Raw genomic sequence first — 57,671 nt, 5'->3', positions numbered from 1 at the left:
CCCTGGCACCAGCGTTCGCGCTGAACGAAATAGCCGGTCAGATTCTCGGCCGCCAGGCCCATAGACAGTCGCTCGTTGAGATAACGGGTCTTATAGCCCTTGTTGAGCATCGAAAGTGTCGTCAACAGGTCCTCGGTGATCGACTCGGTCGGGAAGCCGCCGATCGTATCGATCGCCTTGCGGCGAGCGATCGAACAGGAGCCGCAGCAGAAACTCACGTCCCAGCCGTCACGGCTTGGCGCGATCTCGTCGAAAAACAGGCGCTGCTCATCCGGCCAGACGTTTTCGAGGCCAAGATTGGACTGCACCGGATCGATGTTGAAGAAATGTTGCGGCGTCTGCACGATGCCGATCGTCTCGTCCGAGAAGAACGGTAGCGTGCGCCTGAGGAAGTTGCGATAGGGGACGAAGTCCGCGTCGAAGACCGCAATGAAATCGCCGGAACTGACGGCGAGCCCATTGTTCATGTTGCCGGCCTTGGCGTGGGCGTTGTCGCTTCGGGTCACATGGATCGCGCCCCGTCCTTCGCAGAAGGTCCTGAGCCAGTCGCGGCGACCGTCGTCGAGTACGTAGACCTTAAGCTTGTCCTTTGGATAGTCGAGCGCCAGCGCCCCGACAATCGTTCTTTCGAGAACGTCGAGAGGCTCGTTATAGGTCGGGATGAAAACGTCGACGGTCGGGAGATCGCCTGGCTTTCGCGCGAAAAACATCTGTCCTAGTTGGTTCGCGTCGATGCTCCGGTCGACATACCGGCTCATCAGTATGAGGAACAGCACGACCTCCGAAAAAGCGAGCATTTCTACTATGAACACCAACCAGACCCAGTAAAAGTTGGGGCCGTCATTGGGATAGGGAAGAACGGTTTCGGTGAAGCGCCAGACCAGATACCGCAAGGCAATGAGAGCAACCAGGGCACAGGTGACCGCCCGCGCCCAGGTCCGATGGCGCGACCAGTTGAATGGCCCGAGCAGAAAGAAGGCGATGACCAGCAGGGTCGGAGCGAGCGTTAGAAGAGACTGAACCACAGGCTTTTGATCCACTGTGTGATCCGGAGGTTGTGTTTGGAAATACGCACCTGCACGGTGCGCCCAACCTGGCAGAAATTCGCAAAGTCCGTATTGAGTGCCGACGGTGCAAGCAGAATGCGGATCCGGGCGTTGCGCTCGTCGGTTTCGGGCTCGTTGGCGGCAAGAGAGTCCTTTTCGACGACGGCGGAGGAACCCTTGAGCGCTTGCACCTGCCCCTTGAAGACTTCACCGCGTCCGAAGAGCCGGACCTCTGCGTCTCGGCCAGGATAGATCTCATCGTAGTCGACCTCGGGAACGAGAATGTCGACGAACAGCTCGCGGCAATCGAGGATCCGCATCATCTCGTTGTTCAGGACGACGTTCGAGCCGCCGACGATGCTCCTCGCCCAAACAACCCCTTCGAACGGCGATGGGACCGTGGCCGATTCGAGGTTGCCAACGCGCTTTTCCTCCTCGATCATTTGCTGTTCGGTCTGGCTCGCCCGTGTCCTGTTCTCGGCAATGCGGGTGTTGAGATCGTTGATGCGGACGATCACCTCGTCCTGGCGCTGGCGGGAATACGGTACATCGTTCTGGCCGTCAGCGACGACGAATATGTCCTGACGCACGGCGTCGAGGCGTTGCTGCAGCAGTTCCACTGTCAGGTTGCTGATCTCGAGTTCGCCGCCGGTCGCGGCCCCGGCAGCCTCAGCCGCCTCCACCATCTTGCGCGTAAAGATTCCCTTCGACTCCAGCTCTTGCCGACGGTCGAGGTCCACTCTTGCCACCACATCCTGGGCGCGCGATACCTCGACACGTTTCCGCAGAATGCGAAGCTCCCGCTCCAGGCTGGCGATGGTCGCGCTCTTGAACACGGCGAGGCGTTCGGCAAGCTGGTCGCGCAGGCTCACAAGCTCGTCACGCTCCCGTTCCAGCGCCGCGACGCGATCGACAGCAGTTCGGTGTTCGGCACGCAGCGACGCCAGGACGGTCCGATTGACGCGCTCGTTGCGAATGATGGCGAGTGTCTCGCCCTCGGCTACCGGCGTCCCAATCGGCGGCGGCGGTTCGGCAATCTCGCCGTCGATCGGCGCGTTTATGGTCGCAAAGCGTGCATTGACGGTCCCGTCCAGACTGGTAAACCCCGTCAACCCGGGCAACAACACGGCGACCACAAGCATCAGCAGCAGAATGCCGACCGCGATGCGCGTCATGCGATGGTTCAGGATCATGTCGACCGCCCTACTCACTGCCTTGGCAGCGCAGACTCGGACAATTTTCGCTTGCTGCTGGCACGACCGCTTCTGCGCGAATCCGCCACTCCAAACGCGAACCGCCTCCTCGCTTTACAGCCGCCACGTGTTCAACATTCATTGGCACGTGACATCGAACAACCCTCAAATTTGACTGTTTCCATGGTGATTCTATGAAAATCCCGGCGACCTCACTGGTCGAGCGGCATTGACCGCGACATCTTCCGCCATAACTTGTGGGTGTACGACTGCGTTGGATATTGACCTGTCAACGCACGTCGTCGGGCGCTGAATAGAACGGAGACGGCTCGGACGAGGAGCAAAGGGAAGGGAGTGGAGGGCTAGGATGCCGGACGCGGATGCGACGATGTCAGCTTCATATTCCCATGAGAGCTACTTTCTCACCAATACCGACGAACTCGTCTCTTTCTACGACGAGAGCTTCCATCTCGTCGGCTGCTCGGCAGCACACAGGAGAACATACGGCGTCGACTCGCTCGTCGAGACAACTCTCTGGCACATCTATCCCGAACTGTTGGCGCCCGGCCCGAACTCCGCCATCGAATTTGTCATCGGGAACGGACTGCCGCGAACGGTCGAGATCGCGGATATGGCGACGGGAAATCGCCGCATCCTCGTCATCTTTCGCAGTGCCAATGGCATCGGGATCATCGAAGCGGAAAGCAGTTCCGCCTACCGCGAGACATCCAGCCAAAGCGAGAGCGATCGGGCGCTTCTGCTGCATCAGGCAACCCATGATGCTTTGACCGGATTGCCGAACCGGCGGCAATTCAGTGATCATTTGCGCGGCGCATTGCCCGTGCCGAACGGTGCGCGGTTAGCGCTCATGCAAATCGATCTCGACGATTTCAAGCCGATCAACGACACGTTGGGCCACAGCGCTGGCGACGACGTTCTCAAGATGGCAGCGGAACGGATCAGGAGCGTTCTGAGGGATCGGGAATTCGCGTACCGGCTGGCCGGCGACGAATTCGCGGTCATCCAATGGAGGGCCGACCAGCCTAAGGAGGCCGAGCGCCTGGCCGAGGCGCTGGTCAACACGTTCAAGGCACCATTCACGATCGAAGGCATCAATGTCTTCGTCGGCGCAAGCGTCGGAGTTGCCGTTGCGCCGGCAGACGGCAACGAAGTCGAGCAACTGATGAAGGCTGCCGACATCGCGCTCTATGCGGCAAAGACGGACGGCCGTGGGCGGGCAAGGACGTTCACCCGCTCCATGCTCCTTGTGCTCGAACAACGGGAAATGCTACGCCGAGGCCTCCGCTCGGCCCTGCAGGAGGGTCAGTTTTTCGTTGAATACCAGCCTCTCGTGAAGACATCGTCTTCGGTCGTTGGCTTCGAAGCGCTTTTGCGATGGCGCCACCCCCTGGTCGGCATCATTCCGCCGAATGTCTTCATTCCGATGGCTGAGGCTGATGGTCTTATGAGCGAGATCGGCCAATGGCTGCTGGAGCGCGCGTGCCGGGCGGCGATAACCTGGCCGCCGCACTTCACCCTCGCCGTCAATCTGTCCCCCGCCGAATTCTTGCACGAAGGTCTTACGGATCGCGTCGCTCAAACGCTCGATCTCGTCGGAATTCGGGCCGACCGTCTTGAGCTCGAAATTACCGAGTCGGTGCTGCTGGAGCGAACGATCAACAATCTCGATACGCTCAATACCTTGAATGTGCTCGGCGTGCGGATTTCGCTCGACGATTTTGGTACCTACTATTCCTCGCTCAGCTACCTCAAGAATTTCCCCTTCGACACGATCAAGATCGATCAGTACTTCATCAAGGACCTCGAGGCAGACGAGAAGAGCCAGACAATCGTGCGCTCCATCATCGCATTGGCCCATGGCCTAGGCATGAATGTTACCGCCGAAGGGGTGGAAACAAGTGGTCAGGCGGCCTGGCTCCAGAACGAGGGGTGCGACCGCCTGCAGGGATATTTCCTGGGCTTACCCATGCCTGCCGAAGCAATTGGCGCATTTCTCCGCAAGTCGCCTGCGGGCCTTTTACGAACGTGAGCGAAGGAGCGTTGAAATCGTCTGGACAAGCTTGAACAAGGTTTGCGCGCGGAGGAGGAAGCAGCATGAACGGACTTGAGAACGAGGCCGCGGACGACCATTTCGAACCCCTGCTCCAAGTCGAGATGGCGATGGGAACGTTTCTTTCGGACTGGCACAACTGCGACCAGCTGTCGACTTTCATGGCGCGAATGATCAGCCACAATCGAACGGATCCTATTCGACATTCGAATTTCTTTTCATTCGCCCTCAATGAACTCCTGGAGGTGTCGTTCCGTGGCGGTTCTCTCGACGGGCGGATTGGCTGCGCCGTCTATCGACACGGCCCCATAGAACGCGTGAAGCTCACCTTTCCCTGCCCGCCGGGCCAGAGACAGTTCTATCGAGAAGCGGTCTCGAAGACCCGAAGAGGAAATGCCTACGCGCGCTATATCGATGCCATTTCGACCGATCTCGCTCCGAGCAGGGAGGTCGTCCTGCTCGATCTGGCGATCAATTTCGATGCCCGGCTTCGGCTGGAGGAAAGCGATCCTCCGCAAATAGCGATTGTCATTGACTTGCCTCTGGAAGGAATCGTGAGTTGAGTACGACAGCCCTTTCGCCCTTCAACGTGGAATTCGACTCGAACAGTCAGGAGTTTTCTCTTTCGGGAGTGATCCGGCCGCGCTCGGTCGATGAGATCGCGGCGAGCATTTCAACGCTCAAGGGCGCAATCGATCAGGTGCGAGGCGTCCTCTACATCAACGTAAAACGCTTGGTTCAAATGAACAACACGGCCTTTCACGCTTTCGCACGTGTCGTTCTCGATGCCTGTCGTGAAAGATCGGATCTCCGCTTCGTGGTGGTAACGTCGAGCGTCGTGGGCTGGACCGAACGCATGTTCGGGCACCTGAACAAGATCGAACCGCAGGTCACCGTCGAGGTCTATGATTCCAAGTTCTACCCCGGCCAGAGCTTCGTGGAGAACGCGAGTTTCATTCCGATACTGCGCACGCAGACGAAAATGACCTGGCGCCACGAGCGCGCCATTCTCCCTCGTCACGGCATCCGCCCTGGAATCGTGATGGCGGACATCTGCTGCGGCATCGGCGATTTCGCCATGCTTGTGCGCAAGGAGTTCCAGCCAGCACGAATCGTCGCCCTGGACCATTCGAAGGCAAGCCTTGCCTATGCGCGCGACGTGGCGGCAGGGTTCGGCATCACCGATATCGAATACACTTACGGCGATGCTTCGGAGATGTTGCTCGAGGACAATCAGTTCGACTTCGTGACCTGCCGTCATTCGCTGCAGATTTTCAACCAGCCGGACGTGCTCTTGAAAGAGCTTTTCCGGATCTGCAAGCCCGGCGGGCGAGTGTACATGACCAATGAGAAGAACTCGCACTGCCTCGGCGAGCCGCGATCACAGAGCATTCAGTGGACCTACGAGGAGGTCGCCAAGCTGTTCGGCCATTTCGAGATGGACGTCGAGCTCGGGCCTAAGAGCCGGCGTTATCTCGCCGAAGCTGGCTTCGACGACATCGTCGTCGAATCGTTCATGGTCACCAATCTCGATGGAGATCCGCAGGACTTCGCCGACATCATCTCTGCCTGGGAGAACGTCTACGCTGGCGAAATGGCCGTGAAGCGCGGTGATCCTCCCGAGTTCATTGAACGTTTCCGTCAAGGCTTCCGGGACCACATCTTCGCTGCGCTCCACCCGAAGGGTTACGCCGGCTGGCCGATCTGGGCCGCGTCAGGACGCAAACCGCTATGAGCGCCCCCGGCGAGCAGACCAACCGTTTAGGCTTGCGCTCCTTCCGCGCCAAATTCGTTCTCATCGTCGGAGGCGCGGTGCTTTTTGATCTGCTCGTCACCGGTGGTCTGGCGCTGTGGAATGTTCAGAGACTCTCCCGCGATGCCGCAGCGGAGGTCGGCCGTGGTCTGGAGAAAGCGAGCCGGGACTATATCCGTTCCTATGCTGAAACGACGGCGGCTCGCGTCAACCTGCTCATTGATCAGGTCCACTCCGACGTCGGCACGCTCGCGGGTGTTCTCCAGGAGCAGATCGATCGGCCCGTAAGGAAATCCCAGATCGGCGAAGCGATGGCGCGCGGAGCGCCGGGGGCCGTTACGGTTGCATACGACCAGAAGGGAGGGTGGGCCCAGAACCTGCCCGGCCCTTTGTCAGTCGTCAGCGTCTGGGGTTATCTCCTTGACGCGAACCACGTGCCGCTTCCTGAGGTGCAGACAGACATAGAGAACAGCGCGGTGCTCGATCTGGTCGCGCCGAGCCTTCTCGCAAACGGTCAGTCAAAGCTACAGATGTACTATATCGGCCCTAAGGAGCGGCCGATCTTCAGGACAGCGCCCTACACGGATCAAGCCCAAACCTTCGACAAGCTCTATCCCGGCCACAACAAGGCGGAATTCTGGTCGTTCTTCTTTCCCGGTCTTTACGACTCGTGGGAGCAGTGGGCGAGCGATCGCAGGAAGCGTCCCGTGGGCGACGACATGACCCAGACAGCGCCATACACGGATGCTATCACCGGCAAGCTCATCGTCAGCTTCTTTCAGCCGCTGTGGTCTCGGGACCGCAGGCGCGTAGCTGGCGCCGCCGGAGCGGATATTACCCTCGACCAGTTGGCGCAGATCGTCGAGAACGTCAAGGTCGCCGACAACGGCTTCGGCTTCCTGGCTATGTCGGATGGCAACGTCGTCGCCATCAATCCGGTCGGAGAAAAAGTCATCGGCCTTCGGGCGTCGAGCGCGGTCGGCAGCGAAGGTGTGACGGGTCTCGATCGCTCGTTGCGCAAAAGCGTCCAGCAGGAAATTGCCAAGTTGCCCCTGGGCCAGGACGGACTGCTCAAGCATATCCTGCTAGTGGAGAACGGCGAGAGGGTACCTTACCTCGTCGTATTGAAACAGCTCCAGCCGACGAACCTTTGGCTTTCTGGCCCTGTTCGTCGTGAAACCATGATGCTTGGCATTGTCGTGCCGGAGCGCGAAATCTACGCCTCGCTGTTTGCTGCTCAGGCTGGAATTTCAGAGGCGACGAACAGGATTGTGATCTATCAGGTCCTCGCGCTCCTCGTGTCCCTGTGTTTCGTTACTGCCGCCGTGTTCGCCATTTCAAAGCGGATCACCGGCGGCATCAGTGCACTTGCCGATGCCGCCAAACGCATTCAGGCCAAAGACTATTCCGTGAGGGTCAATATCCCGACTCGCGACGAAGTCGGCGAGGCCGGCGCGGCCTTCAATCGAATGGCGGAGCAGATCAGCTTCCACACGGAGAACCTTGAACAGCTCGTCGAGGATCGGACGAAAGAGATCGAAGAGGCGAACCTACAGATCTCAGCTCTAAACCAGCAGTTGCGCAGTGAAAATTTGCGTCTTGGCGCCGAACTGGCAGTCGCTCGGCGCATCCAGATGATGGTCCTGCCCAAAGCTGGCGAGCTTGAGGAAATCGCCGATCTGGAAATCGCAGCCTACATGCGGCCCGCGGACGAGGTGGGCGGCGATTACTACGATGTCTTGAAGAACGGAAAGCGGCTGAAGATCGGGATCGGCGACGTAACCGGGCACGGCCTCGAGAGTGGCGTGCTGATGCTGATGGTTCAATCCGTCGCGCGGGCACTGCAGGAAGCCGGGGAGATGGACCCATCGCAGTTTCTCAACCGCGTAAACCGCGCCATTTACAAGAATCTCGTCCGAACCAGCACCGACAAGCATCTGTCGCTGGCATTCCTCGATTACGACGGCGCGCGCCTGACGCTCTCTGGCCAGCATGAAGAACTGATCGTCGTGAGAAACCTAAGAGACGTGGAGCGGATAGACACACTTGACCTCGGGCTGCCGATCGGATTGGAGCCGGACATATCGCCCTTCGTGGCAACGCGCGATATCTCCTTTGGGCATGGTGACATGATCGTTCTCCATACCGACGGCGTAACGGAGGCGGAGAATCGGAGCGGCGAACTCTTTGGCATCGAAAGGCTCTGTGAGAGCGCGCGTCGTCGCTACGGCCGAAGCGCCGAGGATGTCAAATCAGGAATCATCGAGGATCTGATGGCACATATCGGCACGCAGAAGATTCATGACGATATTACACTGGTAGTGATGAGGCACAGGTAAGCGGATGACGACCTTATACGGACTGGAGGACCTCGCGATCGGAACGGGCGAAGATGTGACGAGACTTCGTCTCTTTGAAGGTCCGCTCGATCTCAGCTGGAAACACTGCGCAATCACTTCGGACTTCGTCGCCGAGTTCGCTGCGCTGCGCTATAAAACCTCCCGCAATCTCTATAAGGAGGTGCGGCACAATGTTGGCTATCTGACGAACGAGCTTATTGAAAACGCAATGAAGTTCCGTGCTTCCGGCGAAATCATCGTAGAAGCGTCGATCGCCGCCAGCGCCTTTCGGGCAAAGGTCTCCAATTTCATCGACAAGGATACGGCTGCTCAATTCCAGCACTTGCTTTCGGAAATAACCACAGGCGATCCAAGCGACCTCCTCATAGAACGGATCGAAGCGAATGCAACGGGCTCGGGCTCAGGCTCCGGACTTGGCCTTCTGACCCTCATGAGCGATTATGGTGCTCACTTTGCTTGGGTCTTTGGACCCGGTGGACAGAACAGCGACATCCCGCTGGAAACCTATGCCGCGATTACGGTCCCCGAGCTCTCGAACTAATGGGCAGCAAAAAATATGGAAATCAACGAAGACGAATATCGCGTTTGGTCGGAAGGCAAGGACATCTATTTCGATGGCACGATGCGCCTGCCCAGCACCGAGGCCTATGCCCCGATTTTCTCCTTAGTGATGAGCGTCCTCGACACTGAGCCAGATCGCATGACCGTCGATCTCACGGGATTGCAGTTTCTCAATTCATCCGGAATCAACCTGCTTGCGAAGCTCACGATCGAGGCGCGCAAGCGGCCGAACATCCAATTCACGGTCCGCGGAAGCTCAGAGTTTCCCTGGCAATCGAAGTCTCTGCCAAACCTCAAGAAGCTGCATCCGGGCGTCGATCTCAGGCTGGGTTGAAGACGAGGCGTGCGACGCGTGGCTGCCGCCCATTCTGCCGCGGTACCAATCTTGCGCACTGAAATTGTGCGCAGGCAACTCTCTTGCATTAGCCTTGGACGGCCTTGAGCCAATCGCCAATCGTAGAGCCGATATTCCTCTCGGAAGGCGTAGCAGGTACGATGGGCCGTTCTGCGGCCGCAGCCCTGCGGATTTCGCGGGGGCTCGCTCCGAACTCGTGACTGAACGCGCGGGTGAAATTGGCGGCTAGTTCGAAACCGGCCGCTTCCGCAATTTCCCCTATGGGCCGGTTGTTGGTCGGATCGCTGAGATCGGCATAGGCCTGCAGCAACCGACGCCGGCGGATGTAGTTTAGCACGCCGCCGCTCGGCTCGAAGAGCTGATAGAGGCGGGTACGAGAGATGCCCAGTTCACGGCATATCTTTTCGGGCGTCAGGTCGGCCGAGTGCAGGTTGACATGGATGTATCGGTGTGCCCGCTCCATCACTCCCATTTTCGGCTGGGGCCCGGCTGGGTCCGGCCTCACCGCCGCTACGCAAGCGACAACCATGTCGCGTATCGTGCGAACGACGCGAGGCACCTCCTCGACTGTGATGTTGCCGAGGTTTGCCTCCATGCCGTTGATGTAGTTCACGAGCAAGTCGGCCAGACTGCCGGACAAGACCGAATTGTTGGCGATCTCGAGCGTGCTCGCGTCATCGGCCAGCAATTCAAACGGCATGAACAGAAGTACGGTTGCAGCCTCCGTCGTCCGGCCACGATAGGGATAGCCGAGTGACCTGAAAAAGATCTCTCCCGGCCCGGCTTCCATGACGCGGCGGTCGACTTCGGTCCATGCTCGGCCGCTGCGAAGTAGCCCGACGTTCCAATGATCGATCGGACTGGAGCGCAGCATTGCCAGCGAGCGTGTGTAGCTAAATCCCGGCGTGCGCTGTTGAACGACCAGCAAGTCGCCGAGATGCCACCCGATCTGTTCAGCCGCAAAGCCGTCCGCCTCGGACACTCCGTCCGGCAGATGGACATCCACCAGGGGCGCCATATGCGCCCGCCAGCATTGGAACTGTTCCACCGGCGGCAGATCGTTTGTCGAGAAGCGCGAGGGCACGAGCACAGGTGATTTTCCGCCTTGATGATCCTTCCGCACAGCCGGCTCGCGGGGCCAACGCCGCCGCTCCATGTGGGCAGGCCAAGCCGGGACTTCGGTGGGGTCATCTCCTGATCCGGAGTCTTTCGTCATACAACTCTCTCCAGCGAAATGGATCGTGCGCAAGGGCGCAGACGATCGATTGCCTGGCGGCGGGCCGTGTCCGGTCTTGACACAACTCAGCCTGAGGTGGAGCGAAATCGATCCGCTACACCCTGCAGTTCCAGTTTATAACCCGTTTTGAGTAGAAATGCACGGCGGGATAACTATCGGGATTGGGTGATAATGACAATCTCCGCGGGATGATTGTATCACTTCCCTACAATTGCTTCCAAACATTGCTGACGAACATTGAAGGTATTTTCGAGCGATAAAGTTTCGATCACCTAATTATTGTTCCCTTCGGGGAACAATCCTTGTTGACAAGCTAATATTATGGGGATTATTCCGTGAACTATTTCCGAAATGGCTTCAGAAATACTTTGCATGGCACAAAGGATGACAGTGGCCCATCGCCAAGCCGGAAAGTCCAAAAGCGAATACTCGTTACCGGCGGCGCCGGCTTCCTGGGATCCCATCTCTGCGAACTGCTTCTCGGCGCCGGTCATGAGGTCATCTGCGTCGACAACTTCTCGACGGGCTTGAGACGCAATATTGCTCAGCTGAAGCGTTTCGATACCTTCCGCGTCATCACCCATGACATTGTGGAACCGATCGACCTCGACGTCGACGAAATCTACAACCTCGCTTGTCCGGCATCGCCGCCGCACTACCAGACCGATCCGATCCAAACGACGAAGACCTGCGTGATCGGGTCGCTCAATCTCCTGGATTTGGCTGCGCGCCGCCGAGCGCGGATCTTCCAGGCGTCGACATCGGAAGTCTACGGCGACCCAAACGTGCATCCGCAGGTGGAAAGCTACTGGGGCAATGTCAATCCCTTTGGCCCGCGCGCTTGCTACGACGAAGGCAAGCGTTGCGCCGAAACTCTGTTCTTCGACTTCCACAAGGTTCGTGGAGTCGAGATAAAGATCGTTCGCATTTTCAATACTTACGGTCCTCGGATGCGTCCGGACGATGGTCGCGTTGTGTCGAACTTCATTGTCCAGGCGCTCAAGGGTGAGGATATCACCATATATGGCGATGGTTCGCAGACCCGTTCCTTCTGTTTCGTCGATGACCTGATCGACGGCTTCATCCGCCTGATGGCGTCGCCGTTGTCGCTCACTGGTCCGGTCAATCTCGGCAACCCCGGAGAGTTCACGATCGGCGAACTCGCTGAACAGGTGATACAATTGACCGGCTCGCGGTCGAAGATCGTCAGCCACCCTCTCCCCGTCGATGATCCGCGTCAGCGCCGCCCGGATATTTCTCTCGCAACCAAGCAGCTCGGCTGGCGCCCGACTGTCAATTTGTCGGAAGGCCTCGCGCAAACCATTCGCTACTTCGACGAGCTTCTCTCGCACTCGAAGCGGAAAGTCATGGAGCCGGTCTGATGGTCGCGTCGCGCATCCTTGTGACGGGTGGCGCCGGTTATGTCGGCAGCCATACCGCAAAGCTCCTCCGCCTGGAGGATGTCGAGCCGGTCGTCTACGACAACCTGACGACCGGAAACCGCTCCTCGGTGCGCTGGGGACCGTTCGTGCATGGAGACATCCTCGACACGACTCGTCTGATCGAGGTCATCGAACAATATCAACCGGTCGCCGTCATCCATTTCGCAGCATCCGCCTATGTTGGCGAGTCCGTCGCCGACCCCGCCAAATATTACAACAATAACGTGCGTGGAACGTTGTCGCTCCTCGATGCGTGCCGCCAGGCGGGTCTCTACAAGATGATCCTTTCGTCGAGCTGCGCCACCTATGGCGTGCCGAGGGTGTTGCCGATCGACGAGGCGACACCGCAGCTGCCGATCAATCCGTACGGCAAGACCAAATTGATGGCCGAGCACATGGTCGCCGACTATGGGGCCGCCTTCGGCCTCAACTACGTCGCGCTGCGATACTTCAATGCCTGTGGAGCCGATCCCGAAGGCGACCTCGGTGAATGGCACGATCCGGAGACCCATCTCATCCCGCGGGCGCTCATGGCCGCGGCCGGGAGAATTCCACATCTCGAGATATTCGGCGAGGACTACGACACGCCTGACGGGACGTGTGTGCGTGACTATATCCACGTGGCCGACCTTGCACGCGCTCATGTGCTCGCATACAGGCATCTCGTCCAAGACGGCAGAAACCTGGCGCTTAATCTGGGTACAGGCCGCGGCCATTCCATCAAGGAAGTCCTGCGGACCATTGTCGACGTGACTGGGCATGATGTCCCTGTCGTATTCCATCGGCGTCGTCCCGGCGATCCGCCGACGCTCTATGCTGACGCAGGTCTCGCTTACCGGAGCCTTGGCTTTGTGCCCCGGTACTCCGACCTCGAGACGATCGTACGAACGGCCGCGCCATTCTTTGGACTGGAGGCGCGGTCGTGAGTCGTCTTTGTGCCAAGGATAGAACGAGCAACATGCCCGGCGGCGAGCCGCTGCTCGTCCCTGTGCTTACTGGCTATCGCCGCGCGGAATATCTGTTCGGGGCGGGCCTCTGGGCCGCCGCCCTCGCTTATTTCTGGAGCTGGTGGCTAGAGCCGCGCCACCACGTGGACATCTTCGGCAGTATTGCCGTGACGGCGGTGCTTGCCTGGGTCACGCTTCTCCCCGCTTATTTCATAGTTGTCTTCCACCGCGCGGCAAAACCGAACGGGCCGCTGCGACTGCCGGCAGGCAGCCGTGTTGCCATGGTCGTGACCAAGGCCCCATCTGAACCCTTTTCGGTCGTGGCGGAAACACTTGAAGCGATGCTCGCTCAGGACGTGCCGCACGATACCTGGCTCGCTGACGAGGACCCTTCCGAGACTACGCTCGAGTGGTGCCGCAGGCATCATGTCCTCGTCTCGACACGCAAGGGGCGGGCCGACTATCATCGGACCTCGTGGCCGCGGCGCACGCGCTGCAAGGAAGGCAATCTTGCCTTCTTCTATGACCATTACGGTTACGATCGCTACGACTTCGTTGCTCAGCTCGATGCCGACCACGTTCCCGAGCCCGGCTACCTCTTCGAGATGCTCCGCCCCTTCGCCGACCCGGAAGTGGGTTATGTCTCGGCACCCAGCATTTGCGACCGGAACGCGGCTGACAGCTGGTCGGCACGCGGAAGGCTCTATGCCGAGGCAAGCATGCACGGCTCGCTCCAGGCCGGCTATAATGGCGGGCTCGCGCCGCTCTGCATCGGCTCTCATTATGCGGTGCGCACGGCAGCACTCAAAGCTATCGGCGGACTCGGTCCGGAACTGGCGGAAGACCATTCGACAACATTGATGATGAATGCTGCCGGGTGGCGCGGCGTGCACGCGCTCGATGCCATCGCGCATGGTGACGGGCCGCGCACCTTCGGTGACCTCGTGACGCAGGAATTCCAGTGGTCACGCAGCCTGGCCATGCTGCTGCTGCAGTATTCCCCTCGTCTCGTCAGCCGGCTGCCCCTCCGCCTGAAGTTCCAGTTCCTCTTCTCGCAGCTCTGGTACCCGCTTTTCGCGAGCTTCATGGCACTCATGTTCGTAACGCCGACCCTTGCACTTGCGCGCGGCGAGACCTTCGTCGCCGTGACCTATCCCGATTTCCTGATCCATTTCACGCCACTCTCGATGGTTCTCGTCCTTCTGGCCCATCGCTGGCGGGCGAGTGGCTCCTTCCGGCCGTACGATGGAAAAATCCTAAGCTGGGAATGCATGCTGTTTCTCTTTGCGCGCTGGCCCTGGGCGCTTGCCGGCACGGTGGCGGCTGCGCGCGACTGGCTCACTGGGTCTTTCGTGGAGTTCCGCGTCACTCCGAAAGGCGCATCCAAGGTCGATCCGCTGCCCCTGCGCGTGCTTGCGCCCTATGTGTTTCTCGCGGTTGCCGCGGTGCTGCCGGTCCTACTTGTCGACGATGTGGCCAAGGCCAAGGGCTTCTATCTTTTCGCGATCCTGAATGCCGCGATCTACGGCCTGCTTTTGCTGGTCATTGTCGCACGGCATGCGAAGGAGAACGCGATCGCTGCCGCACCTCGCTTCTACAGGCCGGCGATGGCAGCCGGGTTTGTAGCGCTCGTTGCATTGCCCGGGATCGCGACTGCCGAGCACGGAAAGGACGGGCTCGAAGCACTTGCATGGGGAGCGGGACATCTCCGCCTTTTCGAAGAGCGCTATGCGGCGTCAGGTGCCGGCCAAGGCGGCATCACCTTGCGCAAGATCGTACTTCGACCGCGCTGGGTCCCTGCTCCGGTGGAAGACGACGTGAGACGCTGAGGATCAAACCATGACAGCAACAGCTTCACTCTATCGAAAACCAGTCCACAGCGCAGGTGTGCGATGAATAAGAAATCAAACGCAATTGCCCTCTTATGCATGGGCCTGTTCCTGTCCGGCACCGTACTGGCAGCCAGCATACCGCGTGGTATTCCCGGCCGGAATTCCACGGCGGCGGCGCCGTCGCAAAAGCGCCCCGTGCTGACGGAGGATTCCATTGATCTTGGTGCCTATGACCCCCACGGCGATTTCGGTGAACCGTCGCAGTCCAAGATCGAACATCTCTTCCTGCCCTGGGAAGACGTCGATTTGTCCACCTTGGCCCTTGCCGACGATTACGCCCGAGCGCGTGGGCGCTCGCTGATGATCACGATCGAACCGTGGTCTTGGTCGCCTAATTGGCGCGTTTCGGATCAGGAGCTGCTGCGGAGCATTCTCAGTGGCGAACGCGACGAGAACATGGCCCAAGTCTGCTCGACCGCCGCCACGTTGAAAAGTCCGATTATTATCAGGTGGGGGCAGGAAATGGACGAGACGGACAACCAGTTTTCCTGGTCTCATTGGCGGGGCGAAGATTTCAGGGCCGCCTACCGGCGTATGGTGAACGTATGTCGCGCGCACATCAAAACCGCGAAATTCGTATGGTCGCCCAAGGGCAACGAGGGGCTGGAGGCCTTCTATCCTGGGGATGACGTCGTTGACGTCGTCGGGCTCTCGGTGTTCGGCTATCAAAAATACGATCAAGGCACGACTGGTCGCGACAAGTCATTCTCGGAACGGCTGGCGCCTGGGTATGAACGGGTGAAAGGCTACGGCAAGCCAATCATGGTCGCCGAGCTGGGCTACGAAGGTGACGCATCTTATGTGGCGAGCTGGGCGACAAGCGTTGCCATGCGTCATCCAGAATTCCCTGCACTGACCGCGGTCGTCTACTTCAACGACCGCGAAATCTACGCATGGCCTGGAGGCTATGGCCGGCCCGACTGGCGAGTCGTCCGAGAAACCACCAATTAGCAATCGGTCGCACGGAGACATGAGATGAGTTCAGTATTACGCACAATGTCCTTGGCTGTCGCCATCACGGCGATGATGGGTGCGGCGGCATCGGTTGCCGAGGCCGCCGCCAGACGCGCGAACGCTCAAAATGCAATGCCGCTGACGCACGACGAGCTTTATAGGCTCTACAGCCAGAAATCGTGGATCTGGAAAGCGGGCGCGGGATATTTCTCAGTGCGGCAGCGCCGATTTACGGCCTGGTCGAAGGAGAACGGCCGTCCCTCCTATGGCGTCGGTCGCTGGTTCATCACCGGACCAGGAAAACTCTGCTTCAAGGCCGACTGGCACGCAAAGGACGGGTCGGCTCCGGCAACAACCTGCTTCAGCCATCGCAGGCAAGGTAGCCTCATCCTTCAGAAACGCGAACCGAACGGCGAATGGTATGTTTTCAAGAACGTGCCGGCAAAGCCCGACGACGAATTCGCCAAGCTTCGTCGCGGCAATTATGTGAGCGCGCGGCTGAACAGAATCGAAGCAGGACTCGGCAAGGTCGAATGATCTTGACCGGGTGAAGGAGTTGCGCAGCCTGTGGGCGCCAGCGCATCAATTTGGCTCCGCAGATGAGCCCGTCGTCGATTGGCGCGCAACTCCACCCCTATCGAAGGAAGCAGCGCGAGGTGCTGCCAAAGCCGCTCGGCGTGCAAATATATGTGGCACGCCCGAGATAGGCGGCCCGCTCGAGTTTGACCGCTCGTTGAACGACGACGGGCTTGGCCGCTACGCGCTTGTTGTTCAATGCCGGATAGCCGACCTGTCTCGTCAGCGACGAGGTTCGGATACTTTGGTCTGGAGTGACAGAACATCCCGACACGGCTGCTGCAAGGAGTAGAGCAAACACGCCCCGCACTATATTGCTGCGGCCGTCGATTAGCCCGACCGAAGTCCTTGTTTGCGCTTTCATGTTTAGAACTCCTGGTTCTCGAACCTCATGCGCAGCACGGTAGATGAGACGATTTAAATCGCCGTGCAGAAAATGCGTACAACTTAACCTATCCCGGCTACGCTCGACCGCGAGTGAGTGCCCCGCCACGCTTCCGTGGTCTGGCTCGTTCTCGGTAGGCCCGAGGTTTGATTACTGGACGACCGCGTTCATCCAGATTGCTACCGCGAAGGACAACCGTTTGGTCCGATCATGTTAGTTCCAACCCGTGTCCGGCATACTACTCAACCAGCGACACCGTTCGGCCTACAACGATCTCGTCGGTCGGCGAGGCGCAGGTTTCCATTGTCGAATTGCCCGTGAAAGTGACCTGGTCCGCAACGATCTGTGTGCACCCCCCGGACACGGTGGAATTGCCGGTGAAATCGATACGGCCACTGGGCAGGTACAGATTTCCCTCCAGCGTCGATTCGGAATTGCCCGTCACCTGGTGCAGCACACCCGTATCGTGGCGGCTGCCAAAGAAAAGCAGGCCGGCGAAGGGTCCGCTCGTCGGCGCGGACAGGTCAATGTCGCCGTTGCCGAGCAGTTTCGCCGCGGCACCGTTGGTGAAGAACAACGTGACCCCCTCACCAGAGAGCTTGGCCCCTGCGGTCACCGTAAAATCGCCGCCGTCTATGATGTAGAGGCCCGGCTTCAGTGTGATCGTATTCTGGATCTGCAATCCGCCGCAGAACCTGATCGCCTCCGTCCCGTCTGCGAGCAGGTCAAAGATGTAGGTGGAATTGGAGACATAGGCGAGCGTGCGGCAGGGAAGCTGTTGAATGTGCAGCTTGTCCGGCTCGGCGACGGATGCAAAAGGGTCCGCCGTCGGCGACACCCGTTCGACGGGTTCGCTGCAACCGGTAAGCGTCAGGCCTGTGGTCGTAACGGCCTCGCCAACCGTATAGACGCAGTCCGTCGACATCATTGCGCTGCCGTTCTTCATGAGGAAGGCGTCGACTGCGCTGGAGTTGGAGACAACGCTGCAGCCGGACAAGCGAACTTCCGTGGAGCCGGTGACAGTAACCGCGCCAGACGCCGAGTTCGACAGCGCAAGTACGCAGGCCTTGGAACCGCCCTTGATCTCGGCGACGGCGCGCGCCTTCATCGTGACGGGTCCGTCGCCGAAGACGGACGAAAAGAGGCGCGGATGCGTCTCGGTCAGCTCGACCGTGAGCTTGGTGGATCCCCCGAGTCCCTGCTGCGTGCCGACGGCAAGGCTGCCGGGGGTGTAACCGGACGCACTGGCGATCCTGCGAGCGGTGGTTTCGAGCGTAGCTTGCTGATCTCCGGCGCGAAAGCGCACGGCAGCGGCGTGGGCCGATACGTCCGCCGCATGCTGCAGCTTGCGCCTTTCCAGGAACCAGTAGCCCGTCTCAGCCCCGAGTCCCATCGCACCGACTAGAACAGGAAACGCGATCGCAGCGATGAGGGCGACCGTTCCGCCTTCGTCCTTTATGAACCGGCTTGCGCCGGTGCGCCGCCGTGGCATCGGCCTTTCGGCGTTGATCGTGTCGTTTCTCTCGCTCATTCGCCAGTCCAAGACCTGAATTTCTGGGCCGGACGGTATATCGCGTGCCGGCCGTTGGCGATTCGGCCAATTGGCCTAGTCCGGGCCGCAAGCCTTTGGCGCCTGACGCTTAGGCCATCAGGTCGAATGGTTATTGCGCGTTTCAAAGGGCACATTCGCGACACTTCCAATCGGCGCACGAAAGGCATCGAACATGATTTCGATATCCGCAGCTTGGCTCGCATTCATACTCTTTGCCGGGACAATGACCTATGTCGGCATCAAGGATGTCGCCACGATGACCATATCGAACCGCCTGGTGCTCGCACTGGCGGTTTCCTTTGCCGTTCTTGCGCCCGCCGCTGGCTTGGGCGTAGCCACGATCTCTTCGAGCATTCTCATAGGCTTCGGCGTACTGGCCTGTACCTTCGTGCTTTTCTCCCTCGGCTGGATCGGCGGCGGCGACGCAAAGCTCTTGCCCGTGGCCGTGCTCTGGCTTGGGCCCGATCTCGCGGTCGATTTCCTCCTCTACACGGCCGTGATCGGCGCGGCGCTGACGCTTGCGCTCCTTCAGTTCCGGCGCATGCCCCTGCCGGTGGTGTTGAAAAAGAACGCCTGCTCCGCGCGCCTGCACGCCCCTGAGACGGGCATTCCCTACGGGGCGGCGATGGCGCCGGCGGCGCTTCTGCTGCTGCCGCAAACCCAGTGGTTCTCCGCTCTTCTCTGAGGGCGCTACCAATCTTCCGTTGCTCGTTGAAAAGGTTTGGCCATGATCCGCTTCGCCATTCTCCTTCTTGCCCTCGCATCCGGCGGGGCTGCCTCCTGGCTGGCGCTGGGCGCGTCCGTTCACCCGGAGGTAGAGGTCGTAACCGCTGAAGAGGCTCCCTCGAATGAGGTGCTGGTCGCGTCCGCGGAACTCAAACGCGGTGCGACGCTCGACGAGGGCCAGATGCGCTGGCAACCGTGGGAGGGGGATATCGCTCCCGTCTTCATCAGCCGCAGTTCAAGGCCGGACGCGATAACGGCGCTCAAGGGTTCGCTCGCCTTGAGCGACTTCGTGCCGGGAGAACCCATTCGCGAAGACAAACTCGCGCAGCGCGGCTCCGGTTTTCTGTCGAGCATGCTGCCTTCTGGGAAACGGGCGATCGCCGTTCGCGTGACGGCGGAGAGCACGGCCGGCGGTTTCATCCTGCCCGACGACCATGTCGACGTTATCCACACGGTCGCCCGGGCGGACTCCTCCGGCAAGGACGGAAAGGTAATCAGCCGAGCGATCCTTTCAAACATCCGCGTGCTCGCGGTCGATCAGACCATTTCGGAAGCCGCCGACGGCACTTCGGTGATCGGGAAAACCGCAACGCTCGAAGCGGATCCGGAACAGATCGCAACCATTGCGGCTGCGGAAGCCTCCGGCACGGTTTCGCTGGCCCTGCGCGCAGTGGCCGACAATCACGAAAGGCCCGCCGTCGAAACGGAAGAAAAGCGACCGGGCGTGGTGCGCATCATCAGCGGCGGGCGCGTGTCGATGGTCGAAGTCCCCTCCCGCTCCAACGGCAGTTGATCGGTTTTCATGAAAGTCTCGGACAAATGAACCAACTCGGCAAGCAAATCCAGGAAATGTCGCAGATAGTGGATGCTCCACCGCTTTTGCCCATCCCGAAAGTGGAGGTCGCCACCTTCTGTCGATCGGAGGAAGTGACGGAGGCGATCCGTACGGCGGCGATCGACCGTCGTATGGCGCGCGCCACGGTGACGATCAAGTCGGGTGGAATAAGGGAAGCGACAGCTCTTTATGGGGGCATCACCTCGCCGAACCTCGTCGTCGTGGAAAATGACGACGATGAGGTCCGGCTGATGGCGGCGCTGGAAGCCCTGGCAGTGGAGTGCGTTACCGGTACCAAGGTCATCGTCATCGGCCGCTCCAACGATGTCAGTCTATATAAGAAGCTTCTGGACGCCGGCGTGAGTGACTACCTCGTAATGCCGTTCGAGCCGATGGATTTCGTCGCTGCCGTACACCGCTGCTTTCGCAGCTCCACGGAGGAAAAGCTGGGCCGCATCGTCGCCTTCGTCGGCGCCAAGGGAGGGACCGGATCCTCGACGCTTGCGCATAACGTGGCCTATGCCATGTCCAACCGCGTGGATGCCGATGTACTCCTCGCAGATCTCGACCTTCAGTCCGGAACACTCGGTCTCAATTTCGATATCGAAGTCGCGAACGGGATGTTGGATGTACTCGAAAGTCCGGATCGCCTCGACGACGTGCTTTTGCGGCGTCTGGCAGTGACCTACACGGATCGTCTGCACCTGCTTCCGGCGACCACGGACTTCAACAAGTTCTTCAGCCTGCGGGAAGACAACGTCGATCATCTGCTCGAGGTTGCGCGTTCGAGCTCATGGCACATCGTCTTGGACGTGCCGCACATCTGGACGCAGTGGACGCGGAAGATCCTGCTTGAGGCGGATGAAATCGTCATCACCGCAACGCCTGATCTTGCCAGCATGCGCAATGCCAAGAACCTTATCGACTTCCTGAAGAAGGCGCGGCCGAACGATCCGCCGCCGAGGCTTGTGTTGAACAAGCTCGGCACGGCCAAGCTTCCGGAAATCAAGCCGAAGGACTTCGTCGCTGCGGTCGGTCTGCAGGAGAGCGTTTCCATTGCCTTCAACCCGCACCTGTTCGGCGCCGCGGCGAACAATGGCAAGCTCGTCATCGAGCGGGCACCAACTTCCGAAGCGGGCCGTGCGATTGTTGCCCTGGCGTGGCGCGTTGGCGGGACGAGGGAGAGACGTACGCACCAGAAGGGTCTCAAGGCGTTGCTGCGGAACGTCTTCAAGCGCACAAAGCCGACAAAGCCGAAGGCCTCCTCAGCACTGCGCAAGAAAGTGGGTGAGTTTAAAGCGTCCGAGACGGGCGCCTCAGCGGTCGAATTTGCGCTGATCGCTCCGGTGCTCGCCCTTGCTCTTGTGGCGATGGCGGATCTCGGTTTTGCTATCTACGAACGTATGACGCTTGACCATGCCCTTCGCGCAGGCGCGCAGGCCGCCATGGCCGATCCCGGGGCGACACAGGTCTACAAGGTGATGCAGTCCACGCTCGCCAAGAGCGCAAACCTGGCCAATACCACCGTTGCGGCGGTGACGCGCTACTGCGCCTGCCCGGAAAATGCCGATGTCAAACCGGAGACGGCGCCGGAATGCGGGAAGACACCCTGCGCGAACTCAGCGCCGGAGCTCATCTTTTATCGCCTGGATGCAGCAACACTCTACCGGCCGATGTCTGCGCCGGAGGTGCTCCCGGATTTCGATCTCAATTCTTCGATCCAAGTGGAAGTCCGATGAAGCTGCAGCGCGGCATTCGATTTCTAGGGCGCAACCAGTCGGGCGCGGCTGCGGTGGAGTTTGCGCTGGTCTGTCTCCCCTTGCTGCTGCTCATGCTAGGTGTTATCGAGTTCGGCCGTGCCTTTTACGTACGCAATGATCTCTCATATGCCGCCGATTTCGCGGCACGGAAGGTCTTGATTGGCCAAGTCGCCCGCGATGCGCCCGACGGCGAGGCGCAGCAGAAGCTGGAGAGCGCGGTGCGAGAGAGTTTCCAAGGCGGTGATCCGGCGCTGCTTCAGATCGTCACCGGCAAGGAATCGGTGGATGGGATCGATTTTCGCGTTCTATCGATTCGGTATCCCTTCACCTTCGTGCTGCCGGGATTATCGCAGAGTCCTTTCCACCTTCAGCTTTCGCGGCGCATTCCGATCGGGTGATCGTTCAAGGATTCCCTGTAGAATTGGCGTCTTCACCGGGCAGCGGCGCAGTGTTCTCAGTTTGCGGAATGGCTGCTTCGCCGGATTGAACCGGATCGCAGCGGTCCGTACAATTATATGTTGTCTTGCCCGTGCCCTCGTCGACGGTGACCAGGCGACCGCCTGCAGCCACTACGTCAAGGATGACGTTGGACACCTCCGCGCCGTCCGTGCCGATGACGATGAGGTTTGTCGAACCAGGCGTCCTGCCGGTCAGAATGACCGTCCTGTCGTCGCTGAGAGTCGCCTGTGCGATGGCCGGATTGCCGATAATGAGCGTGCTCGCGGGCCGCGCGAGCAGGAGCGTTCGCGCGAAATCGACGACCACCCTGATGACGCCCTCGGTCTGGCGGGTTGGCTGCAATGTGATGGCTGCTGGGGGGAGATTCTCCGCTGCCTGCGCCGCTCCGAGGTTAGCCCATATCGCGACCGCTAGAACAAGCCATCCGGCACCGGTGCGCATTGCAATCACTCCCACTGGTTACTCGCGATATCTCAACGGATGGATGTGCCATCCGTTCCAATAAGTCTGGCAAAGCATGGAAGTAGTGCAACGCCGACGATTGGACTAGGCCAACCGGCCGAGCCGCTTGCGGACTCCCATCGGCCATCAGGCTGAATGGATCATGAGGGTTAACAAAGTCTATATGTGTGCCACACAGCAAGCGGGGAACGAGGCAGAACCCGGCCCGGCCTGTGATGCCGAACGTGGCGTCGGCGCAACCTCAACCCACTTGAAGGATCCACACATGAAGAATCTTGTCACTCGCCTTTTCCGCAACGAGTCCGGAGCGACCGCCATCGAATACAGCTTGATCGCCGGTTTGATCGCAGTTGCTCTCATCACTGGTGCGACGACCCTTGGCGGAAAGATCGATACCATGTTCACGACCATCTCGGGCAAGCTGTAATCGGCGAGAGCAGCTTATCTAAGAGGATGGCGGAGACACGCGCCTCCGCCATCTCCCCCCAAACGCTCAAGGCATGGTGCTATGTTCGGTAAGAAATCATGCTCGGGGGAAAAGGTCGATGAAACGGCCGTCGAGGCAGAGACCGCGCGCGAACCACAAGCTGGGGCGGCGCCGATCCAAGTTCCGAAGCCGGTCGTCCATTCCGCAGCTGCCAAGGCCGAAAAGGCCGAGCAATATTACAGCCTGAAAAAGGAAATCTTCAGCGCACTGATCGCCACCATCGACGTCGCCGCACTCTCCAACATGGAAGGCGAGCAGGCGCGCAACGAAATCGGCGCGATCATCAACGACATCGTCGCGGCCAAGAAGGCCGGGATTTCCTTGGCCGAGCAGAACGAGCTGCTCAGTGACATCTGCAACGACATTCTGGGCTACGGCCCGCTGGAACCCCTGCTCGCACGCGACGACATCGCCGATATCATGGTGAATGGCGCGAGCCACGTCTTTATTGAGGTCGGCGGCAAGGTGCAGGAAACCGGTGTCCGCTTCCGCGACAACGAACAGCTCCTCAACATCTGCCAGCGCATCGTCAGCCAGGTCGGCCGGCGCGTGGATGAATCGAGCCCGATCTGCGACGCGCGTCTCGCAGATGGCTCGCGCGTCAACGTCATCGCGCCCCCGCTCGCCATCGACGGCCCGTCGCTGACGATCCGCAAGTTCAAGAAAGAGAAGCTGAAGCTCGACCAATTGGTGCGCTTCGGCTCGATCTCGCCGGAAGGTGCCGAGATCCTGAAGATCATCGGCCGCGTCCGCTGCAACGTGCTCATATCCGGCGGCACCGGCTCCGGCAAGACAACGCTTCTGAACTGCCTCACCGGCTACATCGATCCCGGCGAACGCATCATCACCTGCGAAGATGCGGCCGAGCTACAATTGCAGCAACCGCACGTCGTGCGGCTCGAGACGCGCCCGCCGAACATCGAAGGACAGGGTGAAATCACCATGCGCGCGCTCGTCAAGAACTGCCTGCGCATGCGGCCTGAAAGGATCATCGTCGGCGAAGTGCGCGGGCCGGAGGCCTTCGACCTGCTGCAGGCGATGAACACCGGCCATGATGGCTCGATGGGCACGCTCCATGCCAACTCGCCGCGCGAAGCGATCTCGCGCATCGAGGCAATGATCACCATGGGCGGGCATTCGCTGCCGGCCAAGGCAATTCGGGAGATGCTCGTCTCGTCGGTCGACGTGATCGTGCAGGCCGCACGTCTGCGCGACGGCTCTCGCCGGATCACGCACATCACCGAAGTGCTCGGTATGGAGGGCGATGTGGTTACGACCCAGGACCTCTTCGTTTACGACATTCAGGGCGAGGACGAGAAGGGCAACCTCATCGGACGACATCGTTCGACGGGCATCGGTCGCCCGGCATTCTGGGACCGCGCCCGTTACTATGGCGAAGAGGCGCGGCTTGCCGCCGCCCTCGATGCTGCGGAAATGAAGGTGGCTGCGTAAGAGATGCTGACTTCCCTGCTGTTTCCCGCGTTTGTCTTTCTCTTGGCTTCCACCAGCATCGGCGGCGTGATGATAGCCGTCTTCTATCCGCGAGTGGTCAAGGCAAGCGTCTATCGCCAAAGGTTCGAGCGCATCGCGGCCGTGGCGCAGCGCAAGCAGAGCGAACGGGCGGAAGAGGATGGCCGGGATCGCCGACGATCGGTCGAAAAGACGCTGCGCGAAATCGACGCGAAGCACAAGGCGAATGCGCGCAGGAGCCGCAAGCCGTCGCTCGCCGGCAGGATCCGCCAGGCCGGCCTCCACTGGTCGACCAGAACCTATTTCCTCGCTTGCGCCGGTGTCGCCCTTACGACCTGGAGCATAATGGTTCCGCTGGGCCTTGGGCCGTTGGTAGCGGTCGGCTTCGGCATCGCCGGCGGCTTGCTGCTGCCGCATGCGTATGTGAGCAAGAAGCGCAAATCGCGGTTCGCCCGCTTCGCTGCCGAGTTCCCGAATGCGGTCGATGTCATCGTCCGAGGACTCAAGGCGGGCCTGCCAATGGGCGATTGCCTGAGGGTGATTGCGGCAGAAGCGCAGGAACCGGTCAAAAGCGAGTTCGTCTCCATCGCGCAGGACCAGACGCTGGGCATCCCCGTTGACGAGGCCGTGGAGCGTATGTGTGAACGCATGCCGCTACCGGAAGCAAATTTCTTCGCCATCGTCATCGCCATTCAAAGCCGCACCGGCGGCAGCCTTTCCGAGGCACTCGGCAATCTTTCGAAGGTGCTGCGGGAGCGTAAGAAGATGAAAAGCAAGATCAAAGCGATGAGCGCCGAAGCAAAATCCTCCGCCGGCATCATCGGTGTTCTGCCGTTTTTCGTCGCCGGTGCCGTGTATCTGACCAGCCCGGACTACATGATGCTTTTAGTCACGACGCTGACCGGAAAGCTCGTGCTTGTCGGCTGTGGACTTTGGATGGGCATCGGCATTCTCGTCATGCGCAGAATGATCAACTTCGACTTCTGAGAACCACATGAGCCTCGTTGTCTATATCCCCGACCCGGAGCAGCTGTCCGTCTTGATGGCCGGCCTTTCCGCCTTTTCCGCGGTCATCGTCGTTTCCTGGCCCTATGTCTTTCGCAACACCCTGGCCGATCGAATGAGAAGGGTGGAAGGCGAGCGCGAACGTATCCGCCAGCGCGAGCGGGCGCGATTGGAGGCCGGGCAGAGCAAGGTTTCGCTGCGCGCAGAACCCAAGCGCCTCTTTCAGGCGATAGTCGACCGTTTCAATCTTGCCAAGCAGGCGGAGGATGGCGAAATCGTCCGCAGATTGAGTATGGCAGGCTATCGCGGTCATGCTCCGGTGACGACCTTCCTTGCCGTGCGGTTGATTGCGCCGGTGGTGATGTTCATTGCCGCTCTGCTCTATCTCCTCTTCATCATCCGGCCGGAGGCGCCGTTGATACTGGTTGTGGCGATGGCTGCCGGAATCGGATCGTTCGGTTACTTCGCCCCTGCGATCTTCATCAGGAACAGAACCACCAAGCGGCAGCAGGCGATCAGTCGATCATGGCCGGAGGCGCTGGACCTCCTGTTGATCACCGTCGAATCCGGCATGGGCATCGAAAGCGCCTTTCGGAAAGTGGGCGAGGAGATCGGCGCGCAGTCGCCGGAGATCGCGGAGGAAGTCCTACTCACCACTGCGGAGCTGTCCTACCTGCAGGACCGACGGCAGGCCTTCGAGAATCTGGGGCAGAGAACCGGCGTTGAGGGTGTGCGCGCCGTCGTGACCAGCCTTATCCAGGCAGAAAAATACGGCACGCCCCTCGGTCAAGCGCTCCGCGTGATGGCACAAGAGAACCGTGACATGCGCATGAGCGAGGCGGAAAAACGGGCAGCCGCTCTTCCGCCGAAGCTTACCGTGCCGATGATCATCTTCTTCCTGCCTGTGCTCTTCGCGGTCATCATCACGCCGGCCGCCATCCAAATCATGAGCATGTAGGGGGCGATGAATGATGCGGGCGGGCGGGCGCGAAAGGCACTCCCTGCTGTTGCCCTTCGCGATCCGGAATCGCTCCAACGCAGGAATCGGGGGTGGCGACGGCGACGGCGCTGAGCGGAGGTTCGGCGCCTACTGCATGATTTCTTAATCAAAGAATCATGCAGTAGCGAGAGCGGTGATCTTCGCGGCTATGTCTTCAACCGGCAGCACGAAGTCGACGAGGCCGGCACTAATCGCCGATTTCGGCATTCCGAAGACGATCGAGCTCTTCTCGTCCTGAGCAATTACCTTTCCGCCCGCCACGCGCAGCGCCCGAAGGCCCTCGGTGCCGTCATCGCCCATCCCCGTCAGGATGACCGCGAGAGACTCGCCATTGAAAGCGCGAGCAATTGAACCGAAGAGATATGATCCGGAGGGCTTGAATCCTTGGATGGGATCCTCGTCTACGACTCGCAGGCGCAACTTCCCGGAGACGCCGAGCTGATGGCCATCCGGAGCAAGGTAAACGGTCCCGGGCCTCAGTCGTTCGCCATTCGCTCCGACCTTCACCTTGAGCGCGACCGTCGCGTCGAGGGATGCGGCAACGCCATCGATGAAGCCGTTCGACATATGCTGCACGACGAGAATGGGTGCGGGAAAATCCTTGGGGAGACCCCTCAATATAGAACGGATCGCGGCGGGTCCGCCGGTAGAGGCGGCGATCCCCACGATCGCGATCCGAGTGTGAGCCGCGGTCTCGGGTGCCTCTTTGGCCCGGTGATCACCACGGGTTTTCTTGCGCCACTGGCGAACGACCTTGACCTGTGCCATGGCCTTGATAGTCGACAGGAACTTGTCGAAAGCCGCTTGCTCGAGAGACGTGCCGGATGCGGTCGGCGCCGGGATAACCGCGAGCGCGCCCGCCTCGAGTGCGCGCGCGGACATCGCTCCCAATTGCGAACCGTCCTGATATGACACCATCACCACGGGCGTCGGCACGGCGATCATTATCTCCCTGACGGTTTCGGCGGTGTCATCGCCGCGGAGTTCCACTACGATGATGTCCGGCAAATGTTCACCGGTTAGCCTCACTGCGTCCTTGCCGCTTCTTGCGACGCCCACGAGCTTTACGGCAGCGTCGGTTCCGGCCGCCTTTTTGAAGAGTTGTTCAAGGGCGGGTGTCGATGTCGTAAGTAGAATACGTGTCATCCTCGTCCTCACACAACCCGGCGCATCGTCTCCAGGAAGTGCTGCGCATCGAACTGGTCCTTTCTCAGATAGGCGTTTGCGCCGGCGCGCAGCCCCCGGACTTTGTCTTCAAGCGTTCCCCGGCCCGTCACAAGGACGACGGGCGTATCGGCGAAACGTTCCGATTGACGAATAGCCTCGGTGAGTTCGAAGCCGTTCATGGACGGCATGTCGACGTCCGCGACAACCACGTCGGCGCCGCGGTCACGAAGCTGGTCGAACGCTTCCTTGCCATTGCTTGCCATGACGACATCGTAGCCCGCGCCCTCGAGGATGAGTTTCACCAACGTCCGTATATATTTTGAATCGTCGACGACAAGCACCTTGCGACGCACTGTCGGAATCGGCTGGGGCACGCGTGCGCCGTCTGGTAATCGCGCCTCGGCGGCAGCCTCCGCGAGCGCGGCGACGTTCAGGAGAAGGGCGATATGCCCGTCAGGCAGTACTGTGCCAGCGCTATAACGACGAACTTTCGCGAGCCGCGGTCCGAGTGGACGGGCAAGAAGTTCCTGCTCACCGGCAACGGCATCGACGAGTACCGCGATCGGCCCGCCCGGTGCGTCGACGATTATGGCCGGCATGGCCTGCCGGATATCGCCTCTGCCCAGCTGCACTCCTAGCCAAGTGGCCAGATCCACAAACGGTATTGGGCCTATCGGCGTCCTGACGATGCACCTGTGTCCAGACATGGCGAAGTCTTGCGCATGAATGCGTATCACCCGCTGGACAGAAGCCGTGTCAATCGTGAGCACATGCTTCCCTGCAATGACCTCCAGTGTGCGAACCGTCGCTAATGTCAGGGGGAGCGTGAGGGTGAAGGCGGCGCCTCCCGTCGGCACTTGGGATATCTCCGCTGTGCCACGCAGCGTTTCGACATTTCGCTTGACGATGTCGAGACCTATTCCACGCCCCGATAGGTTTGTGACCGTCGCCGACGTCGATACGCCCGGCTCGAATACACGCCGCAGGAGTTGCGCTTCGTCTTTCACCTCTTCCAACGCTTCGCCCGCCGCCTTGCTGAGCAGGGCTACATCAAGGCCGCGGCCGTCATCCTCGACACGCACCTCCATCCGGTCTCCGGAGATGGCGGCCGTAATCAGGACTTTGCCCTTCTCCGGTTTTCCTGCTGCCCGGCGTTCCTCCGGCCGCTGGATGCCATGCGCGACTGCATTGCGCACGAGATGCCGAAGTGAATCCTGAAGCCCCGAAAGGATTGAGCGATCGATCTCGATCTCTCCACCTTTGATTTCCAACTCTGCCAATTTGCCCGACGCGGACGCCACGTCCCGCACGACACGGTCGAACCCCTTGCAGGCCTCTGCAAAGGGCTGTGTGCGCGCGTGCCGCACTTCGTGGTCAAGCGCTGTCGCGGTACTGTGCATCACTCTCATGTCCTGGCGCAGCGATGTCGCAAGCTGGCGCAGTCCGATCTCGATGCTAGCCGCCAGCGTGGCGAACTCGGTGCCGACCCCACGCAGTTTCCGCGCCTGCTCCCGCAGCAAGGACGCCTCCTCGGCGTGGCGGCGTATAATCGCGTTGAAGGACAGCAATTCGCCGCTCCTGTAGAGAAGGGTATCCAGTCGGTCGGCGGAGACGCGCATCGAGCCGTCGGTATCGCTGGCACGAACCGGCACCTTCAATCCCCCCGAAGGCGGTCCCAACTTCGGCTTGCCGCCGCGGTGATCCGCCCTTCTCGCTATGGCAGCCTTCAGCGCATCGACGACGCTCTCGCCGTGCGCCGGCGGAAGCGTCTCGCCGCTCTCTAAGAGCAGGGCCGCGTCCCTGATTGCGTCTGCGGCCGTCAGCAGCAGGTCCAGTTTAGATTTTTCGAGCACGAGCTGCTCATTCACGGTGATGGAGAGGACCTCTTCCATCCAGTGACAGATCGCTTCCACTCCCCGCACCTGAAGCAACCCGGCGGCTCCCTTAAGGCTATGCGCCATCCTTAACAGCTGCTCCTGCAGGCGGAGTTTCTCATCAGCCTCCCCGGTATCCTCGATTGCGAGCAAAGCCTGCTCTATGTCGGTCGCACGCTCCCCCACCTCCTCGGTGAACATGTGCAGCAGTCCACGGTCGAATTCTTCGGATTTCGTCATATCAATTGCCATGGTAAGCGAGCATTTCATTCAGCCTCGAGCCTAGCTCGTTGAGATCTTTCGCGGCCTCCTCCGCTTGCCGGATCGCCGAGAGATTCTGGCTGCTCGTCTGCTCGATGTAATGCATTGCGTCGTGAATATGCTTCATGCCCGCTTTTTGCTGGCCCGCGGAAGCGGCGATCTGCGCGACCGAACGCGCGGAATCGGCAACGATCGACTCGAGCTGCCGGATCGTTTCGCCTGCTTCGTTCACCGTCTCAAGGGCGCGGCTGACACTCTTCGTCCCATCCTCGGCGCCAATAACCGCCGCGTTTGTCGCTTTCTGGATCTCCATCAGTATTCGACGGACCCGCGTTGTCGCGGATTTCGATTCGTCGGCAAGTGTCCTGATCTCACTGGCAACGACACTAAAGCCCTTGCCGTGCTCGCCTGCGCGTGAAGCCTCTATGGCAGCGTTCAGCGCCAATAGGTTGGTCTGGTCTGCGATTTCGGCGACGACCGAGACGATCTCGCCGATTTCCAAGCTGTTTTCTGCCAAGGAAAGAATGTCTCCGGCAATCGCTTCCGTGCGCGCGCTAACCGTATTCATTACGTGCACGGTGTCATCGAGCGCTCTGCGGCCCTCATTGCTGATCTTGACGGCCTGGTCGTAGGAGAAAGCAACCTGTTGCGCGCGCTGCGCTGCCTGTTCCGACGTCTGCAGCACCTCATCGACGCTCGTAACTGTCTGGGCGACGGCCGACGATTGCTCACGCATGCCTTCGACCTGTTGCGTGGTTCCGGCGAGGATCTCGGCGGCGGACGACGAAAGGTGTTGCGCCGTTTCCGAGATCATGGCGAGCAGCTCTTCAAGTCTCTCCCTGCTGCCTCGCTCGTTGTCGATCATTCCGGCGAGCCTTGCGGTCATTGTATTGAAGGAGGCGCCGAGAACCGCGAGCTCGTCGTTACCCTCTACGGAGGCCTTCTGCTCCAGGTCACCGGCGCTGACCTTTTCCGCCACGCCGGCGAGCGCGCGGGTGCGCCGGACGAGTCGACGCGCGACCCGGAGCACGTGAAGGAGCAGGAGAACGGCGAGAGCGGAAAAACCAAGTTGCAGCAATTGAGAGCGTTGGAGCCGGGCGACTCCCGCCTGCTCGATCTGGTCGATCAATTCGTCCACTCGGGTGGCAAAAGTCTTGATCTTTGGATCGAGCTCATCCAGCGCGGCGTGATTGATCGGCGCATTGGCGATTGCGCTTTCCAGAGCCGGCCTCACCTGCTCCAGCCATTGTTGGCGGGCTTGTTCAAGCTGCGTGCGGGCGGCGGGATCGGTCGTTGCCTCCAGCCCGAGCCTTCCGTCGCCATCGACCAGGCTCGCAAGCAGCCGCTCGTTGCGATTCATCAGGCCACGCAGTTCATCGGCAGCAGCGGCCCGAGCGGCCCCCTCCGCCCTTTCCATGCGCCCGGCCGCATAGACCATCTGGTAGGCAACACGTTCCTTGCCCAACGAGGACGTCGCGGCAAGATCGGCCCGCACCCGTTCCAGGGCAATAAAGCTGGACCCGACGAGCAGCGCCGAAGCGGCCACGAACAGCAGCATTGCCAACCCCAACGCGCCATAGAGGCTATTTGCTAATCGGGGGCTCATGGATCTCGGTCCTTTCCGTTTCGTTGCTCGCGATGACCCGCTCGTCCTCAAGAAAGAATTGGCGGTCGTTCAACAGAAGGTCGCCGTCCAGAATGACCGCGCCCGCTTTTGTCGTCGCGCAATGCCAGGCGTTATCCCCGAGATCGGCTTCCGCCGCTCCGATTTCCTCCAGAGGGAGCGTCAATACTTCGGGCGCAGTATCAGATAGGATCAAGAATTCCGGCTGTGTTTGGCCGCATACGATCATCCAGTTATTGGTGGTGCGGGTCCCACGCGGGAGATCGAGCAGTCCGCATAGGTCGAAGACGGGAAGCAAATGGCCGCGTAAATCGTAGACGCCGCAGGCATGCGGGGGCATTCCGGGGAGCGGACTGACGCGTGCCTTCGAAACGATTTCGCAGACGTATCGGATCTCCAATGCAAGCCGGCGATTCGATAGCATGAAGGTCACAAGGCCGACTGCCTGCTCTTCGCTCCGTCCGGGCAACGCATCACCGGCCAGGTGCGGCGACTGCCGCTCGTATTGCTCATCCTGTTGTGCCGCTCCCAAAAGCACTTCCGTCTGTTCTATCGCTGCTGCCATCCGCCTTCTGACGGCGGTCCAGTCGACCGGACGGGCGGCGGGCCGGAAAGGTGTCGTCATAGGCCCTCGCTCCCCAAGTGCCACCGAATTTTACCGATCTCTCGCCTTGCGCGCTCCGCGAGATGTCCAGCCGTCGCCCCAGACATCAGGACGACGCGTTCGCGCTGCGGACGAGAGAGGCAAAACAGGAGCGCGTTTTCGAGGGCACGTAGGGCCGCTTGCGGATCGCTGTCCTTGAGACAGACACCGAGAAAGAACTGCGCGGCAGCCAGATCGCTATCCAGATATATCACCCGTCGCAGCGCCGCTGCAGCCGCGTCGGTCTCTCCGTGGGTCATCTGGGAGAGTCCTTGGAGAAAATGCAGTTCCGCTGAGAGCGGGTGACTTTCAACGGCCTGCGCAGCGAGGCGTGCGGCGTCGCGGGTCTCACCCATATCAGAACGCGAGCGGATTTGTCGGGCAATCGCCTTGACGGCGTTGTCGCCGAGCGTTTTTCGCGCATCGGCGACGCAAGCACGAGCGGGCGGGACGCGCGCGAGAGGGTTCTTGGTTTGGCATTGAACAGAGGTGACGCGTGAGATCGACCGTTTCGAAGTGTCTGAATGAGCCATCATGCGCCGATAGATCACACCGGCGGGCGTGATCGACGTTTCGAAAGGGGCGTATTGCCACAAGGGCGGATCGGTCGGAGCAGTCAACAACCAACCGCCATCAGAAAGGCAGGCGAATAGATGGCGCGCAATCCGGCGCACTGCGATTGCATCGAGATAGACGAGGACGTTGCGGCAAAGGATCAAATCGAAGTCAGCCAAGTTCCTTTCGGGCGCCGGAAGCTCATCTGTACCAAGGTTCAGTTGAGTGAACTCGACCTGCCGGCGCAGACGTTCGTTCAGTCGAAAACGTGCTTCGCAAGAGGTGAAGTAGCGTTTCCTCAGCCTGAGATCCGTATTCCTCAAGGACCATTCGCCATACTCGGCGGCCTTCGCGGTGACGAGCGCCCTTCTGGAGATGTCCGCAGCGCTTATTCGAACATTCTCCAAAAGACCTTCCTCGTCACAGAGAATGGCAAGGGAGTAGGGCTCCTCACCCGTTGCACAGCCAAGGCTCCAGATCCGGACGGGAGAGCCGTCGGACCGCCGTCGCTGCAATTCTGGAAGCATTGTCTGCCGTATAAGCTGGAATTGAGCTGGATTTCGAAAGAAATGCGTTTCGCTGACCGTCATCGCTGCGATCGCATCATCGGTCAAATCCTCGTCCAGCCCCAGCCGGTCGAGAAACGACCGGCTGTCGCCAATCCCACGCTGCACCATGAGCCGGGCGATCGCCGAAGCGATGGCCCCTTTCCTGGACGCTGGAAAGCTCAGACCGACCCTGTGGGCTGCCTGTTCAGCGAGATTTGGTGACGGCGCGCCACCTGTCACGGAACGCTCCCCTGCCCTTTTGCCGGGCAAGCGTGAAGCGGGGGTCGGGATAAGTTGGCTGTCGAAGCAGGCTGGCGCATTTGGTTCCACATTCATTTCCGTTGCTGTCGTCACTATGCCCTGGCATGCATTTGCGCTACTCGTCCGGATGGCTTAGACGACGGCCTATCCGACCGGACTATGTCGACCCTAGCTTTCGGTCATGGGTAACAGCCGCGCCCCTGCGGCTGCCGCCTCCTGGCGGTTTCTTACCCGCAGACTACGGAAGAGTGCTGCCATGTGGATCTTCACGGTTCCCTCGCCGAGTTTCAGCTTGCGGGCGATTTCCTTGTTCGAGAATCCCTGCACAAGGAGCAGGAGGACCTCGCGCTGCCTCGGGGTGAGGAGTTCGATTGTGCGATGGCTGCGTCCGTCCTGATGTCCGCGCGTGGTTTGGGGCATCTCTGCTTCCTCGGAGGGAGAGGCGCGGCCCGCTATAGACGGGGGTACGTAAACGGCGCCGTTCAGGATCGCCCCGATTGCCTCGGCAACATCGCTCGCCCCGAGGCCTTTTGGCACATAGCCGTTTATCCCCGCAGTGAGAGCAGACAAGATGTCCGACCGGCGCGATGATGCCGAGACGACGACGACCTTTAGATCGGGGTGGATGTCGCGCACGGCCGCGAGGCTGACCACGCTTTGCATGCCGGGCATCGCCAAATCGAACAACGCCAGCGATATGTCCTCGCGCTCGCTGAGCCGTTCAATCGCTTCGTCAAGCGATCCGGTTTCGATAATCTCGGTGAAGTGCAATTTACTCTTCAAGATGAAGCCAAGCGCAATTCGGAAGAATTCATCGTCATCGGCAATAAGTGCGACGCGTGAGGCATTCATTACGCTTTCCTCGCCGGTTGTCTGGCGCTTGCGGGCCATCAATTCGGCTCGCTGGCCGGTCTGCAACTAACGATCGTCTCAGCGAATGCGTTCCCGTCATTGCGTATCAATGCGCGGTAGTATGCAGATTGTGCCACACACGCCAGGCGACGTGTAGCGCCAATGCTGCTGCTATGATCGACGCCGCTTCGCAAAATCGGTCTGAAACGCATGACGCGCCAACAGTTACAAAGGGTTTTCAATCAACTTCGACACTTCCGATGCCGGCAGGGGTCGCGAGAAGATGTAACCCTGAGCCTCATGGAACCCTTCCGCATTCACGATCGCCAATTGGTCCTCTGTTTCAATGCCCTCGATCGTCGTCGTCATGCCCAGGCTATGTCCGAGGCCGGCGACGGCTCTGACGATCGCGAGAGATTCTTTGCCGTGGGGCAAGTCGCGGACGAAGGCTTGGTCCACTTTGATTTTGTCGAAAGGGAAACTTCTCAGGTAACCGAGGGATGAGTAGCCTGTTCCGAAGTCGTCCATCGCGATTTTCACACCGAGGCCACGCAACTCCAGCAGCAGTTGGCGATTGTGTTCGCTCTCGTCCAGCAAGACCGACTCCGTTATCTCCAATTGCAAGCGGGCGGGATCGAGACGAGAGGCCGAGAGCGCATCGGCCACTGCCTTCACGAGATTCCGATGCTTGAACTGGACCGGTGAGAGGTTGACAGCAATACTGATATGTTCCGGCCAGGACGCGGCCTGGCGACAGGCTTGATCAAGAATCCACTTGCCGATCGGCACGATCAGTCCCGTTTCTTCAGCAGTGGGGATGAAGTCGGAGGGTGCGATCATACCTCTTTCGGGACTGCGCCACCGTAAAAGCGCTTCGCAGCCTGTTACGCGCCGCGATTTCAGGCTTATCAGCGGCTGATAATGCAGCTCGAATTCGTTCCTTTCTAATGCGCCTTTGAGCGCGATCTTGACCTGCTGGTGCGCCTGCAACTCCGCATGCATGGCCGCATCGAAGCGCTTGTAAGTGCCGCGCCCGCTTGACTTTGCGTTGTAGAGGGCGATGTCGGCGGCCTTGATCAATTCATCCGCGGAAGTCCCATCGTCCGGCGCAAAAGCAATGCCGACGCTCGCCCCGACAGTGGCGCTAACGCTTTCTATGGTGAACGGTTCGCAGAGTGTGTCGATAACCCGCTGGGCGAGGCGAAACGCCCCGTCATGGGTCCGTGCCAAGCGGTGTATAATCGCGAATTCGTCACCCCCGAGGCGTGCGACGATGTCCGTGGCTCTCACGGATTGGGTGAGTCGCGCCGACACCTGGCGCAACAAAGCGTCGCCAGCGGGATGGCCAAGCGTATCGTTTATCGCCTTGAACCCATCAAGGTCCAGGCACAGCACAGCCATGCGGCCGGCGGCACTCTTCTCGCTAAGGGCCCGATCGAAGCATTCACGGAAGAACATCCGGTTTGCAAGCCCGGTCAGCATGTCGTGCCTGGCCAAGTGGGCCATCTGCTTCTGGGCGAGCAACTTGTCCTCCTCGGCCCGGCGACGCTCCGTTATGTCTCGGCAGAAAACAGAAATGCCGTCTTGCGCTGGAGAAGCAACTGCCTCGATCCATCGATCGAGGGATGGCAAGTAATCCTCGAAGAAGGACCGGACACGGCGGTCCATGATCTCCTGGCAGTGTTTGCCAAAGTTCCCCTTCCGTTCTCTCGGGAACAACTTCCAAATGACCTTCCCCAGCGCCTCGTCACCGATCCGCAAGAGCGTCTTGGCGTTCTCGTTCAAATAACGGACACGCCACTGGGCATCGAGGAGCATGACGCTGTCCATGGTGCTTTCGAGAACCGAGGAAAGCTGGTCAGCCGCGGCTTCGGCTCTCCTCTGCGCGCGGCTGATTTCCTCGCTGGCGCGCTTCGCATCGGTGATGTCGCGCCAGATCGAAAGCATCCTGATAGGCTTTCCTTCGCGCCCCATGATCGGGGCTGAGATCACGTCCATGCATCTTTCTTCGTCCTTGACCCGTACGCTGATCTCGAAGCGAGCCGTCTCGCCCGCTCTGACCTTTTCCCAGCCCGCCTGTACCGTTTGTGCGTCGGAAGCGTTGCCCACGACGTCCCACGTCGTTTTTGTAAGCGGAGCCCCTTCCGCCAGACCGAAGATGCGCCGGCCAGACTTGTTCATTAGCAACGGCCGCCCTTCCAGATCGAGCACGCGCACACAGTCGGGACTGCTGTCGAAAATACTTCTGATGAACGCCTGCGCTTCCTGTTGAGCGATCTCAGCGGCTCGACGTTCCGTGATGTCGAGAACCGACCCTACATAACCGAGAAAGGCTCCATCGGCGGAAAAGCGGGGCTGACCGACATCTATCACCCACGCCCAGCTTCCATCGGCCCGCCGCAACCGGTACTCGCTGCGGACAGCCTCTTTTCCTGCGGCCGCGCTGAAAAATGCTCGCTGCACTTTTTCCCGGTCATCGGGGTGGATCACATCCACCCAGCCGAAACCGAGCGCTTCGGCTTCCGTTTGGCCGGTGGTCTCCAACCACAAGCGATTAAAAAAACTGGTGTCGCCCGTTGGGTCGGCCACCCAGATCATCACCGGGGCGTCGTCAGCGATTGCCCGAAAGCGTGCCTCGCTTTCACGCAAAGCATCAATGGCGCGTCGCCTTTCGTCGATATCCTCCAGGAGGCCGTACCAGCGCACGATTTCTCCAATGCTGCTACGCTTGGCGACTGCGCGGGCTCGAAACCAGCGATGACGACCGGTTGCGGTCAAAAGCCGGTATTCGATATTGAGCGGTTCGCCGCTCGAAAGAGAGCGTTGCCATTGCGCATGGACCATGGCGGCGTCCTGCGGATGCACGGCTTTTGCCCATCCACGTCCGAGCGTCTCTCCCTCATGCAATCCGGTAAATTCGGTCCATCGCGGGCCTACCTCCAACACCTCCCCCCTTGCGTCAGCCGTCCAAGGAACCTGGGGGTGCAAGTCTACGAGAGACCGATAATGCTCCTCACTGGCGCGCAACGTTGCTTCGGTCTTACGCAGATGTGTAATGTCCATGATGGCGGCGACCAGGAATCTCTCTTCCGTCGCGCCGACCGGTATGCGCACGCAGCGTTTCTTCGTCAGCAGCGTCCGCGTGGCGCCATCCGGTGTCGTGATTTGCTCTTCGAGGTGGCAGTCCTGGCCGGTCGAGAGGACGGCTCTGTCAAGCGCGACAATCTCATCGGCTTCCTCACTTGGCAAAAAATCATAGTCGGTGCGTCCGATGAGCTCGTCGCGAGTTTTGCCGAGAAGCGCACAGGCTTCGCTGTTTATGAAAACAAATCGCGACGCCTCGTCTTTGACGATCACCGGTTCGGCAATGCCATCGACAAGATACTGAAAGAAGTCATAGGACTTCCTCGGCGAACGTTCGGGAACCGGAGCGTTCATACCACTACCCTTGGACTGGGTGGCAACAGGCCCATATAGCAGCAGTCGAGGCCCCGCCAGATCATACAACCTAGACTAACTCATTTTGATGCAACTGGTTCCCCTCGCTTCCGCTATGGCGGCTTATGAACCATCGGTCCTGGCAATTCGACCAGGGCCTGTCCAACGACCGATCGATTTCTTGGCCCACGAGCGTTTTGCGCCTCCCGAAACGAAGGGTGCGCGAGCGTGAGAAGGCCGCCTTGGCAAGCGATCTGGTAGGCAGCGACGTGAAGCACCACCTTGCGAAAAACAGTCAGAGATTGTGACTGTAATGCGCGGCCACCCTTGCCGGTAGAGCCAAAATGGGCGACCGTTCTCTAGCGCGGCTTCGCGTAAGGGGCATCGAGTCGGGTTGGGGAGGCAGAATTAAGGGTGCGGCTTTGCCGCCGGGCGGTGGACAACGAACGGAGGCTGGAGCGAGAATGATAAGCAGAATGAGCAAGGGCTTGGCGCGAGCCGGAGCCCTTCCGGCATTGACGTTGGCAGTGGTCGCCTGCGGTTTCACGAGCCCCTATGTCATCGGTCGGGCGGACGCTCAGGAAGAGTTCGTCAGCCTTACCGGCACCGTGCAGCACGTGACGTTGGCGCCGAACGACACCATGACGATCAGGACTAGCAAGTCCTTCGGCGACCTCGTGATCGGCAGCGCCGAGTTGATCGATGTCGTGCCCCTCTCCGAGAGGTCTCTCTTCATCCGCGGCAAGCAGATCGGCGCCACCAATATCTCGGTCTATGACGACAGCAAGGCGCTGATAGGCGTAATCGACATCCGTGTCGCCAGTGACTTCAGTGAGGTAGCGGCGGCGATCCGTTCCGCTGCGCCTTCAGCGAGGATTCGTGTGTTCAACTCAAACGATCGCATCCGACTAACGGGTGTGGTGCGTGACGCGGTTGAATTGCAGCGGGTGATCGAGATCGCCCAGTCCTATTCAGAACAGCCGGTGTTGAACCAGTTGCGCGTCGCCGATTCCCAGCAGGTCATGCTGGAGGTCAGAGTGATCGAGGCCTCGCGCCAGACCGGCCGCGACCTCGGCATCGGCTGGTCCGGGCAGGGCCGAAACGGAATCGGCAAGGCAACGACCAGCCAAGGCATCGGCGTCGATGATGACGGAAACCTTGTCCGCACGCTCGGAGACGCCGCGGGAGCGGCAACGGGGATGCAGCCCTTCGGCCAACTCATCGCCAAGGTCCTGACGATTGCCGGCGGCCAAATCGATGTCGTCATTAACGCACTGGAGCAGAAGGGTCTGGTGCGCCGCCTGGCGCAGCCGAACCTGATCGCCATGAGCGGCGAGACGGCGAGCTTCCACGCCGGCGGCGAGGTGCCTATCCAGACGACGGTGGCGAACGGGGCGACGGTTGCAACCGAAACCGATTACCGACCGTTCGGCGTGCGTTTGACGTTCACGCCTGTCGTGCTCGACGACGGACTGATCAATCTGAAGATCGAACCGGAGGTTTCCGAGATCGATACGTCGATCAGCGTCAACGGCAATCCCGGCTTCGTCTCGCGCGCGGCGAAAACCACGGTCGCATTGCGGGATGGCCAGAGCTTCGCCATGGCCGGGCTTCTGCAGTCCGTCAATGCCAAGGACATCCAGCAATTGCCGGGTCTGGGACAGCTTCCCGTTATCGGCGCACTGTTCCGCTCGACGAGCTTCCAGAAAAGGGAATCGGATCTCGTCATCGTCGTCACCCCGCATATCGTTCGGCCAGCATCGCCGGGCGAGGACCTCTACAGCCCGCTCGACCAGACGCGCTCGTCGAACGACGTCGAGCTCTTTGCCCTCGGCCTGCTGGAGGTCGACAAGGACATGCTGCGCCGCTTCAGAAATGGCGAAGGCATCAAAGGGCCCTATGGCCACCGTCTCGATCTCGATGTGGGAGGCGCGCATGCCCTTTCGAAGAAGTAGTCGCGCGCCTGTTTTAGTGGTCGCCACCGCGCTCCTTTCCGGATGCGCCGACTACATGAATCATCGCGACACGATCACCTTCGGTGCCGGCAACGCGACAGAGGCCAATAAGGGAAATCCATATTCAGGACCCATTCCCAAGGGTAGCGCAGAGGACGGACATTCCCGGCGACGGCAAAGTTATTTACCGGGCGATCCGCACCTATCAGGGCGAAGGCCTCCGCGGCGGACCGCCCCCCTCGGCCGTAATCCTGCCGACGGCCACGCCTCCCACGCAGACGAATGGGGCGTCCGGCAATGGCGCGGAAAACTGACGTGTTTGCGCATGTCTGGGACGCGTTCGGTGGACCTCATAATGCCGTCACCAAGGACGAGCGCTGATGCGATAAGGGCGTGGGTACGCGAGAACAAGGGTGCTCGGTCGGCGATGAGCTGCATTGCGGCCGGACCGGCGACCGCCCGCCGAGATGAAGGCGCGCGCCGAAGCTTCCTGAGCCTGTGTCGTCCGGAGAGGCGCTGACACGCTCTACCGCATGCAAGGGACAGGAGCCACAGTGGTGGTGAAGTAGTGGAACGAGCAAAAGCGCGATTTCGCGGAAACTAAGAAATAGCCGGAGCCCGAAAGCGAAGCTTTGGGCTTCGGGCCCGGCTTGCGGCGGCGGAAGCGGATGACCAGCTTGGCGAATGTGGAAATTAAACCCGGCGATGCGAGTGGCGTTCGAGCGGCGAAGGCGCGAACCGACAACGCGCCGTTCTTTGCCTTGGCCCTTGTTTTCCTCGCTCTAAATGCCGGCACGCTGCTCTACACCGCCAAGAACGCAGCCGATGTCCGTGAGAGCCGCGAGGCGCTTGCTGCGGCCAAACGATCCATTGACGGTCTGAGGCTGCAGATCGGCAAGCAAGACCGCAACATCGGCAGGGCCGACGACCCTGCGCCTATTCGCCAGCAGGTCGAGAAATTGCGGAAAGACCTATCCCTCCTCAGTGAGCGGATGCGTTCCGGCTCCCTCGCCTCCGGCGGCTCCGTCATCTTGAGCGCACCCGGCAAGGGCGTGGCGCGCCTCGAGGCCCCGCCGGCAGCGCCCTCGGGAGCGGAATTTTCGGCGCCGCATGAGGGCCAGCCGGCAATCGATGCCGAGAGCCCCTCGTTCGCCGATCTGCCGCGCTATGAGCGATCCGTTTCGCCGGAGGGCAAGCTGATCCCGCGGAAGGTGCAATAGCAGCCCTCTCCGCGTTTGCCCTATTACGTTCCGCAGCGCCGCTCTTCCAGATACCGCGACGTTAAGCGCTGTGGCTACGAAGTCCGAACTTGTGGCTGCCAACTGCTTGGGCCCGCAGAAGACCGACCTTCTGACCTGCAGCGCCGCGCGTCCATATATTCGTTGGAGAACACGAAGGTGTTCGGGAGAGATTGGAACTTAACGGAAGTATGAGCCGGGGCTGCTGCAGGCATCTGCGGGCTTTGGTCTGCGGTGAGTTGCAAGAACCAAACCCGCGCCGCCTTTGACGGAACGAACGACCGAACCGACGGTTCCTAGGGAAGTCCTATACCATCAAGGATGGCAGTAAGCGGAGGCTCGCCATGAAAGATCAAGACAAGCAGCCAACGCAGCACCATGGCACGATGACGCACCATTACTTGATGTTCGCCGTCAACATGCTGCTCAGTCTGGTCGTCATGTACTTCGTGATGTTCTCCATGATCGATGGCTGGGCCGATTTCTTTAACAACCTCAACACGTTCTACATGGCGCTGGCGATGGTCGCTCCGATGGGCATCATCATGCTGGCGACCATGGGGGCGATGTACAGGAGCACGCGCCTGAACGTGGGCCTTTGTCTCGGCCTGGTTGCCCTCTTCGTTGTGGCGCTTGCGGGGACGCGCACGCAGGCTCTGATCGACGACCGTCAGTTCATCGCCTCGATGATCCCGCATCATTCGGGAGCGATTCTGATGTGTCGCGAAGCGAACCTCACGGACGACGAACTGGTCGATCTGTGCGATAAAATCTCTCAAGGGCAGCGCAAGGAAATCGAGCAGATGAACTCAATCAGAGCGAGACTGCATGGCTCCGGCTGATTGATGGCTGGCGCACACCTATCCGATACCGCTGAGCATCAGCCTGACATCCACGCACTTTCGGGCAAGCTCGCCCGGCAAAATGCCGCCATGACCGCGATCTGGCATGCGTCGGTCTGGCTGTAGGCCAATCAGAGTCGGGCCGGACAAAGACGCTAGGCGCAGAGCCATGATGGCTCCGCACCTTCCGCTCGCCCTGGGGTGCCCGTACCTAAACCGGCCGTTGGTTTCGACAGCGCAGCTATGCGGTTGGTGAATCGGGCTTATAGAGTATCACGCGATTGCGGCCCGTTTTCTTGGCCAGATAGAGTGCCTCGTCAGCCTGGTTCTGAAGCTTCTCCGGCGCGATGATCGCTTCACTAGACGCCTGCGCCGCCACGCCAATGCTGAGGGTGACATAAGGCGATACGCGGGATGCGGGGTTCGGAAGGGAGGCGGCTTCGACGCTCGCCCTAATTCGTTCAGCCGTGGCCAGCGCAGCTCGTTCATCTGCGCCCGGAAGCACGACGAGAAACTCCTCACCGCCGTAGCGGGCTACATGGTCGCGGTTTCGCCTGACGCTGCTCTGAATGATGCCGGCAACTTTCACGAGGCAGCGATCGCCCTCAGCGTGACCAAGGCGATCGTTCAGGTTCTTGAAGTCGTCGATGTCGCACATCAGCATGGCGTTACCCGGCGGGCGCTCCGCGCCTGCGCTCCAGAGGCGATTCAGGGTTTCCATCATCCAGCGCCTGTTGGCGATTCCGGTTAGGGGATCGGTTTTTGCAAGGCGCTCGAGGCGGGCATTGGCGTCGGCAAGCTCCGCTACCCGCCGCTTGTCGCGAAGTTCAAGAAGGAAGGTCTTCTGGGCCAGGATCGTCATCGTGCGTCGGGCAACGATGGTCGCGACAATGCCGCTGGCAAAAAACAGCGTCCCGGCCACGGCGCTGCCCCTATTGAGGATCGGGTTCTGCAACTGAAAAATAAGGTAGAGGGCAAGAGCGAACGAGGCGACCGTCACCGTCCAAGCCAGAGGAACGGCGAAGATGATGATCGCGGTGATGGCGACGAACAGCATGATGTTCAAGTGCCGTTCATAGAACTCGCCACCTGCGCTCACGCCCACCAGTGCGACCGACAGGAGGATGAGGAACAAGCCCGTGAGCAAAGACACCCTTTGAAGCCAAGCGCCGCGCGGTTTTCGCCAAACAAGAGCGGTCGCCAGAGCGGCGGGCGGAAGAATGCAGGCTGGCGGAAGCATCGACAGCGCGACCGCCTTTGGAAGCAGGATCGCGTTGAGACCCAGCGTCAATACGTCCAGCAAGACCACCCATGTCATCCACGCGCGAATGATTTTGGCCGTCCGCGCCCACGAACGCTCTTGGAACAGGCCAGCAAGCTCACCTTTGAGGCGGATGTCACGCGTGCGGCCTGCAAGCAGTCGCTCGACTTCGGCCATGACAACCGGGTTGGGCGGCTGAGACCGCATTTCCGGGGAGGCGGTCACGTGACTGTCAGCAAGTGCGCTTTCCTTAAGCTCCATCCTTGCCCAACTAGGGGAGCACCTCCTGCTGGCAAGATCATCGGCGCATGAACTCGCGAGTTGTACTCATGCCAACCACGTGGCGAAAGTGCCGGTCTCGACCGGTGTGTCGAGCCTCAGAAATTGATTTCCGTGGGCGGCCACATGCTGCCGTATCACTGCGATGGCGTCCGCATCAGTTTCTGCCACGACCGGGCCAATGACATGCCCGCCAGAAACCGATCGACAGGCATGACATCGGGAGCGGCGGCGAGAATTGAGGTCACGGGAACGACCTCCAACTCGGCTTCCCCACGGCCTACAGCCAGTATTGTCTGTCCTCCTGGTGTGCCACCACCAGCGCCGCTGTCGTCGGCCACACCGTCTACGCACGGCAGTGATCCGCCCCGCCAAGTGGAGTGCCGCTTATTTTGATATCCTTGGGCACAAGCGTGGGAACTTCCGCTCTCCACCACCTGAGACGATCGATGCATGGCCGATTCGACCTCAGCGCACGAGAGTCTACTGCGCATCCCTCGCCTTGAAAGGATGCGAACCGATGCCGCCACGATAAGATGCCCCCACGATAAGAGCACTTGCGCGAAGAACCAAATGGCGTGCTTTGCCTCATACGAGAGAAGCATTTTAGCCTTCCGACAACACTTCCGGCCACATTGATCACGGCTCCATAGCGCCCGCCGTTGGATTGGCGTTGCGGCGAGGCGGTCGGGTGGACTCTTTTCGTCGCCAGATTGAATAGGGCCGCAGGGCTTCGCGCAAATATAGGTCTATCGCCGCTATGGATCAGTGGCCAACCATCGCGCGCGGGGGCCAGACCACTGCCCTCGGGGGCGATGACATCGGCGACCTCGTTGCTGGCGGCGTCCATGACGATGCGTGTGTGCCTGGCGACCCGCCGTCGGCTCAGACATTCCAAGGGCGGCAGAGCCATCCGACGGACTAGGCCAACCGGGTGACCCTCTCCGGAAGAGAGATCGGCCAACAGGCCGAATGGATCAAAAGGTTTAATGTAGTCTATGTCAGGGGCACAGCGCCGGTGGAAAACGAAAGGATCCGGACCGACCTGTAATGCCGCACTTGGCGTCTGCGCAACCCCAATCACTGAAGGATCGAACAGCGGAGGATCTTCTCGCCCGCGTCGTCCTTCGCGCGCGCCGTACCCGATGACGAGAAGGTGACTGCGATGCTGGAGGGCAAGCGATGAGCCTAGTGGAATGGTTGTTTGGTAAGCCGGAGGCTTCCAAGAACGTGACGGTCCTGCAGGGTGGGCCGGTTCTCACCGGCGCCACGATCAAGACGGTTCCACGGGTGGTGACGGTCGAGCCGAAGGAGACAGAGCCGCATATCAAGGAGGACTGGGACCACGTTCTGTTGGGGCAGACGCTCATCGACACCCTCGTTCCCTACGCGAGGAACCCGGCCCCCTTCTCCACCCATGAATTGCGGTACTTCACCAACCAGTGGATTGCCGCCATGTCGGGGGATGACCGGAGGGTCCTGTCCGAAATCCTCATGCGAAACAGGGGCAAACGCGACTTCAACAGGAGGAACAGATGATCGGTTACGTGAAGACAGCGAAATACAGTTGGCCGAACGGCATGGAGTAACCAGCTCTGTGATTCCGGTCCGTTGCGCAAGCAGTTTCTGCCCCGACGTGTGATCGAGTGCGGTCTTCTGTTCTTTGCCGATGAGGGGGCCAAAGGGATCGCCGCGCCGCTCGGGCGATAAAAACCCAGCAGGTGGGCTAGCAAAATAGCGCTGGTCCTCGGCAATTTCCCCTAACCTTGCGGAGCAAGGCTTGTTCGGATGCCGGCTTCGGCAAAGCGGGTCAACTGTGTTTGAGTTGCCTCCTCGGTATAAAGAACGTGAACAGCGCGACCGCCGGCCGTAAGCTTTTCAGCCTCCTTAAAGGCTTCCTCGAAACTGACGGGAATTGCATCGGTAGGGGTGGAGGGATCGTCCTGCTCTAATACGTAAAACCTGGCGTTTCGGATATCAGTGGCCATCGGCGCTCTCCTTTCGCGCAACAATAGCTGGCAAGCGCGATGGTTCCGGATGATAGGGATTTGACACTGCACGACCGATGATGGCCAGAAAACCGCAACCGCCTCGTCGGCCTCATGTCTCTCCGCGCCGGCGCATACCTTGCAGCAGAGATTTGGACGCTGAGCGCCCCGCGATGCGAACTACCAGCCAACGGGGCGCTTGGGCATGCTCCACTTCATCGCTGGTCTGGATGCAGGAATGCGGCAAGGAACGTGGCGATGGCCGCCTCAGCGTGCCGCCGAATCTCCTGCTCGGTCGGAATCGCGTCATCTCCCAGCATCATGACCCGATTAACCGGCTCCGCCATTACCAGCCAGTTGAATTGCGACGCGGCCACCGTTGCGTCGACGAATTGCAACAGGTTCTTGGCGGCCAGTTGTTCGAAGGCGCTGCCCATGACCTCGAGCGCCCGCGCGGGGCCGCGCGCGTAAAGTTCTTTGGCTAGTTCCGGGAAGCGTTGCGCCTCCGCAATCACAAGCCGGCGCAACCGCATCAGCCCGGGTGTGAGGACGATGGTGAGCAGCCGGACGGCATAGTCGAGGAGGTAGGCTTCGAGCTGAGCGCAGTCTTTCACATCGGGGAGGCCTGTGTGAACGGCAGTATCTGCCTCGCCCATCATCTGGCTGATCACCGCGACGAACAACGCCTCCTTGCTTGAGAAGTGCTTGTAGACCGTTTGCTTGGATACGCCGGACCGGCTGGCGATTTCGTCCATACTGGCTCCAGCATAGCCAGTGCTCAGAAAGACTTCGGCCGCGGCGCCGACGATGGCGGCATGCTTGCGCTCCGAGCGTGTGCCAGGGCCAGGGGCTAGGTCGGCTTCAGCACCCGATATCGTCATTTTGAACTCCGTTGGTCAATCCTACTTGACACAATAAAACTGAACCGTCTAGTTCTTATCACAGAACCAAACGGTCTAGTTTGATCCTACGGCGCAACGCGCTGATCGTCGTGGACAGGTGGCCGACCGACACAGCGACACGGACTGGCGACCCGTAGTTAGCGCGACGGATGCAGACATCTCCAGCTATTCCCGGCGGCCGTCTGGCGGCCCCTCAACAGTGAGCAATGTCATGAAAACGACGACAACCCACCTGAGTTGCTCCTGCGGAGCCTTTTGCCTCGAAGTGCGCGGCACAGCCATCATCAGCACGGAATGCCACTGCAAGAGCTGTAGTGATGCGACCAGAAGGCTGGAGACGCTGCCCGTGCAGGCGCCGATCCGGACGATCCACGGCGGTACGCGCTACGTCCTTTATCGGAAGGATCTGGTCAGCCTTTTGGCCGGAACCGAAAACCTGCGGGAATTTCGCCTCGGGCCCAACGCATCAACGCGACGTGTTCTGACGTCCTGCTGCAACACTCCCATCTTTCTAGAGTTCAAGGGTGGCCACTGGCTTAGCCTCTACGGCGATCTCTGGAAGCAGCATGAACTCCCGCCCCTCGAATTGCGCACAATGACCCAGGATGCCCCTGATCGCGCTAGCGTGCCGGACGACGTGCCTTCCGGCGCCCTGGCTACGGCCGGCTTTTATGGCAGGCTGCTCGTCGCGTGGATCTCGATGGGCTTCAAAGTACCCGAGGTTGCTGTCAAGGAAGCTATCGATGCCTGACGATGAAAAAATCCTCATTGAAAGCATAACGTCGCCGCACCATACGGAGCGGGTCAACAAGACCAATACATGGCCCAAATACATGGCCATGCGCGACGCTTTGCTGGCCGCACTCCCCGAGCAGGCACCCGGGCTTACGATGGCCGAGGCAAACATCGCCATCCTACCCTACCTCTCCAAGGTCGAATTCCCTGGTGGCGCGAAGGCCGGATGGTGGTTGAAGGCCGTTCAACTGGATTTGGATGCCAAGGGCATTCATCCAGCGTGGTCCGGGAAAGCCGGTCAGACTTTTCAAGTGTCCTTGATACGTCAGCCAACATTGTTGGGGCGATGCATTCTGACTACACGAATGTCTGCTCCTGGCGCTTCTTCCGTTCAGATCGACAGCGACAGCGAGAATTTCCAAGCCCTGAGAGAGAGGCCGGGAGCGTGCAGGACCGAGTGAAGATCGGCATCTGTCGGGTTCATGGTCTGCGGGGTAGTGGGAGCAAATCGCCTGCACAGCGGATACGACGATGCCAACGCCTACCAGACGATCTTCCGCAAGACCCTCATCGCCTGCGCTTTTCCCTGTTCGGAGGGACCCGCCACGCGACGGCATGATCTGCAATCGGAGTGATTTCGGCGAAGCCGTGGCCAGTCGCCACGGATATGCGACGAGTATTAAACACCGCCCTTTTCCAGGAAACTGGGGCATTCGCATATACACGCGAATAACCTATAATATAATTTCTGCATATATCCGATCAAACCGAAGAGGCCCCGACGGCAATTCGGAGCCTCTTCAATTAAACGGAGATCATGCAGGCGACGCAATAGAGCACTGGCACCTCAATACGTCCTCATGACATTCTCTCGGCAGGGGACTACAAGGAAAATGCTTGAAGATGTGCCCGCGCACTTAGGAGATTACACAATCGAACGGACAAGGCAACCGAAAATAAGAAACGACTAATAAGTAATACTAAAGTCGAATTTCGTATGGCGGACAGGCGCTCCCGGCGCAGGGCGGTCACGGCCCCCAAAGCGCGTCGCGCGTGGCCCTGCCGCGACCGCATGATCCCTCAAATCAAACCGTTTGAGGTGCGTCCGATCGGAAGCTGTCGTTCGCCTTCATTGCCGTCGTGCGGTCCAGTTGGTAGCCGTCCCAGCCTCCGCGCCGAGCATTTCGCTGAGCTCCAGCAGTTTCCTGGCCACCGGCTGCTCAAGCACCCTCACCGGCCCGCTGATCGTTTGGTGAGTGCCGTTTCGGCTGCCTTGATTTTCGACGCCGGCGATGGAGATAACGTCCCTCGCCGGCAGGCAGCCCGTCCGAACGCTTCAGTCGGCAACCACGGTCCATTTGTCGTCCGGATTGAACCGATCGATGAAGGGCACGATCGCTTCGGTGCTCGGACCGAGATCCGCTTCGTAAACGATACCATGCTGGTTGACGACGAAGGTGTTGACGCCGGTCTCGGCATATTTGACCGGCCAGGCGATCAAACCGAAACCGGCGATCATGTTATCATTGATGACATAGTCGTATTTGCCGCCGGCGATATTGTCGCCCTGGGAAGTCAGGATGCGGAACCGGTAACCGAAATAGCCCTCTCCTGCCTTGGTCTTTTCCAGGACCGCTTCGCTGATCGCGGCACCGACCGGGCTTTCGCCATCGCCCTGCTCGGCCGGCCAATAAAGCCCGTCCGTCTGGCCGTCGCTGCTGATGAGTTTCTGGGCGTATTCCAGGACGCCATCGCCGTCGCGATCCAGCGCCGCGTACTCCTTCTGCGCCTCGACATAGGCACGCACCGCCTCGATCGCCTCCTCTTCGTTCCGGCCGACGCGGCGGTTCACGATCTCCTCGAGACCGACATAGGTGTCGAAAGACCATTTGCCGTCCTCACCCTTGGTGATCGGGAATGGCAACGGCCAGAGCCGATCGCCGATTTCGAGGATCTTCTGATTGCCGCGATCACGAAGGACGACCTGCCGTGCCGCGCCCTCGCGAATGAGGGCAAATGTGTCCATGACCCCTTCGCTCGCCTTTAGCTTCGTCGCATCGAGGCCAAGCAGGCCGGCAACGCCGTTGAAGTCGTCAGCCGCGAGCGCCTTCTTGAACGTCTCGACGGCTGCGGACGGATCGTCGAAGAGCGGCGAGTCATTCGCCGACGCATAGTCGCTGATGTCGCTGGCTTCCTGGGCATGAATCGGTCCGACTGAAGCGAGCGAGAGCGCGACGGAAACGGCAGATCCGAGGAGGATCAATTGAAAGAGCTTGATCATGGTCGTGCCCCCTGTTGCCCGGTCAGTGCCTGCGACCGCCGCCGCGTTTGATTACCTTGTGCGGCCTGCCGCCGCCGCTGTGACCGCCGCCCATGCTGTGCCCGCCGCGCCGGGATGCGAGCGTTTCCCGCTTTCCATGGGAGACGTTGCCAAGCGCGGACGGTTTGCGCGGGCGGCTGTCGAGCTTCGCCGCCGCCTTGGGTTTGCCGACAGGCCGGTCGATCTTCGCCGGCCGCTTGGCGGTCGACCGGTTAATGCCTGGCTGGGCGACATCGCGTCGCGCCGCCGCAGGACTTTCGAGGCTCGGTCTCGGCCTTGCTTCCGGCCCCTGCCTTGCCTGCAAGCCCTCGAGCGTGCTCTTGCGCACATCCTTTAGCTGGCCGCCCGCAGGGCGCTGCGCGGGCCGATCTCTGTTGAGTTCGGCGGCGCGGCTGCGGATGCTGTTGTCGCTATTGGCCTTGATATTGTTGCGGATATTCGTCCTGTCGAACTTCTGGAACTGGTCCCGGTCGAAGCTCAGCTTGCTGCGATCGACATTCTTCCAGTCGATGTCGTTCCACTTGATCTTGCCGTTGATGTCGACGTGGTTGAAGCACTTGTTGCAATCGACATTGATGTCGCCGTCCCAGCGCCCGCCCCAGACGCCCCAATCGTCCCAGTCTACGACTGCGGCCCAGATTGCACCGGTCACCGCGCCGGCGAAGAAGGTCGCTGCCGGATAATAGTAGGCGGGATAGGGCTCGGGATAATAACCGATCGGCACCGGCGCATAGTCCGGCTCGTAGAGCATTTCCGGCGGATACTGCGGAACATAGATCTTCTCCAGGCTCGCCGATTGGATGACGATGTTGTCGTTGTCCTCGACGACCTTGACCTTGTCGTCGGACTTGATGACGCCCTTCGCGACCGCTTCCTCGCGCAGTTGCTGGATCGCGATCAACACATCCTTCTGCTGGTAGGCGATCGCCTGGCCAAGTTGTTGCGTCCAATCGAGGTCGTCGCTCATCATCTCGACGATCTGCGGATAGTTCAGCAGTGAAATCACGCTGCCGTCCCAGTCCTCCTTCGGCTGCATATCGGGATTTTTCGCACGGGCCTGGAGAAACCGCTCGGCCTCGACGATCTGCAAGGGATAGAGCGAAGCAGCGGAAATCAGCGCGACCAGCTCGTCGGGATAAAGCGCGATGCGGGCGACGAGGATCTCGAGCTCGTCTTCGGTGAGCGGCTCCGGCTCCGCCTGCTCCTGGGCGGGAACGGTGGCCATCTGCTGGGCCAAGGCCTTCGTCAGGGTAAGGGGGTTGCCTCCAATTGGCAGCAGCGATATCGCCGCCAAGGCAGTCACGCCCCGCAGAATTGACTTGATCATGACGACGCCTCCCAATTCGCCCGTCGAAGAAGACGCCGCTCTCTCAACGAAGCGGTTCACGTTCAGGACGAGCCTGTCGCACAAGTCGCAGGCGAGATTATCATTCTTGATCTTCGTATCAAAGCTACAGCAATCAATGGGTTTCTACTCTGGCCGAGCGGCGCGGATTGTGCCAGATGGACCACGGTCAAACACCGTGGAGACTGGAAGTCGTGAACAAGCGGCGCCCCTCACCGAAGAGACATGGCAACGAAGCGAAAGCCGACGCCGGCAAGCGGGTAACGTTGGCGCGCGCGCTCTCGAAGCTCGGCTATTGCTCCCGTACGCAGGCCGAGAAGCTGATCGCCGACGGACGCGTCAGCGTCGGTGGCAGAAGGACGACCGACCTTTCCCGCTGGGTCGACATCGAGGCCGATCGGATTGCCGTCGACGGTGTCACAGTCACGGCGGAAGCAAAGATTTATCTGATGCTGAACAAGCCGCGCGGCCTCGTTACCACACGCGAGGACCCGGAGGGGCGACCGACAGTCTATAGTTGCCTCGGCGACGCCGACGCGCGGTTTCTCTCGCCGGTCGGCCGGCTCGACAAGGCGAGCGAGGGACTTCTGCTCTTTACCAACGATACCGTTCTGGCGCAGCGTCTGCTCGATCCGGAAACGCATCTCGGCAAGATCTATCACGTACAGGTGAGCGGCATCTTCGACGATGCCGCGGCCGCCCGTATGATCGAAGGCGTGAGCGAAGGTGGCGAGCAACTGCGCGCCGCGCGCGTGCAACGGCTGAGAAGCGGCGACCGCAACAGCTGGGTCGAGGTCGAGTTGCAGGAGGGTAGAAACCGGCAGATCCGCCGCATGCTCGACGTGCTCGGTTTCGAGTGCCTTCGACTCGTACGCGTCTCGATCGGCGAGATAGAGCTCGGCGACTTGCCGAAAGGCGCCGTTCGGCCGCTGACGGAGGCCGAGATCGAATATCTCCGGCGGCGCACCGCTCTCGAAGCTTGAGCAGAACTATGGGTGGAAATCCACCCATCGCCCGGGGACTTTGTTTCCAAATCCACCCATATCGCGCGGGGCGAGCGCGGAAAACGGTAAAATGACCGCGGGCAGCGGTTGTATGTGCTAAAATCCCGTCCGCTAATAGGCGATCCAGAACCGGCGCGGGAGGACCATGCCGGCTGGTCCATAATTTCATCGGGAGGAAAAGATGAAAATTCTGCAAGCGCTTCTGGGCGCTGTCGCCGCCGTTTCCCTGTTTGCCGCCCCGGCCAGCGCCCAAAACTATCCGGAGCGCTCGATCACGATGGTCGTTCCCTTCTCGGCCGGTGGCCCGACCGACACGGTCGCCCGCCTCGTCGCCGAATCCATGTCGGAGGATCTCGGCCAGCAGATCATCGTCGAGAACGTCGGCGGCGCCGGCGGCACGCTTGGCGCCGGCCGCGTCGCACAGGCCGATCCGGACGGCTACACGATCCTGCTGCACCATATCGGCATGGCGACCAGCGCCACGCTCTATCGCAAGCTTGCCTATGACACGCTGAACGCCTTCGAATATGTTGGCCTCGTCACCGAAGTGCCGATGACGATCGTCGCTCGCAAGGACTTCGAACCGACGGATCTCAAGGGGCTGATCGACTACGTCAAGGCCAACAAGGACACCGTGACGGTCGCCAATGCCGGTATCGGCGCCGCGTCGCATCTTTGCGGCATGATGTTCATGAGCGCGATCGACACCCAGCTCACCACCGTACCGTACAAGGGCACCGGTCCGGCAATGACTGACCTGCTCGGCGGCCAGGTCGACATCATGTGCGACCAGACGACCAATACCACCAAGCAGATCCAGGGCGGCACGATCAAAGCCTATGCCGTCACCTCTCCGGCCCGCCTCAAGATCTTCCCGGATCTGCCGACGGCGGTCGAAAGCGGCCTTGCCGATTTCCAGGTCGGCATCTGGCACGGCATCTATGCGCCGAAAGGCACGCCTGCCGAGGTGACCGAACGCCTGTCGAAGTCGCTGCAGCTGGCGCTCAAGGATCAGAACGTCACCGCCCGCTTTGCCGAACTCGGCACCGAACCGTCGAGCGAAGCGGACGCGACGCCGGCGGCGCTGAAGGCCAAGCTCGAGAGCGAGATCGCCCGCTGGAAGCCGGTGATCGAGGCCGCTGGTCAGTACGCCGATTGATTGCGTGACAGAACTCGCCGCCGTCCCCGTCGCTAGACAGGCACGGCGGCGACCTGTCTCCGGTCGCGGTGATCGAATGCATAGGAACCGGAAGACGTGATCGGTTCGAGATGTGGTGCGGGATAGGGCTAGCGCGGTCATGCCTTCCTTGTCCCGCGTCAGTGCCGAGACCGGACGTTGACAGCTGTCAACTCGGCAAAGGTCGGGTGCCCCTTGCCCGGATAACGAGACGCGAGCACATTCGCCTATAGCGCCGCGTCTCATCAGACGCGCAAAGGACGCTGCAGCACTTTGAATTGCTGCATGTTTTTATCCTTAAATCGGGTAGGATTTAAGGAAACACGCCGCAGAAGGGAGCGCGGCTCAACGGCTCCCGAACAAAATGGGGACACGATGAAATCCATCTCCTTCGACACGACCAATGCCCTGTGCGGCGGCATCCTGACGGCCGTCGGGTTGTTCTTCGTCTGGCAGTCGCTCACCCTCGAGCTCGGCACCGCCTTCCGCATGGGCCCCGGTTACTTCCCGCTCCTGCTCGCCTGCGTGTTGACGCTGCTCGGCGCCGTCATCCTTGTGCAGTCCGCACGGGTTCAAGGCGAACCGATGGGGGCGATCGCCGTCCGCGGCATGTTTTTCATTCTGCCGGCACCGATCTTTTTCGGGCTGACCGTGCGAGGACTGGGGTTTGTTCCGGCAATCTTCTGCACCGCGCTCATTGCCTGTTTCGCCTCGCACCGCATGAAGCCGCATTGGGCGCTCGCCATCTCGCTTGCGTTGACAGTCTTTTCGGTCGCCGTGTTCAGCTATGGTCTCAATCTCCCGTTCGAGCGTTTCGGCCCCTGGGTCCGGTTCTAGGAGGCAGCCATGGATCTTTTCAGCAATCTCGCCCTCGGCTTCGCCACCGCCGCCTCGCCGGCCAACCTTCTCTTCTGCCTGATCGGCGTTCTCCTCGGCACGCTGATCGGCGTCCTGCCCGGCATCGGCGCAACGGCAACGATCGCCATGCTCCTGCCGATCACCTTCCAGCTCGAGCCGGTTTCCTCGCTGATCATGCTCGCCGGCATCTATTACGGCGCGCAATATGGCGGCTCGACCACCGCCATCCTGATCAACATGCCGGGCGAGTCATCCTCCGCGGTGACCGCGATCGACGGCTACCAGATGGCGCGCAATGGCCGCGCCGGCGCAGCACTCGCGATTGCGGCGCTCGGCTCGTTCTTTGCCGGAACCGTCTCGACCTTCCTCGTCGCGATCTTCGCGCCACCGCTGACCGAGATCGCGCTGGAGTTCGGCGCGGCCGAATATTTCTCGCTGATGATCGTCGGCCTCGTTTCCTCCGTAGCACTTGCCCATGGCTCGATCATCAAGGCACTGGCGATGGTCGCGCTCGGCCTGCTGCTCGGCCTTGTCGGCACTGACATCTATACCGGCACGCCGCGCTTCACGCTCGGCATTCGCGAATATGCCGACGGTCTCAATTTCGTGGCGGTTGCCGTCGGCGTCTTCGGCATCGCCGAGATCCTGCGCAATCTTGAAAGCGAGAAGACCCGCGAAGTGCTGATGGCCAAGGTCAGCGACCTGATGCCGACTCGCGAGGATTTCAAGCGGATGTTCGCGCCGGTGGTGCGCGGCACCGTGATCGGTTCGGCACTTGGCATTCTGCCGGGCGGCGGTGCGATCCTCGCCGCCTTCGCCTCCTATACGGTGGAAAAGCGTATCTCCGACCGCCCGGAGGAATTCGGCCGCGGTGCCATCGCCGGTGTCGCAGGACCGGAGAGCGCCAACAATGCCGGCGCACAGACGTCCTTCATTCCGCTGCTGACGCTCGGCATTCCGGCAAACCCTGTCATGGCGCTGATGATCGGCGCGATGATCATCCAGGGCATCGTGCCAGGCCCGAACGTCGCGGTGGAGCAGCCGGCGCTCTTCTGGGGCATCATCGCGTCCATGTGGATCGGCAATCTGATGCTCGTCGTCTTGAACCTGCCGCTGATCGGGCTCTGGGTGAAGCTCCTGAAGATCCCCTATTTCGTGCTGTTTCCGATCATCATGGCCTTCTGCTCGATCGGGGTCTACAGCGTCAATTCCAACGTCTACGACCTTTACGCGGTCGCCTTCTTCGGCCTCGTCGGCTACCTGCTCCTGAAGCTGCGCTGCGAGCCAGCGCCGCTGCTCCTCGGCTTCGTGTTGGGGCCGCTGCTTGAAGAGAACCTCCGGCGCGCGATGATCCTGTCGCGCGGCGACCCGACGACCTTCGTCACCCGACCGATCAGCGCCGTGCTGCTGCTGATCGCGGCCATCGTGCTCGTCGTCGTCTTCCTGCCGAGCGTCAAGGCCAAGCGCGAGGAGGTCTTCCTCGAGGAGGATTGACGGCAGCGGCGCGATGGCGCCGCTGGCCAAATGTCGTTGCCGACCCGTGAAAAGGTTGACAGCAACGCAAGAAAGGAACCTCATGCGGGTTGGGGCGTTCGTCAAGCGATCGACGAGCGCCCATGCTTCGCCGATTCCGATTCCCCCAGGAGGAGGTTCTACGAAGATGATCCAGCGTCTGCTGGCCGCATGCGGCCTGTTCTTTGCTGTTGGGGCAGCGCAGGCCGACGAGACGGCATTTCTCGGGTCGCTGGAGGGCCAGTGGGCCGGCGACGGCATGGTGAAAGTCCGGATCAACCGGTCGCCTATCAACGTGTCCTGCACCTTCAATTCGCAAGCGAGCGGTCCGGCCCTATCGATGAAGGGAACCTGCCGCGGTCTGATCGTCGTTTCGCGCGCCGTTGGCGCCGATTTGCAATTCAACGGCTCAAGCTACAGCGGCTTCTATGTCGGGCCGAGTGGAAGACGGGCAGGCTTGACCGGAAACAGACGCGGCAATGCGATCAACCTTACGATACGCTGGCCGAGGGAAGTGAACGGCGATCGCAGCGCAAACCTGACCCTCCAGAAGGTCGGACAGAACGGCATGAGACTTGTGACGACCGATGTCGATCCGAGGTCCGGCTACAGCGTCGTTACCAGCGACATCAATCTGCGCCGGCAATAACGTCGCCTGAGCCAGGACGCGCCAAAGCGCCAACTCTTTGAAGCTACGCAATTCCGGCTGGAAAACCGTCGCGCACTTCCTGGAATTGTCCTAAAGCACGCCCCAGCCGCGGTAGCGTCCCCTGCCCGTCATCTCGCGCACGCCGAGCTCACGCACCAGATTGAGCGCGCTTCGCTGAGTGACGCCGACGTGGCGGGCGATCAGCGCCGTCGAGACGATCGGCCGCGACAGAACGAGATCGATCAATCCAGGGAGATTGCTGCTCGAGCGCCGGTCCCTGATCCGCATCTCCATTTGCGTCTTTGCCAGAGAAAGCCGGTCGAGTTCCTTCATGCCAAGGTCGGCTGTCACCGCCATCGCCTCGAGGAAAGCGAGCAATCGTGTGAGCCTGTCCTTCGAGCGGCGACGCTCGTGACGGATCGTCTTCAGGCCGGTGTTGAATGCCAGCACGTGCGAAGACACCTTCCCGCGAAAGCGTAAATAGACCCCGACGAGCAGCGAGCCAAGCCAATGCTGCCGGCGCAGCGGCTCGATACGCTCCCAGGCGTCGAAGAGGATTGCCGCCCCAAGCGAAGCCGGCAACTGATCGGCTGCCGCCAGAACGGCGCGCCAGGCATCGAGGCGCTGCTCCTCGTCCCACTCCTCCTCGAAGAGCAATCCGAGTTGCCCCATCGGTTCCGACCTCGCCTTGGCGGCTGGCGACAACGCCGGGTCCATCTCGTTGGTGCCGTCCGCATGTGTGTCCAGCAACCTTTGCGACCGGGCGATTGCTGCATCGAGTTCGGCAAATTCAGCGGCGAGCGGATTTTCGTCTGGATCATCTTCCGCGTCCGAGGCCGCATCGTCCCGACGACCTTCCTCGCGAAGGTTCTGCTCCGTGACTGCCCCGCCCTCGCCCCTGAGCACGTTCAACCCGCCGCTCGTCAGGGCCCAGTCCGGTTCCGCGAGATCCAGCCGACGGCGGGCGCGCAGCACTGCATGCGCGATGGTCAGTTCATGAGAGGGTGCGCGCGCATCCATGTGAGCGTCATGCAGCACGAGATCCTCGACATGCACCAGTTCCCCGGCGACCCAAAGCGCTGCCGCCGCGTCGAAGAACTGTCCGCGTTCGCGAAAGCCCTCCGAAACCGCATGCCGCCCGGCTCGCTCGTCGAGACGCGCAAGGCTGTCTTCCGCCGCAATCAGGGCCGGCAGCAGCGTTGGATGGAGCGGATCAGGGATTTCGTATCTCATTTTAAAGACGAAACGTTATCAACGAAACGGAAGGTAACACGCGATTATTTTCCGTCACAGGCTTCCCAGGCTTTCTCCCCCGCTAATATCGCGACTGTGGCTTGCGGGCATCGAGCATTGCTGTGAGCTGGCGAAAGGCCATCGCATAGAGGCCACCATTGCCTTCGAGCGGCAGTTGACAGCTGTCAACGTCCGACACTGCGGCGAGAGGTGCGCCGGCCTGAGGACAAAGGAGAGCAATACATCGCGCTACGGCCGCGCCGTTGACAGCTGTCAACTGACATCGATATGAAGTCGGCCACGTTCTAAATGCCGGCGGTGCTCCCAAAAAGAAGCACGCTGGAGAGTGACTATTGATGGGTAGCCTGCAACGGCGCTGCAATTCTCATCCGAGGCGACGTTGAGATTAGGTGCGCAAGGATCAATCCGCATCTCTCGACCGTACCCAACCGAAAGCGTGAGAGTGCACCAGCGGGATAGGAAATCGAAAGCAATTCCCCGACTGTCGAAGTTTGAGCCGCGTCTATAAGGCGGATGGATGAACTCGGCCCTTGCGGAAAGACCTTTGGTAGGCGGCATAACTACAGCGCCGCGTCCAATCGGACGCGCTAAGTCGCTGTAG

At 60.5% G+C, this 57,671-nt stretch carries 49 protein-coding genes and 3 pseudogenes (1 of these 52 cut by a window edge); 31 read left to right on the top strand and 21 right to left on the bottom strand.

Translation table 11 applies throughout. The annotated features are described in order from the left end of the window. Positions 1–1,025: the 5' portion of a glycosyltransferase gene (locus QN224_RS09780; protein WP_283976491.1), read on the bottom strand. 973 nt of this gene lie to the left of the window's left edge; only the first 1,025 of its 1,998 coding nucleotides appear in the window; it begins with the start codon at positions 1,023–1,025; its stop codon lies beyond the left edge, outside the window. Further along, a complete protein-coding gene (locus QN224_RS09775) occupies positions 1,007–2,239 on the bottom strand; it encodes an efflux RND transporter periplasmic adaptor subunit (protein ID WP_283976490.1) in 1,233 nt (410 codons plus the stop codon). The genes QN224_RS09780 and QN224_RS09775 overlap by 19 nt, the downstream gene beginning before the upstream one ends. 367 nt (positions 2,240–2,606) lie before the next feature. Between QN224_RS09775 and QN224_RS09770 the strand changes: the two genes are divergently transcribed. The 6 genes from QN224_RS09770 (at position 2,607) to QN224_RS09745 (ending at position 9,318) form a co-directional block, all read left to right on the top strand. Beyond that, the gene (locus QN224_RS09770; protein WP_283976489.1) at positions 2,607–4,289 is read left to right on the top strand and encodes a bifunctional diguanylate cyclase/phosphodiesterase; all 1,683 of its coding nucleotides are present in this window, start codon (positions 2,607–2,609) and stop codon (positions 4,287–4,289) included. Positions 4,290–4,354: 65 nt separating this feature from the next. Then, the gene (locus tag QN224_RS09765) at positions 4,355–4,873 is read left to right on the top strand and encodes a ubiquinone biosynthesis methyltransferase UbiE (protein WP_283976488.1); all 519 of its coding nucleotides are present in this window, start codon (positions 4,355–4,357) and stop codon (positions 4,871–4,873) included. Continuing rightward, positions 4,870–6,045, top strand: a complete 1,176-nt coding sequence (locus QN224_RS09760) for a class I SAM-dependent methyltransferase (RefSeq protein WP_283976487.1) — start codon at positions 4,870–4,872, stop codon at positions 6,043–6,045. The genes QN224_RS09765 and QN224_RS09760 overlap by 4 nt, the downstream gene beginning before the upstream one ends. After that, positions 6,042–8,402, top strand: a complete 2,361-nt coding sequence (locus QN224_RS09755) for a SpoIIE family protein phosphatase (RefSeq protein ID WP_283976486.1) — start codon at positions 6,042–6,044, stop codon at positions 8,400–8,402. The genes QN224_RS09760 and QN224_RS09755 overlap by 4 nt, the downstream gene beginning before the upstream one ends. 4 nt (positions 8,403–8,406) lie before the next feature. Beyond that, positions 8,407–8,964 carry an ATP-binding protein gene (locus tag QN224_RS09750; RefSeq protein ID WP_173511980.1) on the top strand — a complete coding sequence of 186 codons (558 nt, stop codon included), beginning with the start codon at positions 8,407–8,409 and terminating at the stop codon, positions 8,962–8,964. 15 nt (positions 8,965–8,979) lie between these two features. Next, entirely contained in the window at positions 8,980–9,318 is a 339-nt protein-coding gene (locus tag QN224_RS09745) for a hypothetical protein (RefSeq protein WP_173511979.1), read from the top strand. Positions 9,319–9,406: 88 nt separating this feature from the next. Here QN224_RS09745 and QN224_RS09740 read toward each other — a convergent pair whose 3' ends face one another. After that, positions 9,407–10,555, bottom strand: a complete 1,149-nt coding sequence (locus QN224_RS09740; protein ID WP_283976485.1) for an AraC family transcriptional regulator — start codon at positions 10,553–10,555, stop codon at positions 9,407–9,409. Positions 10,556–10,944: 389 nt separating this feature from the next. Here QN224_RS09740 and QN224_RS09735 point away from each other — a divergent pair, with 389 nt between their 5' ends. From QN224_RS09735 to QN224_RS09715, 5 genes are all read left to right on the top strand, one after another. Continuing rightward, positions 10,945–11,958: a UDP-glucuronic acid decarboxylase family protein gene (locus QN224_RS09735; RefSeq protein ID WP_210267482.1), complete on the top strand. Its 1,014-nt coding sequence runs from the start codon at positions 10,945–10,947 to the stop codon at positions 11,956–11,958. Further along, entirely contained in the window at positions 11,958–12,944 is a 987-nt protein-coding gene (gene galE, locus QN224_RS09730) for a UDP-glucose 4-epimerase GalE (RefSeq protein WP_283976484.1), read from the top strand. Before QN224_RS09735 ends, galE begins: the two co-directional genes overlap by 1 nt. 32 nt (positions 12,945–12,976) lie before the next feature. Next, entirely contained in the window at positions 12,977–14,794 is a 1,818-nt protein-coding gene (locus QN224_RS09725) for a glycosyltransferase family 2 protein (protein ID WP_283976916.1), read from the top strand. A 63-nt stretch (positions 14,795–14,857) separates the two neighbouring features. Continuing rightward, positions 14,858–15,808, top strand: a complete 951-nt coding sequence (locus QN224_RS09720) for a glycoside hydrolase family 26 protein (protein ID WP_173511975.1) — start codon at positions 14,858–14,860, stop codon at positions 15,806–15,808. A 24-nt stretch (positions 15,809–15,832) separates the two neighbouring features. Further along, the gene (locus QN224_RS09715; RefSeq protein WP_283976483.1) at positions 15,833–16,348 is read left to right on the top strand and encodes a DUF995 domain-containing protein; all 516 of its coding nucleotides are present in this window, start codon (positions 15,833–15,835) and stop codon (positions 16,346–16,348) included. A gap of 97 nt (positions 16,349–16,445) precedes the next feature. On the opposite strand, the gene QN224_RS09710 is transcribed toward QN224_RS09715, so the two are convergent. Continuing rightward, positions 16,446–16,751, bottom strand: a complete 306-nt coding sequence (locus QN224_RS09710; RefSeq protein ID WP_283976482.1) for a hypothetical protein — start codon at positions 16,749–16,751, stop codon at positions 16,446–16,448. Between the two features lie 259 nt (positions 16,752–17,010). Continuing rightward, positions 17,011–18,303 (bottom strand): pilus assembly protein TadG-related protein, encoded by a 1,293-nt coding sequence (locus QN224_RS09705; protein ID WP_283976481.1) that lies wholly within the window; start codon positions 18,301–18,303, stop codon positions 17,011–17,013. A 193-nt stretch (positions 18,304–18,496) separates the two neighbouring features. On the opposite strand from QN224_RS09705, the gene QN224_RS09700 reads away from it, so the two are divergent. Genes QN224_RS09700 through QN224_RS09685 form a run of 4 tightly spaced genes read left to right on the top strand, consistent with a single transcriptional unit; the run spans position 18,497 to position 22,043 of the window. Continuing rightward, positions 18,497–19,009, top strand: a complete 513-nt coding sequence (locus tag QN224_RS09700) for a prepilin peptidase (RefSeq protein WP_283976480.1) — start codon at positions 18,497–18,499, stop codon at positions 19,007–19,009. Positions 19,010–19,051: 42 nt separating this feature from the next. Then, positions 19,052–19,843: a Flp pilus assembly protein CpaB gene (gene cpaB, locus QN224_RS09695; RefSeq protein ID WP_283976479.1), complete on the top strand. Its 792-nt coding sequence runs from the start codon at positions 19,052–19,054 to the stop codon at positions 19,841–19,843. A gap of 26 nt (positions 19,844–19,869) precedes the next feature. Next, positions 19,870–21,624, top strand: coding sequence for an AAA family ATPase (locus tag QN224_RS09690; RefSeq protein WP_283976478.1), 1,755 nt, complete (start codon positions 19,870–19,872; stop codon positions 21,622–21,624). After that, positions 21,621–22,043, top strand: coding sequence for a pilus assembly protein (locus QN224_RS09685; RefSeq protein WP_283976477.1), 423 nt, complete (start codon positions 21,621–21,623; stop codon positions 22,041–22,043). Before QN224_RS09690 ends, QN224_RS09685 begins: the two co-directional genes overlap by 4 nt. Before the next feature lie 4 nt (positions 22,044–22,047). Here the strand turns inward: QN224_RS09685 and QN224_RS09680 are convergent, their stop codons facing one another. Further along, a complete protein-coding gene (locus QN224_RS09680; protein ID WP_283976476.1) occupies positions 22,048–22,545 on the bottom strand; it encodes a pilus assembly protein N-terminal domain-containing protein in 498 nt (165 codons plus the stop codon). A gap of 286 nt (positions 22,546–22,831) precedes the next feature. On the opposite strand from QN224_RS09680, the gene QN224_RS09675 reads away from it, so the two are divergent. The 4 genes from QN224_RS09675 (at position 22,832) to QN224_RS09660 (ending at position 26,486) form a co-directional block, all read left to right on the top strand. After that, a complete protein-coding gene (locus tag QN224_RS09675) occupies positions 22,832–22,993 on the top strand; it encodes a Flp family type IVb pilin (protein WP_173511967.1) in 162 nt (53 codons plus the stop codon). A gap of 81 nt (positions 22,994–23,074) precedes the next feature. Next, complete coding sequence (locus tag QN224_RS09670) at positions 23,075–24,505, top strand: CpaF family protein (protein ID WP_173511966.1); 1,431 nt, start codon at positions 23,075–23,077, stop codon at positions 24,503–24,505. Positions 24,506–24,508: 3 nt separating this feature from the next. After that, the gene (locus tag QN224_RS09665) at positions 24,509–25,510 is read left to right on the top strand and encodes a type II secretion system F family protein (protein ID WP_283976475.1); all 1,002 of its coding nucleotides are present in this window, start codon (positions 24,509–24,511) and stop codon (positions 25,508–25,510) included. Positions 25,511–25,517: 7 nt separating this feature from the next. Continuing rightward, positions 25,518–26,486: a type II secretion system F family protein gene (locus QN224_RS09660; protein ID WP_173511964.1), complete on the top strand. Its 969-nt coding sequence runs from the start codon at positions 25,518–25,520 to the stop codon at positions 26,484–26,486. 156 nt (positions 26,487–26,642) lie between these two features. Here the strand turns inward: QN224_RS09660 and QN224_RS09655 are convergent, their stop codons facing one another. From QN224_RS09655 to QN224_RS09625, 7 genes are all read right to left on the bottom strand, one after another. Further along, a complete protein-coding gene (locus tag QN224_RS09655; RefSeq protein ID WP_283976474.1) occupies positions 26,643–27,674 on the bottom strand; it encodes a chemotaxis protein CheB in 1,032 nt (343 codons plus the stop codon). Positions 27,675–27,682: 8 nt separating this feature from the next. Continuing rightward, positions 27,683–29,809, bottom strand: a complete 2,127-nt coding sequence (locus tag QN224_RS09650) for a response regulator (RefSeq protein ID WP_283976473.1) — start codon at positions 29,807–29,809, stop codon at positions 27,683–27,685. Between the two features lies 1 nt (position 29,810). Then, entirely contained in the window at positions 29,811–31,436 is a 1,626-nt protein-coding gene (locus tag QN224_RS09645; RefSeq protein WP_283976472.1) for a methyl-accepting chemotaxis protein, read from the bottom strand. Next, a complete protein-coding gene (locus QN224_RS09640; protein WP_283976471.1) occupies positions 31,414–32,079 on the bottom strand; it encodes a chemotaxis protein CheW in 666 nt (221 codons plus the stop codon). The genes QN224_RS09645 and QN224_RS09640 overlap by 23 nt, the downstream gene beginning before the upstream one ends. Further along, entirely contained in the window at positions 32,076–33,440 is a 1,365-nt protein-coding gene (locus QN224_RS09635; protein ID WP_283976915.1) for a CheR family methyltransferase, read from the bottom strand. Before QN224_RS09635 ends, QN224_RS09640 begins: the two co-directional genes overlap by 4 nt. Before the next feature lie 189 nt (positions 33,441–33,629). Beyond that, positions 33,630–34,313 (bottom strand): response regulator transcription factor, encoded by a 684-nt coding sequence (locus QN224_RS09630; RefSeq protein WP_269286250.1) that lies wholly within the window; start codon positions 34,311–34,313, stop codon positions 33,630–33,632. Positions 34,314–34,538: 225 nt separating this feature from the next. After that, complete coding sequence (locus QN224_RS09625; RefSeq protein WP_283976470.1) at positions 34,539–37,751, bottom strand: PAS domain S-box protein; 3,213 nt, start codon at positions 37,749–37,751, stop codon at positions 34,539–34,541. A gap of 476 nt (positions 37,752–38,227) precedes the next feature. On the opposite strand from QN224_RS09625, the gene QN224_RS09620 reads away from it, so the two are divergent. The 4 genes and pseudogenes from QN224_RS09620 to QN224_RS09605 all read left to right on the top strand — a co-directional run bounded on the left by QN224_RS09620 (position 38,228) and on the right by QN224_RS09605 (position 41,786). Further along, a complete protein-coding gene (locus QN224_RS09620) occupies positions 38,228–39,706 on the top strand; it encodes a type II and III secretion system protein family protein (RefSeq protein WP_173511956.1) in 1,479 nt (492 codons plus the stop codon). Then, positions 39,687–40,020, top strand: a pseudogene (locus tag QN224_RS09615) (pilus assembly protein). Before QN224_RS09620 ends, QN224_RS09615 begins: the two are co-directional and overlap by 20 nt. A 354-nt stretch (positions 40,021–40,374) precedes the next feature. Continuing rightward, positions 40,375–40,926, top strand: a complete 552-nt coding sequence (locus tag QN224_RS09610) for a hypothetical protein (RefSeq protein WP_283976469.1) — start codon at positions 40,375–40,377, stop codon at positions 40,924–40,926. Positions 40,927–41,288: 362 nt separating this feature from the next. Continuing rightward, on the top strand, positions 41,289–41,786 hold the full coding sequence (locus QN224_RS09605) for a DUF305 domain-containing protein (protein ID WP_173511954.1): 498 nt from the start codon (positions 41,289–41,291) through the stop codon (positions 41,784–41,786). 241 nt (positions 41,787–42,027) lie between these two features. Here the strand turns inward: QN224_RS09605 and QN224_RS09600 are convergent, their stop codons facing one another. The 3 genes and pseudogenes from QN224_RS09600 to QN224_RS09590 all read right to left on the bottom strand — a co-directional run. Next, entirely contained in the window at positions 42,028–43,272 is a 1,245-nt protein-coding gene (locus QN224_RS09600; RefSeq protein WP_283976468.1) for a GGDEF domain-containing protein, read from the bottom strand. Positions 43,273–43,377: 105 nt separating this feature from the next. After that, positions 43,378–43,518 (bottom strand): annotated as a pseudogene (locus tag QN224_RS09595) (GNAT family N-acetyltransferase); the annotation flags it as partial. After that, positions 43,512–43,631, bottom strand: a pseudogene (locus QN224_RS09590) (molybdate ABC transporter substrate-binding protein); the annotation flags it as partial. The pseudogenes QN224_RS09595 and QN224_RS09590, both read right to left, overlap by 7 nt. A gap of 877 nt (positions 43,632–44,508) precedes the next feature. On the opposite strand from QN224_RS09590, the gene QN224_RS09585 reads away from it, so the two are divergent. Beyond that, complete coding sequence (locus QN224_RS09585) at positions 44,509–44,865, top strand: hypothetical protein (protein WP_283976467.1); 357 nt, start codon at positions 44,509–44,511, stop codon at positions 44,863–44,865. A gap of 221 nt (positions 44,866–45,086) precedes the next feature. Here QN224_RS09585 and QN224_RS09580 read toward each other — a convergent pair whose 3' ends face one another. Next, entirely contained in the window at positions 45,087–45,314 is a 228-nt protein-coding gene (locus QN224_RS09580) for a hypothetical protein (protein WP_283976466.1), read from the bottom strand. Positions 45,315–45,529: 215 nt separating this feature from the next. Continuing rightward, positions 45,530–46,195 carry a TetR/AcrR family transcriptional regulator gene (locus QN224_RS09575; protein ID WP_283976465.1) on the bottom strand — a complete coding sequence of 222 codons (666 nt, stop codon included), beginning with the start codon at positions 46,193–46,195 and terminating at the stop codon, positions 45,530–45,532. A 232-nt stretch (positions 46,196–46,427) separates the two neighbouring features. Here QN224_RS09575 and QN224_RS09570 point away from each other — a divergent pair, with 232 nt between their 5' ends. Together QN224_RS09570 and QN224_RS09565 are read left to right on the top strand one after the other, a co-directional pair. Further along, the gene (locus QN224_RS09570) at positions 46,428–46,967 is read left to right on the top strand and encodes a hypothetical protein (protein ID WP_283976464.1); all 540 of its coding nucleotides are present in this window, start codon (positions 46,428–46,430) and stop codon (positions 46,965–46,967) included. Beyond that, positions 46,960–47,412, top strand: a complete 453-nt coding sequence (locus tag QN224_RS09565) for a hypothetical protein (RefSeq protein ID WP_283976463.1) — start codon at positions 46,960–46,962, stop codon at positions 47,410–47,412. Before QN224_RS09570 ends, QN224_RS09565 begins: the two co-directional genes overlap by 8 nt. 875 nt (positions 47,413–48,287) lie before the next feature. On the opposite strand, the gene QN224_RS09560 is transcribed toward QN224_RS09565, so the two are convergent. Together QN224_RS09560 and QN224_RS09555 are read right to left on the bottom strand one after the other, a co-directional pair. Then, positions 48,288–49,232, bottom strand: coding sequence for a DUF2950 domain-containing protein (locus tag QN224_RS09560; RefSeq protein ID WP_283976462.1), 945 nt, complete (start codon positions 49,230–49,232; stop codon positions 48,288–48,290). Positions 49,233–49,254: 22 nt separating this feature from the next. Then, entirely contained in the window at positions 49,255–50,598 is a 1,344-nt protein-coding gene (locus tag QN224_RS09555) for a DUF3300 domain-containing protein (protein WP_283976461.1), read from the bottom strand. A 212-nt stretch (positions 50,599–50,810) separates the two neighbouring features. On the opposite strand from QN224_RS09555, the gene QN224_RS09550 reads away from it, so the two are divergent. From QN224_RS09550 to QN224_RS09530, 5 genes are all read left to right on the top strand, one after another. Further along, positions 50,811–51,599, top strand: a complete 789-nt coding sequence (locus QN224_RS09550; protein WP_283976460.1) for a pseudouridine synthase — start codon at positions 50,811–50,813, stop codon at positions 51,597–51,599. Between the two features lie 202 nt (positions 51,600–51,801). After that, a complete protein-coding gene (locus tag QN224_RS09545) occupies positions 51,802–52,779 on the top strand; it encodes a tripartite tricarboxylate transporter substrate-binding protein (protein ID WP_283976459.1) in 978 nt (325 codons plus the stop codon). A gap of 393 nt (positions 52,780–53,172) precedes the next feature. Next, positions 53,173–53,634 (top strand): tripartite tricarboxylate transporter TctB family protein, encoded by a 462-nt coding sequence (locus tag QN224_RS09540; RefSeq protein WP_283976458.1) that lies wholly within the window; start codon positions 53,173–53,175, stop codon positions 53,632–53,634. A gap of 9 nt (positions 53,635–53,643) precedes the next feature. Beyond that, positions 53,644–55,149, top strand: coding sequence for a tripartite tricarboxylate transporter permease (locus tag QN224_RS09535; protein ID WP_283976457.1), 1,506 nt, complete (start codon positions 53,644–53,646; stop codon positions 55,147–55,149). A 166-nt stretch (positions 55,150–55,315) separates the two neighbouring features. After that, positions 55,316–55,816, top strand: coding sequence for a hypothetical protein (locus QN224_RS09530; protein ID WP_283976456.1), 501 nt, complete (start codon positions 55,316–55,318; stop codon positions 55,814–55,816). 90 nt (positions 55,817–55,906) lie between these two features. Here QN224_RS09530 and QN224_RS09525 read toward each other — a convergent pair whose 3' ends face one another. Next, the gene (locus tag QN224_RS09525) at positions 55,907–57,049 is read right to left on the bottom strand and encodes an RHE_PE00001 family protein (protein ID WP_283976455.1); all 1,143 of its coding nucleotides are present in this window, start codon (positions 57,047–57,049) and stop codon (positions 55,907–55,909) included. Positions 57,050–57,671: the final 622 nt, after the last annotated feature.

The sequence above is a fragment of the Sinorhizobium sp. 7-81 genome, from assembly GCF_030124405.1.
Taxonomy (GTDB): Bacteria; Pseudomonadota; Alphaproteobacteria; order Rhizobiales; family Rhizobiaceae; genus Sinorhizobium; species Sinorhizobium psoraleae.
Note: the sequence above shows the minus strand (reverse complement) of the source record. Positions and strands in the feature narration are given on the sequence as shown.

Bases quoted from the DNA above. Each gene is read 5' to 3' on its own strand.
- QN224_RS09775 (WP_283976490.1), bottom strand. From the start codon at position 2,239: ATGATCCTGAACCATCGCATGACGCGCATCGCGGTCGGCATTCTGCTG.
- QN224_RS09770 (WP_283976489.1), top strand. From the start codon at position 2,607: ATGCCGGACGCGGATGCGACGATGTCAGCTTCATATTCCCATGAGAGC.
- QN224_RS09765 (WP_283976488.1), top strand. From the start codon at position 4,355: ATGAACGGACTTGAGAACGAGGCCGCGGACGACCATTTCGAACCCCTG.
- QN224_RS09755 (WP_283976486.1), top strand. From the start codon at position 6,042: ATGAGCGCCCCCGGCGAGCAGACCAACCGTTTAGGCTTGCGCTCCTTC.
- QN224_RS09750 (WP_173511980.1), top strand. From the start codon at position 8,407: ATGACGACCTTATACGGACTGGAGGACCTCGCGATCGGAACGGGCGAA.
- QN224_RS09745 (WP_173511979.1), top strand. From the start codon at position 8,980: ATGGAAATCAACGAAGACGAATATCGCGTTTGGTCGGAAGGCAAGGAC.
- QN224_RS09740 (WP_283976485.1), bottom strand. From the start codon at position 10,555: ATGACGAAAGACTCCGGATCAGGAGATGACCCCACCGAAGTCCCGGCT.
- galE (WP_283976484.1), top strand. From the start codon at position 11,958: ATGGTCGCGTCGCGCATCCTTGTGACGGGTGGCGCCGGTTATGTCGGC.
- QN224_RS09725 (WP_283976916.1), top strand. From the start codon at position 12,977: ATGCCCGGCGGCGAGCCGCTGCTCGTCCCTGTGCTTACTGGCTATCGC.
- QN224_RS09720 (WP_173511975.1), top strand. From the start codon at position 14,858: ATGAATAAGAAATCAAACGCAATTGCCCTCTTATGCATGGGCCTGTTC.
- QN224_RS09715 (WP_283976483.1), top strand. From the start codon at position 15,833: ATGAGTTCAGTATTACGCACAATGTCCTTGGCTGTCGCCATCACGGCG.
- QN224_RS09710 (WP_283976482.1), bottom strand. From the start codon at position 16,751: ATGAAAGCGCAAACAAGGACTTCGGTCGGGCTAATCGACGGCCGCAGC.
- QN224_RS09705 (WP_283976481.1), bottom strand. From the start codon at position 18,303: ATGAGCGAGAGAAACGACACGATCAACGCCGAAAGGCCGATGCCACGG.
- QN224_RS09700 (WP_283976480.1), top strand. From the start codon at position 18,497: ATGATTTCGATATCCGCAGCTTGGCTCGCATTCATACTCTTTGCCGGG.
- cpaB (WP_283976479.1), top strand. From the start codon at position 19,052: ATGATCCGCTTCGCCATTCTCCTTCTTGCCCTCGCATCCGGCGGGGCT.
- QN224_RS09690 (WP_283976478.1), top strand. From the start codon at position 19,870: ATGAACCAACTCGGCAAGCAAATCCAGGAAATGTCGCAGATAGTGGAT.
- QN224_RS09685 (WP_283976477.1), top strand. From the start codon at position 21,621: ATGAAGCTGCAGCGCGGCATTCGATTTCTAGGGCGCAACCAGTCGGGC.
- QN224_RS09680 (WP_283976476.1), bottom strand. From the start codon at position 22,545: ATGCGCACCGGTGCCGGATGGCTTGTTCTAGCGGTCGCGATATGGGCT.
- QN224_RS09675 (WP_173511967.1), top strand. From the start codon at position 22,832: ATGAAGAATCTTGTCACTCGCCTTTTCCGCAACGAGTCCGGAGCGACC.
- QN224_RS09670 (WP_173511966.1), top strand. From the start codon at position 23,075: ATGTTCGGTAAGAAATCATGCTCGGGGGAAAAGGTCGATGAAACGGCC.
- QN224_RS09665 (WP_283976475.1), top strand. From the start codon at position 24,509: ATGCTGACTTCCCTGCTGTTTCCCGCGTTTGTCTTTCTCTTGGCTTCC.
- QN224_RS09660 (WP_173511964.1), top strand. From the start codon at position 25,518: ATGAGCCTCGTTGTCTATATCCCCGACCCGGAGCAGCTGTCCGTCTTG.
- QN224_RS09655 (WP_283976474.1), bottom strand. From the start codon at position 27,674: ATGACACGTATTCTACTTACGACATCGACACCCGCCCTTGAACAACTC.
- QN224_RS09650 (WP_283976473.1), bottom strand. From the start codon at position 29,809: ATGACGAAATCCGAAGAATTCGACCGTGGACTGCTGCACATGTTCACC.
- QN224_RS09645 (WP_283976472.1), bottom strand. From the start codon at position 31,436: ATGAGCCCCCGATTAGCAAATAGCCTCTATGGCGCGTTGGGGTTGGCA.
- QN224_RS09640 (WP_283976471.1), bottom strand. From the start codon at position 32,079: ATGACGACACCTTTCCGGCCCGCCGCCCGTCCGGTCGACTGGACCGCC.
- QN224_RS09630 (WP_269286250.1), bottom strand. From the start codon at position 34,313: ATGAATGCCTCACGCGTCGCACTTATTGCCGATGACGATGAATTCTTC.
- QN224_RS09625 (WP_283976470.1), bottom strand. From the start codon at position 37,751: ATGAACGCTCCGGTTCCCGAACGTTCGCCGAGGAAGTCCTATGACTTC.
- QN224_RS09620 (WP_173511956.1), top strand. From the start codon at position 38,228: ATGAGCAAGGGCTTGGCGCGAGCCGGAGCCCTTCCGGCATTGACGTTG.
- QN224_RS09610 (WP_283976469.1), top strand. From the start codon at position 40,375: ATGACCAGCTTGGCGAATGTGGAAATTAAACCCGGCGATGCGAGTGGC.
- QN224_RS09605 (WP_173511954.1), top strand. From the start codon at position 41,289: ATGAAAGATCAAGACAAGCAGCCAACGCAGCACCATGGCACGATGACG.
- QN224_RS09585 (WP_283976467.1), top strand. From the start codon at position 44,509: ATGAGCCTAGTGGAATGGTTGTTTGGTAAGCCGGAGGCTTCCAAGAAC.
- QN224_RS09580 (WP_283976466.1), bottom strand. From the start codon at position 45,314: ATGGCCACTGATATCCGAAACGCCAGGTTTTACGTATTAGAGCAGGAC.
- QN224_RS09575 (WP_283976465.1), bottom strand. From the start codon at position 46,195: ATGACGATATCGGGTGCTGAAGCCGACCTAGCCCCTGGCCCTGGCACA.
- QN224_RS09570 (WP_283976464.1), top strand. From the start codon at position 46,428: ATGAAAACGACGACAACCCACCTGAGTTGCTCCTGCGGAGCCTTTTGC.
- QN224_RS09565 (WP_283976463.1), top strand. From the start codon at position 46,960: ATGCCTGACGATGAAAAAATCCTCATTGAAAGCATAACGTCGCCGCAC.
- QN224_RS09560 (WP_283976462.1), bottom strand. From the start codon at position 49,232: ATGATCAAGCTCTTTCAATTGATCCTCCTCGGATCTGCCGTTTCCGTC.
- QN224_RS09555 (WP_283976461.1), bottom strand. From the start codon at position 50,598: ATGATCAAGTCAATTCTGCGGGGCGTGACTGCCTTGGCGGCGATATCG.
- QN224_RS09545 (WP_283976459.1), top strand. From the start codon at position 51,802: ATGAAAATTCTGCAAGCGCTTCTGGGCGCTGTCGCCGCCGTTTCCCTG.
- QN224_RS09540 (WP_283976458.1), top strand. From the start codon at position 53,173: ATGAAATCCATCTCCTTCGACACGACCAATGCCCTGTGCGGCGGCATC.
- QN224_RS09535 (WP_283976457.1), top strand. From the start codon at position 53,644: ATGGATCTTTTCAGCAATCTCGCCCTCGGCTTCGCCACCGCCGCCTCG.
- QN224_RS09530 (WP_283976456.1), top strand. From the start codon at position 55,316: ATGATCCAGCGTCTGCTGGCCGCATGCGGCCTGTTCTTTGCTGTTGGG.
- QN224_RS09525 (WP_283976455.1), bottom strand. From the start codon at position 57,049: ATGAGATACGAAATCCCTGATCCGCTCCATCCAACGCTGCTGCCGGCC.